This is a genomic window from Streptomyces longwoodensis (genome assembly GCF_001514125.1).
Lineage (GTDB): Bacteria > Actinomycetota > Actinomycetes > Streptomycetales > Streptomycetaceae > Streptomyces > Streptomyces longwoodensis.
Window position 1 is genome coordinate 225,513 of record NZ_KQ948555.1, and the last position, 57,671, is coordinate 283,183.

General features: G+C 73.1%; 46 protein-coding genes and 2 pseudogenes (2 of these 48 cut by a window edge). 24 read left to right on the plus strand and 24 right to left on the minus strand.

The genetic code is table 11. The features are described from left to right. The 5 genes from AQJ30_RS20885 to AQJ30_RS20905 all read right to left on the minus strand — a co-directional run. On the minus strand, nt 1–693 hold the 5' portion of the coding sequence (locus tag AQJ30_RS20885) for an ABC transporter substrate-binding protein (protein WP_067236262.1). It extends 360 nt beyond the left edge of the window; only the first 693 of its 1,053 coding nucleotides appear in the window; the start codon lies at nt 691–693; the stop codon falls past the left edge of the window. 132 nt (nt 694–825) lie between these two features. Next, entirely contained in the window at nt 826–1,986 is a 1,161-nt protein-coding gene (locus AQJ30_RS20890; RefSeq protein WP_067236265.1) for an acyl-CoA dehydrogenase family protein, read from the minus strand. 5 nt (nt 1,987–1,991) lie between these two features. Beyond that, nucleotides 1,992–2,924, minus strand: coding sequence for a hydroxymethylglutaryl-CoA lyase (locus AQJ30_RS20895; RefSeq protein WP_211279053.1), 933 nt, complete (start codon nt 2,922–2,924; stop codon nt 1,992–1,994). Nucleotides 2,925–2,941: 17 nt separating this feature from the next. After that, nucleotides 2,942–4,879 carry an acetyl/propionyl/methylcrotonyl-CoA carboxylase subunit alpha gene (locus AQJ30_RS20900; RefSeq protein WP_067236271.1) on the minus strand — a complete coding sequence of 646 codons (1,938 nt, stop codon included), beginning with the start codon at nt 4,877–4,879 and terminating at the stop codon, nt 2,942–2,944. A gap of 16 nt (nt 4,880–4,895) precedes the next feature. After that, complete coding sequence (locus tag AQJ30_RS20905) at nt 4,896–6,512, minus strand: carboxyl transferase domain-containing protein (protein WP_067236273.1); 1,617 nt, start codon at nt 6,510–6,512, stop codon at nt 4,896–4,898. 85 nt (nt 6,513–6,597) lie between these two features. Between AQJ30_RS20905 and AQJ30_RS20910 the strand changes: the two genes are divergently transcribed. From AQJ30_RS20910 to AQJ30_RS20925, 4 genes are read left to right on the plus strand one after another with little or no spacing between them, the layout of a single operon-like run. After that, entirely contained in the window at nt 6,598–7,197 is a 600-nt protein-coding gene (locus tag AQJ30_RS20910; protein ID WP_067236276.1) for an SACE_7040 family transcriptional regulator, read from the plus strand. A 29-nt stretch (nt 7,198–7,226) separates the two neighbouring features. Further along, nucleotides 7,227–7,436, plus strand: coding sequence for a hypothetical protein (locus AQJ30_RS20915; RefSeq protein WP_159052347.1), 210 nt, complete (start codon nt 7,227–7,229; stop codon nt 7,434–7,436). Between the two features lie 46 nt (nt 7,437–7,482). Then, complete coding sequence (locus AQJ30_RS20920; protein WP_067236282.1) at nt 7,483–8,640, plus strand: acyl-CoA dehydrogenase family protein; 1,158 nt, start codon at nt 7,483–7,485, stop codon at nt 8,638–8,640. Between the two features lie 36 nt (nt 8,641–8,676). After that, the gene (locus AQJ30_RS20925; protein WP_067236283.1) at nt 8,677–9,558 is read left to right on the plus strand and encodes an acyl-CoA thioesterase; all 882 of its coding nucleotides are present in this window, start codon (nt 8,677–8,679) and stop codon (nt 9,556–9,558) included. 30 nt (nt 9,559–9,588) lie between these two features. Here AQJ30_RS20925 and AQJ30_RS20930 read toward each other — a convergent pair whose 3' ends face one another. From AQJ30_RS20930 to AQJ30_RS20940, 3 genes are all read right to left on the minus strand, one after another. Then, nucleotides 9,589–9,972, minus strand: coding sequence for a nuclear transport factor 2 family protein (locus tag AQJ30_RS20930; RefSeq protein WP_067236286.1), 384 nt, complete (start codon nt 9,970–9,972; stop codon nt 9,589–9,591). Nucleotides 9,973–10,006: 34 nt separating this feature from the next. Next, nucleotides 10,007–10,810, minus strand: a complete 804-nt coding sequence (locus AQJ30_RS20935) for a phosphatase (protein ID WP_067236591.1) — start codon at nt 10,808–10,810, stop codon at nt 10,007–10,009. Between the two features lie 62 nt (nt 10,811–10,872). Beyond that, nucleotides 10,873–12,351, minus strand: a complete 1,479-nt coding sequence (locus AQJ30_RS20940) for a PucR family transcriptional regulator (protein ID WP_211279045.1) — start codon at nt 12,349–12,351, stop codon at nt 10,873–10,875. 187 nt (nt 12,352–12,538) lie between these two features. On the opposite strand from AQJ30_RS20940, the gene AQJ30_RS20945 reads away from it, so the two are divergent. From AQJ30_RS20945 to AQJ30_RS20955, 3 genes are read left to right on the plus strand one after another with little or no spacing between them, the layout of a single operon-like run. After that, nucleotides 12,539–14,002 (plus strand): sodium:solute symporter family protein, encoded by a 1,464-nt coding sequence (locus AQJ30_RS20945; RefSeq protein WP_067236291.1) that lies wholly within the window; start codon nt 12,539–12,541, stop codon nt 14,000–14,002. 55 nt (nt 14,003–14,057) lie between these two features. Next, nucleotides 14,058–15,026 carry an agmatinase gene (gene speB / locus AQJ30_RS20950; protein WP_067236294.1) on the plus strand — a complete coding sequence of 323 codons (969 nt, stop codon included), beginning with the start codon at nt 14,058–14,060 and terminating at the stop codon, nt 15,024–15,026. Then, nucleotides 15,023–16,708, plus strand: a complete 1,686-nt coding sequence (locus tag AQJ30_RS20955) for a thiamine pyrophosphate-binding protein (RefSeq protein ID WP_067236296.1) — start codon at nt 15,023–15,025, stop codon at nt 16,706–16,708. The genes speB and AQJ30_RS20955 overlap by 4 nt, the downstream gene beginning before the upstream one ends. A 22-nt stretch (nt 16,709–16,730) precedes the next feature. Here AQJ30_RS20955 and AQJ30_RS20960 read toward each other — a convergent pair whose 3' ends face one another. After that, nucleotides 16,731–17,534, minus strand: coding sequence for an endonuclease I family protein (locus AQJ30_RS20960; RefSeq protein ID WP_067236297.1), 804 nt, complete (start codon nt 17,532–17,534; stop codon nt 16,731–16,733). A 163-nt stretch (nt 17,535–17,697) separates the two neighbouring features. Here AQJ30_RS20960 and AQJ30_RS20965 point away from each other — a divergent pair, with 163 nt between their 5' ends. The 4 genes from AQJ30_RS20965 (at nt 17,698) to AQJ30_RS20980 (ending at nt 24,397) form a co-directional block, all read left to right on the plus strand. Further along, entirely contained in the window at nt 17,698–18,552 is an 855-nt protein-coding gene (locus tag AQJ30_RS20965) for a serine hydrolase (protein ID WP_067236299.1), read from the plus strand. Between the two features lie 114 nt (nt 18,553–18,666). Then, a complete protein-coding gene (locus tag AQJ30_RS20970; protein ID WP_067236300.1) occupies nt 18,667–22,377 on the plus strand; it encodes an ABC transporter ATP-binding protein in 3,711 nt (1,236 codons plus the stop codon). Between the two features lie 113 nt (nt 22,378–22,490). After that, the gene (locus AQJ30_RS20975) at nt 22,491–22,889 is read left to right on the plus strand and encodes a hypothetical protein (protein ID WP_067236301.1); all 399 of its coding nucleotides are present in this window, start codon (nt 22,491–22,493) and stop codon (nt 22,887–22,889) included. Between the two features lie 95 nt (nt 22,890–22,984). Next, nucleotides 22,985–24,397 carry a S28 family serine protease gene (locus tag AQJ30_RS20980; RefSeq protein ID WP_067236302.1) on the plus strand — a complete coding sequence of 471 codons (1,413 nt, stop codon included), beginning with the start codon at nt 22,985–22,987 and terminating at the stop codon, nt 24,395–24,397. Nucleotides 24,398–24,460: 63 nt separating this feature from the next. Here the strand turns inward: AQJ30_RS20980 and AQJ30_RS20985 are convergent, their stop codons facing one another. Then, nucleotides 24,461–26,266 carry a glycoside hydrolase family 3 protein gene (locus AQJ30_RS20985; RefSeq protein WP_067236303.1) on the minus strand — a complete coding sequence of 602 codons (1,806 nt, stop codon included), beginning with the start codon at nt 26,264–26,266 and terminating at the stop codon, nt 24,461–24,463. A 198-nt stretch (nt 26,267–26,464) separates the two neighbouring features. After that, nucleotides 26,465–27,412 (minus strand): LysR family transcriptional regulator, encoded by a 948-nt coding sequence (locus tag AQJ30_RS20990; RefSeq protein ID WP_067236304.1) that lies wholly within the window; start codon nt 27,410–27,412, stop codon nt 26,465–26,467. A gap of 120 nt (nt 27,413–27,532) precedes the next feature. On the opposite strand from AQJ30_RS20990, the gene AQJ30_RS20995 reads away from it, so the two are divergent. The 4 genes and pseudogenes from AQJ30_RS20995 (at nt 27,533) to AQJ30_RS21010 (ending at nt 30,605) form a co-directional block, all read left to right on the plus strand. Continuing rightward, nucleotides 27,533–28,447 (plus strand): EamA family transporter, encoded by a 915-nt coding sequence (locus AQJ30_RS20995; protein ID WP_067236306.1) that lies wholly within the window; start codon nt 27,533–27,535, stop codon nt 28,445–28,447. Nucleotides 28,448–28,452: 5 nt separating this feature from the next. Next, nucleotides 28,453–29,784 carry a 3-phosphoshikimate 1-carboxyvinyltransferase gene (gene aroA, locus AQJ30_RS21000; RefSeq protein ID WP_079084171.1) on the plus strand — a complete coding sequence of 444 codons (1,332 nt, stop codon included), beginning with the start codon at nt 28,453–28,455 and terminating at the stop codon, nt 29,782–29,784. Then, nucleotides 29,781–29,981, plus strand: a pseudogene (locus tag AQJ30_RS21005) (GNAT family N-acetyltransferase); the annotation flags it as partial. The gene aroA and the pseudogene AQJ30_RS21005, both read left to right, overlap by 4 nt. 111 nt (nt 29,982–30,092) lie before the next feature. Beyond that, complete coding sequence (locus AQJ30_RS21010; RefSeq protein ID WP_245726999.1) at nt 30,093–30,605, plus strand: GNAT family N-acetyltransferase; 513 nt, start codon at nt 30,093–30,095, stop codon at nt 30,603–30,605. Nucleotides 30,606–30,616: 11 nt separating this feature from the next. On the opposite strand, the gene AQJ30_RS21015 is transcribed toward AQJ30_RS21010, so the two are convergent. The 4 genes from AQJ30_RS21015 to AQJ30_RS21030 all read right to left on the minus strand — a co-directional run bounded on the left by AQJ30_RS21015 (nt 30,617) and on the right by AQJ30_RS21030 (nt 35,085). Then, nucleotides 30,617–32,002 (minus strand): MFS transporter, encoded by a 1,386-nt coding sequence (locus AQJ30_RS21015; protein WP_079084173.1) that lies wholly within the window; start codon nt 32,000–32,002, stop codon nt 30,617–30,619. A gap of 321 nt (nt 32,003–32,323) precedes the next feature. Further along, nucleotides 32,324–33,124: a sugar phosphate isomerase/epimerase family protein gene (locus AQJ30_RS21020; RefSeq protein ID WP_067236308.1), complete on the minus strand. Its 801-nt coding sequence runs from the start codon at nt 33,122–33,124 to the stop codon at nt 32,324–32,326. Nucleotides 33,125–33,211: 87 nt separating this feature from the next. Continuing rightward, on the minus strand, nt 33,212–33,814 hold the full coding sequence (locus AQJ30_RS21025) for a dihydrofolate reductase family protein (protein WP_067236310.1): 603 nt from the start codon (nt 33,812–33,814) through the stop codon (nt 33,212–33,214). 203 nt (nt 33,815–34,017) lie between these two features. After that, complete coding sequence (locus AQJ30_RS21030) at nt 34,018–35,085, minus strand: LacI family DNA-binding transcriptional regulator (RefSeq protein WP_067236312.1); 1,068 nt, start codon at nt 35,083–35,085, stop codon at nt 34,018–34,020. 349 nt (nt 35,086–35,434) lie between these two features. Here AQJ30_RS21030 and AQJ30_RS21035 point away from each other — a divergent pair, with 349 nt between their 5' ends. The 3 genes from AQJ30_RS21035 to AQJ30_RS21045 are packed head-to-tail and all read left to right on the plus strand — an operon-like array spanning nt 35,435 to nt 38,573. After that, nucleotides 35,435–36,586: a Gfo/Idh/MocA family protein gene (locus tag AQJ30_RS21035; protein ID WP_067236315.1), complete on the plus strand. Its 1,152-nt coding sequence runs from the start codon at nt 35,435–35,437 to the stop codon at nt 36,584–36,586. Beyond that, a complete protein-coding gene (locus AQJ30_RS21040; protein ID WP_067236317.1) occupies nt 36,583–37,734 on the plus strand; it encodes a dihydrodipicolinate synthase family protein in 1,152 nt (383 codons plus the stop codon). Before AQJ30_RS21035 ends, AQJ30_RS21040 begins: the two co-directional genes overlap by 4 nt. A 38-nt stretch (nt 37,735–37,772) precedes the next feature. Further along, nucleotides 37,773–38,573, plus strand: a complete 801-nt coding sequence (locus AQJ30_RS21045) for a sugar phosphate isomerase/epimerase family protein (protein ID WP_067236593.1) — start codon at nt 37,773–37,775, stop codon at nt 38,571–38,573. 270 nt (nt 38,574–38,843) lie between these two features. Here the strand turns inward: AQJ30_RS21045 and rbsD are convergent, their stop codons facing one another. The 6 genes and pseudogenes from rbsD to AQJ30_RS21075 form a co-directional block, all read right to left on the minus strand. Continuing rightward, nucleotides 38,844–39,233: a D-ribose pyranase gene (rbsD, locus tag AQJ30_RS21050; protein ID WP_067236319.1), complete on the minus strand. Its 390-nt coding sequence runs from the start codon at nt 39,231–39,233 to the stop codon at nt 38,844–38,846. Beyond that, nucleotides 39,230–40,153, minus strand: a complete 924-nt coding sequence (gene rbsK / locus AQJ30_RS21055; RefSeq protein WP_067236323.1) for a ribokinase — start codon at nt 40,151–40,153, stop codon at nt 39,230–39,232. Before rbsK ends, rbsD begins: the two co-directional genes overlap by 4 nt. 139 nt (nt 40,154–40,292) lie before the next feature. Further along, entirely contained in the window at nt 40,293–42,236 is a 1,944-nt protein-coding gene (locus AQJ30_RS21060) for an ABC transporter permease/substrate-binding protein (RefSeq protein ID WP_067236325.1), read from the minus strand. Then, the gene (locus AQJ30_RS21065) at nt 42,226–43,845 is read right to left on the minus strand and encodes a sugar ABC transporter ATP-binding protein (RefSeq protein ID WP_079084178.1); all 1,620 of its coding nucleotides are present in this window, start codon (nt 43,843–43,845) and stop codon (nt 42,226–42,228) included. Before AQJ30_RS21065 ends, AQJ30_RS21060 begins: the two co-directional genes overlap by 11 nt. After that, nucleotides 43,842–44,870 (minus strand): LacI family DNA-binding transcriptional regulator, encoded by a 1,029-nt coding sequence (locus AQJ30_RS21070; protein ID WP_067236327.1) that lies wholly within the window; start codon nt 44,868–44,870, stop codon nt 43,842–43,844. The genes AQJ30_RS21065 and AQJ30_RS21070 overlap by 4 nt, the downstream gene beginning before the upstream one ends. A 101-nt stretch (nt 44,871–44,971) precedes the next feature. Then, nucleotides 44,972–45,426: pseudogene (locus AQJ30_RS21075) on the minus strand (ATP-binding protein). Nucleotides 45,427–45,629: 203 nt separating this feature from the next. Between AQJ30_RS21075 and AQJ30_RS21080 the strand changes: the two are divergent. The 4 genes from AQJ30_RS21080 (at nt 45,630) to AQJ30_RS21095 (ending at nt 50,484) form a co-directional block, all read left to right on the plus strand. After that, the gene (locus AQJ30_RS21080; protein ID WP_067236330.1) at nt 45,630–46,466 is read left to right on the plus strand and encodes a helix-turn-helix domain-containing protein; all 837 of its coding nucleotides are present in this window, start codon (nt 45,630–45,632) and stop codon (nt 46,464–46,466) included. A gap of 8 nt (nt 46,467–46,474) precedes the next feature. Further along, the gene (locus AQJ30_RS21085) at nt 46,475–46,663 is read left to right on the plus strand and encodes a DUF397 domain-containing protein (RefSeq protein ID WP_067236333.1); all 189 of its coding nucleotides are present in this window, start codon (nt 46,475–46,477) and stop codon (nt 46,661–46,663) included. A gap of 38 nt (nt 46,664–46,701) precedes the next feature. Beyond that, nucleotides 46,702–48,951: an SF1B family DNA helicase RecD2 gene (recD2, locus tag AQJ30_RS21090; RefSeq protein WP_067236335.1), complete on the plus strand. Its 2,250-nt coding sequence runs from the start codon at nt 46,702–46,704 to the stop codon at nt 48,949–48,951. 243 nt (nt 48,952–49,194) lie between these two features. Further along, nucleotides 49,195–50,484 carry a citrate synthase gene (locus tag AQJ30_RS21095; protein ID WP_067236337.1) on the plus strand — a complete coding sequence of 430 codons (1,290 nt, stop codon included), beginning with the start codon at nt 49,195–49,197 and terminating at the stop codon, nt 50,482–50,484. Between the two features lie 543 nt (nt 50,485–51,027). On the opposite strand, the gene AQJ30_RS21100 is transcribed toward AQJ30_RS21095, so the two are convergent. The 3 genes from AQJ30_RS21100 to AQJ30_RS21110 all read right to left on the minus strand — a co-directional run bounded on the left by AQJ30_RS21100 (nt 51,028) and on the right by AQJ30_RS21110 (nt 54,573). Further along, nucleotides 51,028–53,280 carry a heavy metal translocating P-type ATPase gene (locus tag AQJ30_RS21100; protein WP_067236339.1) on the minus strand — a complete coding sequence of 751 codons (2,253 nt, stop codon included), beginning with the start codon at nt 53,278–53,280 and terminating at the stop codon, nt 51,028–51,030. 119 nt (nt 53,281–53,399) lie between these two features. Beyond that, on the minus strand, nt 53,400–53,639 hold the full coding sequence (locus AQJ30_RS21105) for a heavy-metal-associated domain-containing protein (RefSeq protein ID WP_067236342.1): 240 nt from the start codon (nt 53,637–53,639) through the stop codon (nt 53,400–53,402). Between the two features lie 229 nt (nt 53,640–53,868). Next, nucleotides 53,869–54,573 (minus strand): TetR/AcrR family transcriptional regulator, encoded by a 705-nt coding sequence (locus AQJ30_RS21110; RefSeq protein WP_067236344.1) that lies wholly within the window; start codon nt 54,571–54,573, stop codon nt 53,869–53,871. A gap of 130 nt (nt 54,574–54,703) precedes the next feature. Between AQJ30_RS21110 and AQJ30_RS21115 the strand changes: the two genes are divergently transcribed. Together AQJ30_RS21115 and AQJ30_RS21120 are read left to right on the plus strand one after the other, a co-directional pair. Further along, complete coding sequence (locus AQJ30_RS21115) at nt 54,704–56,983, plus strand: MMPL family transporter (RefSeq protein ID WP_079084174.1); 2,280 nt, start codon at nt 54,704–54,706, stop codon at nt 56,981–56,983. Nucleotides 56,984–57,084: 101 nt separating this feature from the next. Next, nucleotides 57,085–57,671, plus strand: the 5' portion of a protein-coding gene (locus AQJ30_RS21120; RefSeq protein ID WP_067236347.1) for a zinc-dependent alcohol dehydrogenase family protein. 457 nt of this gene lie beyond the right edge of the window; only the first 587 of its 1,044 coding nucleotides appear in the window; the start codon lies at nt 57,085–57,087; its stop codon lies off the right edge, out of view.

Below are 57,671 nucleotides of genomic sequence, written 5' to 3' on the forward strand. Positions count from 1 at the left end.
CGCCGAGCCGGCCATCACCTTGATGCCGGGCTTGGCCTTGGCAGCGGCACGCAGCCGGGTCGCGGCCTCCTCGAAGCGCTTCTTGGCGTCGGCGGCCTTCGCCGCGGTCAGGTCGGCGCCCAGCGACTCGGCGAGCTCCCACATGCGCTGCAGCGGCGCGGTGAGCTGACGGTCGTACACGGAGACGCCGACGCTCGGGGCGAGCTTGGCGATCTTGTCCTTGGAGGCCTCGGGGACGTACCAGAGGGTGCCGGTGGCGTCGAACATCGTGGAGATCAGCACGTCCGGCCGCAGGGCCGCGTACTTCTCGACGTTGAACTCGTCCCAGACGTTGCCGAGGATCTCGACTTTGCTGATGTCCATGTCGCCGGCCTGGACGTCGGCCTTGCCGGCGGAGGTCTTCGTCGGTCCGAAGACGCCCTTGACCTGGATGCCGTAGTCGTACAGGGCGGCGGCGACGCCGGTGAAGGCGACGATGGACGACGGGGCCTTGCCCAGCTTCACGGTGGTGCCGCGGTCGTCCTTGAACGTCCAGGGGCCGGACGTGGCCGCGCCGGTCGCCGTCGAGTCCGAGCCACCGCCGCTTTTCCCGTCGTCGTCGCCGCAGGCCGCGAGGACGGCCCCGAGGCCGAGGGCGCCGCCGGCGGCGAGGATGCCGCGGCGGGTGGGGTGGCTGGCTCTGGCGTTGGACATGGTTCGCTGCTTTCGAACAGGGCGGATCACCCGCCGGACAAGTCGAAGATAGGTTAGCCTAACCTCAGATCTTGTCCAGGGGGTGACCCACCCCCGGGGCCCTGGCCCTGGCCGTCCACGCCGGACGGGGCGTCAGCCCACCAGGCCCAACTCCCGTGCGATCAGCAGGCGCTGCACCTCGCTCGTGCCCTCCCCGATCTCCAGGATCTTGGAGTCCCGCCACATCCGGGCCACCGGGTACTCGTTCATGAAGCCGTAGCCGCCGTGGATCTGCGTGGCCTCCCGGGCGTTGTCCACCGCGACCGTCGACGAGTACAGCTTGGCCAGCGCCGCCTCCTTCTTGAACGGCGCGCCCGACACCAGCCGGGCCGCCGCGTCCCGCCAGGCGAGCCGGGCGGTGTGCGCCTTCATCTCCATGTCGGCGACCTTGAACTGGATGGCCTGGTTGGCGCCGATCGGACGGCCGAAGGCGTGCCGCTCCTTGGCGTACTTCACCGACTCGTCCACACAGCCCTGCGCCAGACCCGTGGCGAGCGCCGCGATGGCGATGCGGCCCTCGTCCAGGATGCGCAGGAACTGGGCGTAGCCGCGGCCCTCCTCGCCCAGCAGGTTCGCCGCCGGGACCCGCACGTCGTCGAAGTGCAGCTCCCGGGTGTCCGAGGCGTTCCAGCCGACCTTGGAGTAGGGCGCGGCGACCGTGAAGCCGGGCGTGCCCGAGGGGACGATGATCGCGGAGATGCGCGGTCGGCCGTCCGGCTTGCGGCCGGTGACCGCGGTGACCGTGACCAGCCCGGTGATGTCCGTCCCGGAGTTGGTGATGAAGCACTTGGTGCCGTTGATCACCCATTCGTCGGTGTCCGGGTCCAGCCGGGCCGTCGTGCGGGTGGCGCCCGCGTCCGAGCCGCCGTCCGGCTCGGTCAGGCCGAAGGCGCCGAGCACCTCGCCCGCGCACAGCCGGGGCAGCCACTCGCGCTTCTGTTCCTCGGTGCCGAACAGGTGCAGGGGCATCGCGCCCAGCGAGACGCCCGCCTCCAGGGTGATGGCCACCGAGGAGTCCACCCGGGCCAGCTCCTCCAGGGCCACGCCGAGCGCCAGGTAGTCGCCGCCCATCCCGCCGTACTCCTCGGGGAAGGGCAGCCCGAACAGGCCCATCCGGCCCATCTCCCGGACGATCTCGTACGGGAACTCGTGCCGCTCGTAGAAGTCGCCGATCTTCGGCGCGACCACGTCGTGCGCGAACGCCTCGACCGTGCGGCGAAGTTCTTCCAGTTCGGGGGAGAGCTTGAAGTCCATGGTGCTCAGTGCTCCTCGGTGTCCTCGTGGGACAGGGCTCGGACGGTGCGGGACGGGCTGGGTCGGCCCAGGTGGCCGGCCATCCACGTGCTGGTGGCGACGAGACGGCCGAGATCGACTCCGGTGTCGATGCCGAGACCCCGCAGCATCCACACGAGGTCCTCCGTGGCGAGGTTGCCGGTGGCGGACTTGGCGTACGGGCAGCCGCCGAGGCCGCCGGCGGAGGCGTCGACGGTGCTCACGCCGTGCAGCAGCGCGGCGTGGGTGTTGGCGAGGGCCTGGCCGTAGGTGTCGTGGAAGTGCACCCCGATGACGTCCGTCGGCACGCCCGCGGCGTTCAGGCCGGTCAGCAGCGCGCGGACGTGGCCGGGCGTGGCGACGCCGATGGTGTCGCCGAGGCTCAGCTCGTCGCAGCCCATGTCGCGCAGCGCGCGGCAGACCCGGACGACCTGGTCGAGCGGCACCGCGCCCTCCCAGGGGTCGCCGAAGCACATCGACACGTAGCCCCGCACGTGCGCGCCCGCGTCCCTGGCCTGCCGCACCACCGGCTCGAACACGCTCAGGGACTCGTCGAGGGTGCGGTTGAGGTTGGCCCGGGCGAAGGTCTCGGTGGCACTGGCGAAGACGGCGACCTCGCGGGCGCCGAGCGCGAGCGCCCGGTCCAGTCCGCGCAGGTTGGGCACCAGCACCGGCAGCCGCACCCCGCCGAGTCCGCTCACCATCGGGAACAGCTGCTCGGCGTCGGCGAGTTGGGGCACCCACTTGGGGTGCACGAAGCTGGTCGCCTCGATGGTGGTCAGGCCCGCGTCGGCCAGCCGGCGGATGAACTCCGCCTTGACCTCCGTCGGCACGGCCGTCTTCTCGTTCTGCAGGCCGTCGCGCGCGCCGACCTCGTGGATCCGCACCCGTGCGGGCAGGCCCTCGGCCGGCACGGTCATCGGCAGCTGGTCGTGGCTCACCCGTCCGCCTCCTCCGTCGGTGCGATCACGGCCAGCACCTGGTCCATGGCGACCGTGGCGCCGGGCGTGACGTCGAGCTCGGTGACCGTGCCGGCGTGCGGCGCGGAGACGACGTGCTCCATCTTCATCGCCTCCACCACCAGCAGGCTCTGGCCCGCGGCGACTTCGTCGCCGACCGCTACCTTCACGACCGTGACCGTCCCCGGCATGGGCGCGGTCAGCGAGTCCGCGCCCGCGTGCGCCGCCCGCCCCAGCGAGGCGGCGACCGGGTCGTGGTCGCGCACCTGCCAGGCGTCGCCGTCGCGGCCCAGCCAGTCGGCGGCGCGGTGGAAGGAGTGGCGCACCCCGTCCAGCGTCACGTCGACCCGGTCCGGTGCCACCCGGGCATCACCGGCGCACGCGTGCGTGACCGGGTCGAGGCCCGGGACCCGCAGCGGGAACGCGACCGGCTTCGGCCGCCCGCCCAGGCGCCAGCCGCTCGGCACGGAGAACGGGTCCACCCAGCCCTCGGTCCGCGGCCGCAGCGCGTCGAGCCGGACGGCCGCGGCCGCCTCGTACACCTCGTCCGGGACGTCGGTGGTCACCAGGTCGTCCACCACCCGCTCCACCAGGCCGGTGTCCAGCTCGCCCGCCACGACCGCCGGGTGGGCCAGCAGCCGGCGCAGGAACCCGGCGTTGGTCGGCACGCCCAGCGTGACCGTCTCCGCGAGGGCCGCCCGCAGCCGGCGCAGCGCGGTCTCCCGGTCCGGGCCGTAGGCGATGACCTTGGACAGCATCGGGTCGTAGAGACTGCCGACCTCGGTGCCCTCGCTGAGCCCGGAGTCGGTGCGCACGCCCTCGCCCTCCGGCTCGCGCAGCAGCAGCACGGTGCCGCCCGAGGGGAGGAAGCCGCGCGCCGGGTCCTCGGCGCAGATGCGGGCCTCCACGGCGTGCCCGGTCAGCGTCACGTCCTGCTGCCCGAAGCCCAGCCGCTCCCCGGCCGCCACCCGCAGCTGCCACTCGACCAGGTCGAGCCCGGTGACGAACTCGGTGACGGGGTGCTCCACCTGGAGGCGGGTGTTCATCTCCATGAAGTAGTACGACGACGGGTCGCCGCCCGGCACGATGAACTCCACCGTGCCCGCGCCCCGGTAGCCGCAGGAGCGCGCCGCCTGGACGGCCGCCTCGCCCATCGACGCGCGCGTGGCCTCGTCGAGGAGCACGCTCGGTGCCTCCTCGATGATCTTCTGGTGGCGCCGCTGGAGCGAGCACTCGCGCTCGCCGAGGTGGACGACGTTGCCGTGGCCGTCGGCCAGGACCTGGATCTCGATGTGCCGGGGCCGGTCCACCCACCGCTCCACCAGGAGCGTGTCGTCGCCGAAGGAGGCGCGGGCCTCGCGGCGGGCGGCGGCGATCTCGTCGGCCAGCGCGGCGGCGTCGCGCACCAGCCGCATGCCCTTGCCGCCGCCGCCCGCGGACGGCTTGAGCAGCACGGGCGTGCCGATCTCCCGGGCCGCCTCGGCGAGCTGGGCGTCCGTCAGGCCGCTGCCGCTGGAGCCCGGCACGACCGGCACGCCGGCCGCGCGCACGGTCTCCTTGGCGCGGATCTTGTCGCCCATCAGCGCGATCGCGTCCGCGGGCGGCCCGATGAAGACCAGCCCCGCCTCCTCGCAGGCGCGGGCGAAGCGGGCGTTCTCGGCGAGGAAGCCGTAGCCCGGGTGGACGGCCTGGGCGCCGGTGCGGGCGGCGGCCTCCAGCAGCCGCTCCACGGACAGGTAGCTCTCGGCGGCCGGCGGCGGGCCGATCCGGACGGCGGTGTCGGCCTCCCGGACGTGCCGCGCGTCGGCGTCCGCGTCGGAGAACACGGCGACCGAGCGCACGCCCATCGTCCGCAGCGTACGGATCACGCGCACGGCGATCTCGCCCCGGTTGGCGACGAGCACGGTGTCGAACATGGTCGGGCAGCCCCTCTTACATCCGGAAGACGCCGAACTGGGGGTCACCCAGGGGCGCGTTGGCACAGGCGGTCAGCGCGAGACCCAGCACCTGCCGGGTCTCCAGCGGGTCGATGACCCCGTCGTCCCACAGGCGGGCGGTGGCGTAGTAGGCGTTGCCCTGGCGCTCGTACTGCGCGCGCACGGGCGCCTTGAACGACTCCTCCTCCTCGGCGGACCACTCCTCGCCCCGGCCCTCCAGCTGGTCGCGCTTGACGGTGGCGAGGACGGAGGCGGCCTGCTCGCCGCCCATCACGGAGATCTTGGCGTTGGGCCACATCCACAGGAAGCGGGGCGAGTAGGCCCGGCCGCACATGGAGTAGTTGCCCGCGCCGTAGGACCCGCCGACCACGACGGTCAGCTTCGGCACGCGCGCGCAGGCGACGGCGGTGACCATCTTGGCGCCGTGCTTGGCGATGCCGCCGGCCTCGTAGTCCTTGCCGACCATGAACCCCGAGATGTTCTGGAGGAACACCAGCGGGATGCCGCGCTGGTCGCACAGCTCGATGAAGTGGGCGCCCTTCTGGGCGGACTCGGAGAAGAGGATGCCGTTGTTGGCGACGATGCCGACCGGGTGGCCGTGGACGTGGGCGAACCCGGTGACGAGGGTCTGGCCGAACTCCGACTTGAACTCCGCGAACCGGGAGCCGTCGGTGATCCGGGCGATGATCTCGCGCACGTCGTAGGGGGTGCGGGAGTCGACCGGGACGGCGCCGTACAGCCCGAGGGGGTCCACCTTCGGCTCGACGGGGGTGCGCACCTCCCAGGGCGGGGCGGGGCGGGCCGGGAGGGTCTCCACGATGGTCCGCACGATCCGCAGCGCGTGCGCGTCGTCCTCCGCGAGGTGGTCGGTGACGCCGGAGACCCGGGAGTGGACCTCGCCGCCGCCCAGCTCCTCGGCGGTGACGACCTCACCGGTGGCGGCCTTCACCAGGGGCGGTCCGCCCAGGAAGATCGTGCCCTGGCCGCGCACGATCACGGCCTCGTCGCTCATCGCCGGGACGTACGCCCCGCCGGCCGTGCAGGAGCCCAGCACGGCCGCGATCTGCGGGATGCCGGCGCCCGACATGCGTGCCTGGTTGTAGAAGATCCGCCCGAAGTGCTCGCGGTCGGGGAACACCTCGTCCTGCATCGGCAGGAAGGCGCCGCCGGAGTCCACCAGGTAGACGCAGGGCAGCCGGTTCTCCAGGGCCACCTCCTGCGCGCGCAGGTGCTTCTTCACGGTCATCGGGTAGTACGTGCCCCCCTTGACCGTGGCGTCGTTGGCCACGACCACGCACTCGCGCCCGGAGACCCGGCCGATCCCCGCGATCACCCCGGCCGCCGGGGCCTGTCCCTCGTACAGCCCGTCGGCCGCCAGCGGGGCCAGCTCCAGGAACGGCGAGCCGGGGTCGAGCAGGGTGTCCACCCGGTCCCGGGGCAGCAGCTTGCCGCGCGCGGTGTGCCGGGCGCGGGCCTTCTCCCCGCCGCCCAGCGCCGCCGCGGCCAGCTTGGCGCGCAGCTCCTCGACGAGCGCCAGGTGTGCCCGCTCGTTGGCCCGCCAGGCCTCCGACGCGGGGTCTGCCGCGCTCGTCAGCTCCGGTGCCTCGTGCATCCTGCGAACCCCTCACCTTGTTAATGAGCGTTAACGCATTTCCCTCAGGTTAACGAGCGCTAACCTCCCTGTCTAGAATCGATCCATGACCACCAGGACCGACGCCCCCACGCGGCGCGAGCAGATCCTCAAGGAGGCCGCCCGGCTCTTCGCGGAGCGCGGCTTCCACGGTGTCGGCGTCGACGAGATAGGCGCGGCCGTGGGCATCAGCGGGCCCGGTCTGTACCGCCACTTCGCGGGCAAGGACGCGATGCTCGCCGAGCTGCTGGTCGGGATCAGCGGCCAGCTGCTGACGGGGGCCAGGCGGCGCCTGGCGGAGGCCGACGGCGTGGCCGGCGCCGAGGAGGTCCTCGACTCGCTGATCGAGGGCCACATCGACTTCGCCATCGACGACCGTCCCCTGATCACCTTGCACGACCGGGAGCTGGACCGCCTCCGGGACAGCGACCGCAAGCTGGTGCGCCAGCTCCAGCGCCAGTACGTCGAGCTGTGGGTCTCCGTGGTCCGCGAGGTCTACCCGGCCCTGACCGAGCCCTCGGCCCGCTCGGCCGTGCACTCCGTCTTCGGCCTGCTCAACTCCACCCCCCACCTGAGTCGCACCGGCACCCTTCCCGGCCGCACGGCCACGGCGACCCAGCTCCACCGCATGGCCCGCGGCGCGTTCGCGGCAGCGGGCACGGAGTAGCCGCTCGCGGCCGGCCGGGGCTGGAGGTGGTGCGCAACGGCACCCTCACGCTCCGGCAGACCGGCGGCTACCTCATCGGCGTCACCCAGGACCTCGCGGCCGGACCCGTCCGGCCGTTCGTCGTCGCCCCGCACGGCCGGGCCGGCGCCTACGTCCGGGTGACCGGGCCGGAGCGTGACGAGCGTTACGGCCGGACCCCCCTGGACGGTTCGGCTACCCGTCGGTACGCTCGAATCTGAGCAAGCGCTTAGACAGGGCCGGCTGAAGGTACGTGGAGGTGGCGGCGTGCGCCGTACGGTGTTCAACGAGGATCACGAGGCGTTCCGGGAGACCCTTCGCGCCTTCATCGAGGCCGAGGTCGTACCGGTGTACGACGACTGGTTCGCCGCGGGCCAGGCGCCGCGCGACTTCTACTACAAGCTCGGCGACCTGGGCGTCTTCGGCATCAGCGTGCCCGAGGAGTTCGGCGGCGCGGGCCTGGACACCCACAAGTTCGAGGCCGTCCTGTACGAGGAGACGTCCCGCGCGGGCGTCCAGTTCGGCGGCTCCGGCGTGCACGTGCTGCTCGCCCTGCCGTACATCAAGATGCTGGCGACGGACGAGCAGAAGAAGCGGTACCTGCCGAAGTTCGTCACCGGCGAGGAGATGTGGGCCATCGCCATGACCGAGCCGGGCACCGGCTCCGACCTGGCCGGCATGAAGACCACCGCGAAGCTCTCCGAGGACGGCACGCACTACGTCCTCAACGGCTCCAAGACCTTCATCACCGGCGGTGTGCACGCCGACAAGGTCATCGTCTGCGCCCGCACCGCCGCGCCGACCGCCGAGGACCGCCGCCACGGCATCTCCCTGTTCGCCGTGGACACCAAGTCCGAGGGCTACTCCATCGGCCGCAAGCTGGACAAGCTGGGCCTGCGCACCTCCGACACCGCCGAGCTGGCGTTCGTCGACGTCAAGGTGCCCGTGGAGGACCTGCTCGGCGAGGAGAACAAGGGCTTCTACTACCTCGGCCACAACCTCGCCTCCGAGCGCTGGGGCATCGCCTTCGGCGCCTACGCGCAGGCCAAGGCCGCGGTCCGGTTCGCCAAGCAGTACGTCCAGGACCGCACCGTCTTCGGCAAGCCCGTCGCGCACTTCCAGAACACCAAGTTCGAGCTGGCCGCCTGCCAGGCCGAGGTCGACGCCGCCGAGGCCGTCGCCGACCGCGCGCTGGAGGCCCTGGACGCCGGGGAACTCACCCCCGCCGAGGCCGCCTCCGCCAAGCTGTTCTGCACCGAGGTCGCCCACCGCGTGATCGACCGCTGCCTCCAGCTGCACGGCGGCTACGGCTACATGAACGAGTACCCGATCGCCCGCCTGTACGCGGACAACCGCGTCAACCGCATCTACGGCGGCACCAGCGAGATCATGAAGACGATCATCGCCAAGGACATGGGCCTGTAGGACGCCCGTCATCACTGGCGGGTACAACTACTCCTCATGAGCCAGGCACTCCAGGACCTCCTCGATCTGCTCGACCTCGAGCAGATCGAGGAGAACATCTTCCGCGGCCAGTCCCGCTCCGCCGTCGTGCCCCGCGTCTTCGGCGGGCAGGTCGCGGCGCAGGCGCTGGTCGCCGCCGGGCGGACGGTCCCCGGGGACCGGCACGCCCACTCCCTGCACGCGTACTTCCTGCGCCTCGGGGACCCCGGCGCGCCGATCGTCTACACCGTCGAGCGCATCCGTGACGGCCGCTCCTTCACCACGCGGCGCGTGGTCGCCGTCCAGCACGGGCGGCCGATCTTCTTCCTGTCGGCGTCGTTCCAGACGTTCGAGGACGGGCTCGACCACCAGGTGCCCATGCCGCCCGCCCCCGACCCGGCCACGCTGCCCACCTCGCAGGAGCGGCTGCGCGGCTACGGCCACCTCGACCCGGACGTGGTCGAGCGGTTCCTGGAGGCGCGCGAGGCGATCGACCTGCGCTACGTCGACGAGCCGCCGTACGGACGGTTCGGCGCACCGCGCGAGCCGCACTCGCAGGTCTGGTTCCGCACCAACGGCAAGCTCGACGGCGCCGTGGACGTGCCGCTGCTGCACGTGGTGCTCGCCACCTACGTCTCCGACATGACGCTGCTCGACTCGGTGCTGCTCGCCCACGGGCGCGGCGGCTGGGCGGTCGGTGACGTCGTGGGGGCCTCGCTGGACCACGCCATGTGGTTCCACCGCCCGTTCCGCGCCGACGAATGGCTGCTGTACGACCAGGAGTCCCCGTCGGCCCACGGCGGCCGCGGCCTCGGCCAGGCCCGCATCTACACCCAGGACGGCCGCCTGGCCCTCTCGGTCATCCAGGAGGGCGTGGTCCGCGTCCCCCGGACCGACTGAGACGGGCGGGGGCCGGGCGGGGGCGGGCGGTCAGGCGTCCGCCGCGGCCGGTTCGAGGTCGCCCGCGAAGACGATCATCTGGTCGATCAGGCCCCGCCGCAGGTGGACGACGTCCGTGCCGGCCAGGCGCGGCCCGTCCCCGGGCGTGGTGAAGGCCCACCGGTAGCGCGCCCACTCGCCGGGCATGTCGACGCCCGAGCAGCGGACCATGGTGCCGGGCCCGGCCGGGTGGCGGCGCAGCTCGCGCACGAACCGCTCGACCGCCGCCACGCCCTCGCTGCGCCCCAGGGGCCCGAAGAACACCACGTCGGAGGTGAGGGCCTGGGACAGCAGCTCGGTCACGTGCCGGTCGTCCGGGACGTTGAACGCGGACAGGAACATGTCGATGGCCGACTCGGCGGCTGCTTCCTCCATGCCCCCAGTCATACCAGCCGCCGCCGCCCCGCCCTCAGCCCTCGCCGCCCCCGCCCAGTCCGGCCCGGTCCAGCAGGTACGCCGTCATGGGGTCGTAGTAGCGGGGGCTGACCACGTGGTCGTCCAGGGGGACCGCCACCTGGAGGGTGCCCTCGGACTCGGCGAGGAACAGGGCCGGGTCGTTGCAGTCGGCGTAGCCGGCGGCGTCCACGCCGTGCTGGGCCGCGTAGCCCGCCCAGCCGTGGTCGGCGACCACCAGGTCGGGCAGCGGGCGGCCCTCCAGCTCCAGCGCGGTGAGGATCGCCTTCATCGGCTCGCCCGAGTGGGTGTGCCACAGGGTGGCCCCGTGCTCCAGGACCGCCACGTCCGCGAACTGCATGACGTAGCCCTCGTCGGTCTGCAGCCGGTCCGGGATCACTACGATCTCGCAGCCCGCGGCGCGCAGTGCGGCGGCCGTGCGGTGGTGCACCTCGAGCAGCCCGCCCGGGTGGCCGGTGGCGAGCAGCACCCGCTGCCGGTCCTCGGCCGCCTTGCGCAGCCGCCCCGCCAGCCGCTCCAGGCCGTCCACGGTCAGCTCGGCGTCGATGGTGTCCTGGCCGTACCGGTACTCGGGGTCGTCGTTGACGCCGACGCGCTCGGCCATCACCGCGAGCACGTCCTGCTCGTCGGTCCAGCGGTCGCCGAACTCCAGCCCGAACCAGAAGTGCCGGTTGCCGTTCGCCAGCTGCCGGTAGTGGGAGAGGTTGTTCTCGCGGGGCGTGGCGACCTCGCCCGCGATGCGGGTGCGCACGAGGTGGTCGACGAGCTCGGCACGGCTGGGTGTCCCGGATATCGGCATGGGGTCCATTGTGGGGCAGCGGGCCGGACAGGTCAGCGCGGTTCCGGGCGCTGGGACGCGGCTCACGCGCCGTCCGGGGCGCGGTCCCGCAGCGCGAACCACAGGTCCATCCGCACGTCCGGGTCGTCCAGGTCCGCCCCGAGCAGGGCCGCGCACCGCGCGATCCGCTGCCGCACGGTGTTGCGGTGCACCGACAGCGCCACCGCCGTGCGGTCCCAGCTGCCGTGCAGCGACAGCCAGGTGCGCAGCGTCTCCGGCAGCGCGGGCGTGGCCGCGATCGGCGCGAGCAGGGCCCGCGCGTGGGCGGCCGCCTCGTCCGGCGGGACCAGGTCGGCGAGGGCCGCCCGGGCGCCGTGCCGCAGCAGCGGGACCCGCGTCGCCCGCGCCCGGGCCAGCGCCCGGGCGGCCTCGGCGTCCGCGGCCGGCCACTGCGCCGGCTCCGCGGCCGCGCTGACGCCCAGCGTCCAGCCCGGGTACGGCGCCGGCTCCCGCCCCTCCGGCACCAGGACCCGTACGACACCCTCGGCGAGGTCGACCAGCGGCGAGCCCAGCGCGGCGCCCAGCGCGGAGGCGGCCACCGGGTCGGGGGCGTGGGCGTCGGGGCGGGCGTGCACCACGGCCCGGCGCCCGGCGCCGAGCAGCGGCGCCACCTCCTCGGGCGCGGCCCCGAGCAGCAGCCGGACCAGCGCGGAGGAGCGGGCCGCGCCCGTGCCGCTCTGGTGCTCGCCGGTGAGCAGGGAGAGCAGCACGGCGGCGACGGAGGCGATGGTGTGGTCGCCGGGGTCGCGGCGCGGGGCGGCGATCCCGAGGACGAAGTCGTGCCCGGCGCCCAGGGCGTAGGCCGCGAGGTGGGTGCCGGCGGCGGTGTCGGTGGCCGAGGTGGGCGTGCCCGGGCCGCTGGGGCGGACCACCTCCGCGAGCGCGGCCAGCGCCCGGTGGGCCGCGGTCCCCGCCGGGCGCCCGGCCGCCGCGACCTCCGTCGCCTCGGGCCCGTACAGCACCGCCCGGCCCGCCACCCGCTGGGCGAGCTGCCGCAGCACCGAGGGCACCGGGTCGGGCCGGGAGGCGGCGGCCGCGAGGCTCTGCTGGGCCTCCGTGACCCGGCGCAGCTCGGCCAGCCGGGCCTGGGCCATCAGCTGCCAGACCGCGCGGGCCACGCCGGAGAACGTGGTCTGCGGCGGGACCTCGACCAGCGGCAGGGCGTGCGCCGCGCAGGCCGCGACCAGCGCCGGCGGCACGGTGTCGTGCACCGGCGCCACGCCGAAGCCGAGGGCGGTCCCGCCCGCCGCGACGATCCGTCCCACGTAGGCGTCGAAGTACGCCCCCGGGTCGGCCGCCTCCGGGACGTGCACCCCGGCCGTCAGCAGCAGCTCGCCGCCCAGCAGGTACGGGTAGGGGTCGCTCATCTCCGAGGTGTGCGCCCAGTGGACGACGACGTCCGGGCCGGAGGGCCCCGCGAGCTGCCGCAGGGCGAGGTCCTCCCGGGCCAGGAGCGCGGCGAGCGGCACCGGCGGGGTGGGCGGGACGGCGGGGTCCGGCATGGTGTGCGTTTCCTCCATCCCGTACGGCGTGAATGGAGGGAACGTACACTTCGCAGTCGCTTTTCGGCCACCTAGGGTCGAGGGGACCGGCGGCCAGCGGGTACGGGCGGATGTCCCCGCGCCGAGTCGCCGCACACCCCCCGTTCCCTGCACGACACGCCACCGAGAAGTGTGTGAAGGAGGCCCCATGGCCGTCGACTACGTGGTGATCGCCGTCTATCTGGCCGGCATGCTGGCCATGGGCTGGTGGGGCATGCGCCGCGCCCGGTCCAAGAGCGAGTTCCTGGTGGCCGGCCGGCGCCTGGGACCCGCCCTGTACTCCGGCACCATGGCCGCGATCGTGCTGGGCGGCGCCTCCACCATCGGCGGCGTCGGCCTCGGCTACCGGTACGGCCTGTCCGGCGCCTGGATGGTCTTCACGATCGGTCTCGGCCTGCTGGCGCTGAGCGTCTTCTTCTCGGCCCGCATCGCCCGCCTGAAGGTCTACACGGTCTCCGAGATGCTCGACCTGCGCTACGGCGGCCGCGCGGGCCTGATCTCCGGCGTCGTGATGTGGGCGTACACGCTGATGCTCGCCGTCACCTCGACCATCGCGTACGCCACGATCTTCGACGTGCTGTTCGACATCGACCGCACCCTGGCGATCGTGCTGGGCGGCTCCATCGTGGTCGCCTACTCCACGCTCGGCGGCATGTGGTCGATCACGCTGACCGACATGGTGCAGTTCGTGGTCAAGACGATCGGCGTGCTGCTGCTCCTGCTGCCCATCGCGGTGGTGAAGGCGGGCGGCTTCTCCGAGATGAAGGCCGAGCTGCCCACCTCGTACTTCGACCCGCTGGGCATCGGCGGCGAGACGATCTTCACCTACGTGCTGATCTACACCTTCGGCATGCTCATCGGACAGGACATCTGGCAGCGCGTGTTCACCGCGCGCAGCGACCGCACCGCCCGCTGGGGCGGCACCGTGGCGGGCACCTACTGCCTCGTCTACGCCCTCGCCGGCGCCGTCATCGGCACCGCCGCCAAGGTGCTCTACCCGAAGCTCGGCAGCCCGGACGACGCCTTCGCGACCATCGTGAAGGACGAACTGCCCGTCGGCGTGCGGGGCCTGGTGCTGGCCGCCGCGCTCGCCGCCGTGATGTCGACCTCCTCCGGCGCGCTGATCGCCTGTGCGACCGTCGCCAACAACGACATCTGGTCACGTCTGCGCGGCATCGTGCGGCCGTCCGCCGAGGAGCACGACGAGGTCCGCGGCAACCGGGCGTTCATCCTGCTCATGGGCGTCGCGGTGATCGGTACGGCGATCGCGCTGAACAACGTCGTCGAGGCGCTGACGGTGGCGTACAACCTGCTCGTCGGCGGTCTCCTCGTGCCCATCCTCGGCGGGCTGCTGTGGCGGCGCGGCACCGTCCAGGGCGCGCTCGCCGCGGTCGTCGTCGGCGGTGTCGCGGTGGTCGGCCTGATGGCGGCCCACGGCATCCTCGCCAACGAGCCGGTCTACTACGGCCTGCTGGCCTCCCTGGCGGCCTACGTGGCCGTGTCCCTCGCCACCCGGCCGACCGACGAGGCGGTCCTGGCCGCCTGGCGTGAACGGCTCGCCGGCCGGGCCAATCCCGAACTCGTGTCCGAACCGGTCCCCGCTCCCCGGTAAAGTCGCCCCGGCAGCAGTACATACGCGACGAAGCGTAGGAAAGAAGGCATTGACCATGAGCAGCAACGAGACGCCCCGCGGCCCCGTCGACTCCTCCCGCATCCCGCGGTACGCCGGCCCCGCGACCTTCGCCCGGCTGCCCCGCCTGGACGAGGTCGGCACCGCCGACGTCGCCGTGGTGGGCGTGCCGTTCGACTCGGGCGTCTCGTACCGGCCGGGCGCCCGCTTCGGCGGCAACGCCATCCGCGAGGCGTCCCGGCTGCTGCGCCCCTACAACCCCGCCCAGGACGCCTCCCCGTTCGCCCTCGCGCAGGTCGCGGACGGCGGCGACATCGCGGTGAACCCGTTCAACATCAACGAGGCCGTCGAGACCATCGAGGCCGCCGCGGACGACCTGCTCGGCACCGGCGCCCGCCTGATGACGCTGGGCGGCGACCACACCATCGCGCTGCCGCTGCTGCGCTCGGTCGCCAGGAAGCACGGCCCGGTCGCGCTGCTGCACTTCGACGCCCACCTGGACACCTGGGACACCTACTTCGGCGCCGAGTACACCCACGGCACCCCGTTCCGCCGCGCGGTGGAGGAGGGCATCCTCGACACCTCCGCGCTGTCCCACGTCGGCACCCGCGGTCCGCTGTACGGCAAGCAGGACCTCACCGACGACGAGAAGATGGGCTTCGGCATCGTCACCTCGTCCGACGTCTACCGCCGGGGCGCCGACGAGGTGGCCGACCAGCTCCGCCAGCGCATCGGCGACCGCCCGCTGTACATCTCCATCGACATCGACTGCCTGGACCCCGCCCACGCCCCCGGCACGGGCACGCCCGAGGCCGGCGGCATGACCTCCCGCGAGCTGCTGGAGATCCTGCGCGGGCTGGCCTCCTGCAACCTGGTGTCCGCGGACGTCGTCGAGGTGGCCCCCGCCTACGACCACGCCGAGATCACCTCGGTGGCCGCGTCCCACACGGCGTACGAACTGACCACGATCATGTCCCGCCAGATTGCGGAGGCACGCGCGAAGTGACCCACGACCACGACCTGGTGCTCCGCCCGACGGACGCCCAGACGACGGCCGCCCTGAACCCGCCCGCCGGCCGCAACGGCGGGGACCTGGTCGTGGAGACGCTGGCCGGGCTCGGCGCGACGACGGTGTTCGGGCTGCCCGGCCAGCACGCGCTCGGCATGTTCGACGCGCTGCGCCGCTCGGACCTGCGCTACGTGGGCCTGCGCGTGGAGAACAACGCCGGCTTCGCGGCCGACGCGTACGGCCGGATCACCGGCGAGGCGGCCCCGCTGCTGCTGTCGACCGGCCCCGGGGCCCTCACCTCCCTGGCCGCGCTCCAGGAGGCGGCGGCCGCCTCGGCGCCCGTCCTCGCCGTCAGCAGCCAGGTCCCGACCGCGGGCCTGGGCGGCGGCCGCCACGGCTACCTGCACGAACTGCCCGACCAGGCGGCCTCGTTCCGGGGCGTGGTCAAGTCGGTGCACACCGTGCGCACGCAGTCCCAGATCCCGTCCGCGATCGCGGCGGCCTGGAAGTCGGCGCTCACCGCCCCGCACGGCCCCGTCTGGGTGGAGATCCCGCAGGACGTGCTGCTGGCGCCGACCGCGCTCCCGGGGGTGACGGCCCTCGACGCCACCCCGGAGGAGCTCGTCCCGCGCCCCGAACTCACCGCCCTCGCCGCCCACTTGCTGTCCCGCGCCGAACGCCCGGCGGTCATCGCGGGCGGCGGGGTGGTCCGCGCGGACGCGGCGGGCAAGCTCCGGGCGCTGGCCGAGAGGCTGGACGCGCCCGTGGTGACCACCTTCGGCGGCAAGGGCGCCTTCCCCTGGACGCACCCGCTGTCGCTGCAGTCCTGGCTGGAGGACCGCCACACCACCGACTTCCTGGAGGACGCCGACGTCCTGCTGGTGGTGGGCTCAGGACTGGGTGAACTCTCCTCCAACTACCACACGTTCGCGCCGCGCGGCCGCGTCGTGCAGATCGAGGCGGACCTCGGCAAGCTGGAGTCCAACCACCCGGCGCTGGGCATCCACGCCGACGCCCGCCTCGCCCTCCAGGCCCTGCTGGAGACCGTCGAGGAGCGCACCGACCCCACCGCCCCCGAGCGGGTCCGGGACGTCCTCGGAAGGGTCGCCGCCCGCATCGGCGCCCAGGAACTCACCCTGGAGCAGGAGGTGCTGGCCTCGGTGCGCCGCGCGCTGCCGGCCGGCGCCCCGTCCTTCTGGGACATGACGATCCTGGCCTACTGGGCCTGGTCCGCCTTCGACGCCCACGCCCCGAACCTGATGCACTCGGCGCAGGGCGCGGGCGGCCTCGGCTACGGCTTCCCGGCGGCGCTCGGCGCGGCGGCCGCCGACCCGACCCGCCCGGTGCTGGCCGTCTCCGGCGACGGGGGCGCGCTGTACTCCGTGGCGGAGCTGGCCACGGCCCGCCAGTACGGCCTGGACGTCACCTGGCTGATCGTCGACGACGGCGGCTACGGCATCCTGCGCGAGTACATGACCGACGCCTTCGGCCAGGCCACGGCCACCGAGCTGACCCGCCCGGACTACGTGGCCCTCGCGGAGTCCTTCGGGGTGCCCGGCGTCCGCACGACACCGGACACCCTGGAGGAGGACCTCGCCGCGGCGCTGGCCACGCCCGGGCCCTCGGTGGTCGTGCTCCCGGCGGTGCTGCGGATGTTCGCCCCGACGCACCTGGGCTGAACCGGGCCCCGCCGCGGGAGACCTACCAGATCGCCTCGACCCACTCCGGGTGGTCGATGAACGGGTTGCGGTTGTGCTGGTAGGTGTCGTAGATGACCTGGTTGCGGCGCTCCTCGAAGGCGCTGGGCGGGTCCGCCTCGTTCCACGCCTTGAGGACGGACAGCTTGCCGATGTACGGGTTGGAGCCGTTGGCCACCTTCTCGTTGGGCTCCAGGTCGGCGAAGCCGTCGCCGCCGTCGTAGCGCACGGCCATGTAGAGGATCATGCGGGCGACGTCGCCCCGGTCCGCGGGGCGCGGCGCGAAGGAGTCGGAGTCGACGGTGCTGCCGCCGCCGTTGGCCACGGCGCTGCCGCCGTTGTCGAAGTCCAGGTTGCCCCGGATGCTGTTGACCTGGACGTCGCAGGCGCGCAGGTGGTGCAGGTCGGTGCCGGGACCGGTCACCTCGCCGAAGTCGCCGTGGGACTTGGCCCAGGTGTGCTCGCGGTTCCAGTCGCCGAGGTCGCCGCCGTTGAGGGACTTGCTGCGGGAGGCGCCGCTGTAGAGCAGCAGGACGTTGCTGCTGTTGTTGGGGTCCTGGTCGGTGACCTTCAGTGCCTCCCAGACCGCGGAGTACGAGATCTTCGACTGGCTGCTGATGATGGTGTGCAGCGAACTCTTCAGGCTCGCGCCGGTCTTGCCGACCGCGTTCTTGTAGTACGTCGCGTCGTACGCCGTCGTCGTGGCCGCGGCCGGGGTCGCCGTCAGGGCGGGGGCCGCGAGGCCCACCAGAACGGCGGCGGTGGTCAGCGCCACCGGCTTCCAGCGGCGTGTGCGTGTCGCCAGCATAAAGGTCGTCCCATCTACGCGGGTTGAGTGGAGGCGGCACTCGGGAGCGTGACATGGACATGCGACCGCGTAAAGGGACGGCGGGTGTCCATTGGGTGACGCGGACCGGCAAAAGCCTTCTTCTCGTACAACCTTTCGGTCGAACTCGTGAGTCAACCCGGTCATGACTCAAGGGACTTCCGCCCGCCGTGCCGCCCCGGCCGTCGTCGCGCTCACCACCGGCCTGCTGATATCCGCCGCGGCCGTCGCCACCCCGGCCGCCGCGACCGCCCCGGCCGTCAGCTGCACCTCGGCGAAGCCGACCCTCGCGGCCAAGCTGAAGAAGGACATCACCGCCGCCCTGGCCACCCGCAAGGGCACCATCGCCGTCGGCGTGTACGACCGGACCACCGCGACGACCTGCACCCTGCGCGCCTCGACCGCCTACGACTCGGCCAGCGTCGTCAAGGTGACCGTCCTGGCCGCCCTGCTGTACGACGCGCAGGCGGCGCACCGCGCGCTCACCACCCGCGAGAAGACCCTCGCCACCAGCATGATCACCAAGTCGGACAACGCCTCCACCTCGACCCTGTGGAAGCAGCTCGGCCCGACGAAGGTCAAGAAGTTCCTCACCGCCGCGGCCATGACGCAGACCAGGCCCGGCGCCGGCACCTACTGGGGGCTGACCCAGATCACGGTCACCGACGAGCAGAAGCTGCTCCGGCTCGTCACCGCCCGCAACGCCGTCCTCACCGACGCCTCCCGCTCGTACATCAGCACCCTGATGGGCAAGGTCGTCGCCGACCAGCGGTGGGGCACGCCGTACGGCCGGCCGGCGAACGTGTCCTGGCACGTCAAGAACGGCTGGCTGCAGCGCGCCACGCAGGGCTGGCGCGTGCACAGCGTCGGCACCTTCACCGGCGGCGGCCACGACTACACGATCACCGTGCTCACCCACGGCAACAGCACCATGAGCTACGGCATCACGACCATCCAGGGCATCGCCAAGGTGGTCCACCGCGACCTTGCCGCGAGCTGACCCCCGCGGCCGAAAACCTCCGCCCGGGGCCCCCCGATTGTTGCAGCGGGATGAAATCGCACCTCACCGGCGTTGATGCCTTCCGGCAGACCAGGTTCGCAGGAAGGCACCGGCGTGAGCGCACAACGGGGATGGGCACGACGACTCGCGGGCTACGCGTGGCGCTACCCCAAGGACGTGGTCCTCGCCCTCGGCGCCTCGCTCGCCGGCATGGCCGTCATGGCGCTCGTCCCCCTGATCACCAAGGTGATCATCGACGACGTGATCGGCGCCCGCACCCGGGACATGGCCCCCTGGGCGGGCGCCCTGATCGGCGCCGCCGTGCTCGTCTACGCCACCGCCTACGTCCGCCGCTACTACGGCGGCCGGCTCGCCCTGGACGTGCAGCACGACCTGCGCACGGAGATGTTCCGCACGATCACCCGGCTCGACGGCCGCCGCCAGGACGAGCTGTCCACCGGCCAGGTCGTCGGCCGCGCCACCAGCGACCTCCAGCTGATCCAGGGCCTGCTGTTCATGCTGCCCATGACGATCGGCAACTTCGCGCTGTTCCTGGTCTCGCTCGTCGTCATGGCCTGGCTGTCCGTCCCGCTCACCCTGGTCGCCCTCGCCGTGGCGCCCGCGCTGTGGTGGATCGCCAAGCGCAGCCGCACCCGGCTCCACCCGGCCACCTGGTGGGCGCAGGCCCAGGCCGCCGCCGTGGCGGGCGTGGTCGACGGCGCGGTCAGCGGCGTGCGCGTGGTGAAGGGCTTCGGGCAGGAGGACCAGGAGACCGGGAAGCTGCGCCAGGTGGGCCGGCGGCTGTTCGCCGGGCGGCTGCGCACCATCCGGCTGAACGCCCGCTACACCCCCGCGCTGCAGGCCGTCCCCGCGCTCGGCCAGGTCGCCATGCTGGCGCTCGGCGGCTGGCTCGCCGTGCACGGCCACATCACCCTCGGCACGTTCGTGGCGTTCTCCACCTACCTGGCCCAGCTGGTCGGCCCGGTCCGCATGCTCGCCGTGGTCCTCACCGTCGGCCAGCAGGCCCGCGCGGGCACCGAGCGCGTCCTGGAACTGATCGACACCGAGCCGACCCTGCGGGACGGCACCCGGGAGCTGCCCGCCGACGCCCCGGCGACCGTCGAGTTCGACGACGTGTCCTTCGGCTACGACCCCGCCCACCCGGTCCTGGACGGCCTCAGCTTCGAGATCCGCCCGGGCGAGACCCTCGCGGTCGTCGGCTCCTCCGGCTCCGGCAAGTCCACCGTCTCCCTGCTGCTGCCGCGCTTCTACGACGTGACGCGCGGCGCGGTCCTGGTCGGCGGCCGGGACGTGCGCGAGCTGACCCTGGACTCGCTGCGCGCCGCGATCGGCCTGGTCCCGGAGGACTCGTTCCTGTTCTCCGACACCGTCCGCAACAACATCGCCTACGGCCGCCCCGACGCCACCGACGAGCAGATCGAGCAGGCCGCGCGCACCGCCCAGGCGGACCGCTTCATCGCGGAGCTGCCCGACGGCTACGACACCACGGTCGGCGAACACGGACTGACCCTGTCCGGCGGCCAGCGCCAGCGCATCGCGCTCGCCCGGGCGATCCTCGCCGACCCCCGGCTGCTGGTCCTCGACGACGCCACCTCGGCGGTCGACGCGCGCGTGGAGCACGAGATCCACGAGGCGCTCGGTCAGGTCATGGAGGGCCGCACCACCCTGCTCATCGCGCACCGCCGCTCCACCCTCAACCTCGCCGACCGCATCGCCGTCCTCGACCAGGGCCGCCTCGCCGACATCGGCACCCACGACGAACTCCAGCAGCGCTCGGCGCTGTACCGCAGGCTGCTCACCGACCCCGACGAGCTCGGCGGCGTCTCCCCGGGCCACGCCCGGCCCGAGGCACCGGCCGAGGACACGTCCGTGCGCGACGAACTGGACGCCGAGTTCGACGCCGAACGCGGGGTGACGCCCCGGCTGTGGACCGGCGACCGCGCCCCCAAGGACACCGCGATGGCCGGCACCCCCGCCACTCCGGAGCTGCTCGCCCAGGTCGAGGCGCTGCCCCCGGCCACCGACATCCCGGACGTCGACGAGGCCCGCGCGGTCCGCGCGGAGGAGTCGTACGGCCTGCGCCGGCTGCTGCGCGGCTTCCGCGCCCCCCTGCTGGTCAGCCTCGGGCTGGTCGCCGTGGACGCGGGCATGGGGCTGCTGCTGCCGATCCTGATCCGGCACGGCATCGACCAGGGCGTGAGCCGCATGGCGGTCGGCGCGGTGTGGGCGGCCTCGCTGCTGGGGCTGCTGACCGTGCTCGTGCAGTGGGCGGCGCAGACCGGTGAGATCCGGTTGACGGGCCGTACCGGCGAGCGGGTGCTGTACTCCCTGCGCCTGAAGATCTTCGCGCAGCTCCAGCGGCTCGGTCTCGACTTCTACGAGCGCGAGCTGACCGGCCGGATCATGACCCGGATGACGACGGACGTCGACGCGCTGTCCACGTTCCTGCAGACCGGCCTGGTCACGGCGTTCGTCGCGGTGGTCACCTTCTTCGGCATCATGGTCGCGCTGCTGGTGCTCGACGTGCAGCTCGCGTTGGTCGTGTTCACCACCCTGCCGCCGCTGGTCGTCGCCACCTTCTTCTTCCGCCGGGCCAGCGTGAAGGCCTACGAGCTGGCCCGCGAGCGGGTCTCCGCGGTCAACGCCGACCTCCAGGAGTCGGTGTCGGGGCTGAGGATCGTGCAGGCCTTCCGCCGCGAGCGCGACGGCCGGGCCCGGTTCGCCGAGCGCAGCGACAGCTACCGCCGGGCGCGGATCCGCGGCCAGCGGCTGATCTCGGTGTACTTCCCGTTCGTGCAGCTGCTGTCGTCGGTCGCGGCGGCCGCGGTGCTGGTGGTGGGCGCCGGCCGGGTGGACGCCGCCACGCTGACCACGGGCGCGCTGGTGGCGTACCTGCTGTACATCGACCTGTTCTTCGCGCCCGTGCAGCAGCTCTCCCAGGTGTTCGACGGCTACCAGCAGGCCACCGTCTCGCTCGGCCGCATCCAGGAGCTGCTGCGCGAGCCGACGTCCACCTCGGCGGCGCGCGCGCCGCGGACGGTGACCTCCCTGCGTGGTGAGATCGCCTTCGAGGACGTCCACTTCGCCTACGGTGCCGGCGACGAGGCGGCCCTGCGCGGCATCGGCCTGCGCATCCCCGCCGGGCAGACCGTGGCGTTCGTCGGCGAGACGGGCGCCGGCAAGTCGACCCTGGTCAAGCTGGTGGCGCGGTTCTACGACCCGACGTCCGGCCGGGTCACGGTCGACGGGACGGACCTGCGCGAGCTGGACCTCACGTCGTACCGCCACCGCTTGGGCGTCGTGCCGCAGGAGGCCTACCTCTTCCCCGGCACCGTCCGCGACGCCATCGCCTACGGCCGCCCGGGGGCGAGCGACGCCGAGGTGGAGGCGGCGGCCCGCGCGGTCGGCGCCCACGAGATGATCGCCACGCTGGAGGGCGGCTACCTCCACGAGGTCGCCGAGCGCGGGCGCAACCTCTCCGCGGGCCAGCGCCAGCTGATCGCGCTCGCCCGCGCCGAACTGGTCGACCCCGACGTCCTGCTGCTCGACGAGGCGACGGCGGCCCTGGACCTGGCCACCGAGGCGCAGGTCAACCAGGCCACCGACCGCCTCGCGGGCCGGCGCACCACGCTGGTCGTCGCCCACCGCCTCACCACGGCGGCGCGGGCCGACCGGGTGGTGGTCATGGACCACGGCCGGGTGGTCGAGGACGGCACCCACGAGGAACTCCTCGCCCGCGACGGCCGCTACGCCCGCCTGTGGCGGACGTTCGTCGGCGAACCGGTGGGCGTGGAGTCGGCCTGACGGCGGACGGGCACCGGGCCGGCGCGGGCCCGCGCGCAACCGCGCGGCCCGCGTCCGGCGTCCGTACACCAGTACGGCGAGCGACACGGCGGGCGACTCGGGGAGACACGGACGTGGGCAGCGGAACGAGGGGTGTCATACGGCGGCTGGCGGCGGGCGTGGCGGTGCTGACCGCCTCCGGGGTCCTCGCGCTGGCCGCGCCCGGCAGCGCGCAGGCGGCGGCCGTCCACGCGTGCGCGGGCCGCAAGGTGCGCACGCTGTCCTTCACCACCGGCTCGGTGCAGGTGTTCAAGCAGGGCCGCTACGTCTGCGCCGTCACCTACGCCAAGAACCCGCGCGGCACGAAGCCGATGTCGGTCAGCGTGCAGGCCCGCGGCGGGCGTCCCTGGCGGATCCAGAAGCGCGCCACGCGCCAGGTCGGACCCGTCACCGTGTACGCCGGTCACCGCTGCGTGTGGGTGAAGGGATCGGTGGGCCGTACGGCGGTCAGTTCCGGCTGGATTCTGTGCTGACGTCCTGAAACCTCCGCAACAACCTCCCCTGGTGCGAAGCCGGTTGCTCCGATAGCTTCCGGCGCACATCTGTCTCACAGGGAGGGTGCACGCGCATGCGCAAGGCGCTCAGATGGCTGCTGGCGCTCACCGTGCTCATAGGCACGCTGACCACGGCGGGAGCAGCGACCGCTGCCGAGCCTGGGGCCACGGACATCAAGGACCGGCTGCTCTCGATCCCGGGCATGAGCCTGATCGAGGAGAAGCCGTACCCCGGCTACCGCTACTTCGTCCTGAACTACACCCAGCCGGTCGACCACCGGAACCCCTCGGCGGGCACCTTCCAGCAGCGGATCACCGTGCTGCACAAGGACGTCAGCCGCCCGACGGTGTTCTACACCGGCGGCTACAACGTCTCCACCAACCCCAGCCGCCGCGAGCCGACCCAGATCGTCGACGGCAACCAGGTCTCCATGGAGTACCGCTACTTCACCCCCTCCCGCCCCAGCCCCGCCGACTGGTCCAAGCTGGACATCTGGCAGGCGGCGAGCGACCAGCACCGCATCTTCACCGCGCTGAAGCCGGTCTACACGAAGAACTGGATCGCCACCGGCGGCTCCAAGGGCGGCATGACGGCGACGTACTTCGAGCGCTTCTACCCGCGGGACATGGACGGCGTGGTCGCGTACGTGGCCCCCAACGACGTGGTCAACGACCAGGACGCCGCCTACGACCGCTTCTTCGCGTCCGTCGGCACCAAGGAGTGCCGCGACCGGCTGAACGCGGTGCAGCGCGAGGCGCTGGTGCGCCGCACCGCGCTGGAGCAGAAGTACGCGGCGTACGCCGCCGAGAACGGCTACACCTTCACCACGATCGGCAGCCTGGACCGCGCCTACGAGGCGGTCGTCCTGGACTACGTGTGGGGCTTCTGGCAGTACAGCCTGCTCTCCGACTGCGACAGCATCCCGGCGAACGCGGCCACCGCCACGGACGACGAGATCTGGACCTCGGTCGACACCATCTCCGGCTTCTCGGCGTACACCGACCAGGGCCTGGAGCAGTACACCCCGTACTACTACCAGGCGGGCACCCAGCTGGGCGCGCCCACCATCCACTTCCCGCACATCGAGAAGCAGTACATCCGCTACGGCTACCAGCCGCCCCGGAACTTCGTGCCCCGCTCGATCCCGATGAAGTTCCAGCCGTGGGTCATGCGGGACGTCGACAGCTGGGTCCGGCACAACGCCCGGCACATGCTCTTCGTGTACGGCCAGAACGACCCGTGGGGCGCGGAGCGCTTCCGCGTCGACAAGGGCGCCCGGGACTCCTACGTCTTCACGGCCCCCGGCCTCAACCACGGCGCGAACGTGGCCGGTCTGGTCGCCGACCAGAAGGCCCTCGCCACCGCCCGCATCCTCGACTGGGCGGGCCTGCCCGCCGCGACGGCGTCGGCGGCCAAGCCGCTGGCGAAGTTCGACAGCAAGCTCGACGTGAGGGACGTGGAGCGGGAGCCGGCCCTGCGCCCGTGACCCCTCCGGAGAACTGACGGCGGCGGGCCCGGGAGATCTCCCGGGCCCGCCGTGCTGTGCGCGCTAGTACGGCAGCCCGTGCCCGATCGGGAACAGCACCCGCGCCGGGTCGTCGGCCCGCTGGACCGGCACCGGCAGCTTCCCGCGGGGGGCGGTGCGGCCCGCGATCACCCGGGCCGCGGCGCGCAGTTCGACGTCGGTCCAGGAGTAGGTCGCCAGGTACGCGGCGACCCCGGGCAACTGGGCCACGTCGTACGGGTTGCGGACGGCGACCGCGACCACCGGGCGCCCGGTGGCGAGGAGTTGCTCGACGAGGGTCTTCTGCGGGCTGGTCGCGGTGACGTTGTACGTCGCCACCACGACCGCGTCCGCCTCGCCGGCCGCGGCCACCGCGCGGGCGATCGTCGCCGCCGAGGGGGCCGTGCCGGTGGACAGGGCCGTGGCCGTGAAGCCGAGGCCGGTCAGGGCGGCGGCGAGGACACCGGTGGGCGGGCCGGTCGTACCGGACGGGGAGGCCGGGTCGGCGCCGACGACCAGCAGCCTGCGCCGGGTGTCCGGCGCCAGCGGCAGCAGCCCGCCCTCGTTGACCAGCAGGGTCGTGGTCCGCCCGGCGATGCGGTCGGCGGCGGCCAGGTGGGCCGGGGTGCCCACGGTCCGGTCCACGCCCGCCTGCCCGGCGTACGGGTCGTCGAGCAGCCCGAGCTTCGCCTTCAGCCGCAGGATGCGCAGCACCGACTGCTCCAGCCGCTCCTCGGTCAGCTCCCCCTCGCGCACGGCCCGCAGCACCGCGTTCCACGCGACGTCCAGCTTCGGCGGGTTGAGCAACTGGTCGACGCCAGCCTTCAGGGCGAGCACCGGGACCCGGTCGTCGCCGTACTTGGTGCGCACGCCCGCCATGTCGAGCGCGTCGGTCACCACCACCCCGTCGTAGCCGAGGCGTTCGCGCAGCAGGCCGGTGACGATCGGCCGGGACAGGGTGGCCGGGTCGCCCGAGTCGTCGAGGGCCGGGACCAGGATGTGCGCGGTCATGATCGAGTCGATGCCGGCCGCGATCGCCGCGCGGAACGGCACCGCGTCCAGCTCCTCCCACACCTCGCGGCTGTGGGTGATGACCGGGAAGCCGTAGTGGCTGTCGACCGCGGTGTCGCCGTGCCCGGGGAAGTGCTTGGCGGTCGCCGCCACCCCCGCGGACCGGTAGCCCTGCACCTCGGCGGCGACCAGGGCGGCCACCGCGTCCGGGTCGGAGCCGAAGGACCGCACGCCGATGACCGGGTTGGCCGGGTTGACGTTGACGTCCGCCACGGGGGAGTAGTCCTGGCGCACCCCCATCGCGCGCAGCTCGGCGCCCGAGATCCGGCCGAGGGTGCGGGCGTCGGTGCGCGAGCCGCCGGCGCCGATCGCCATGGCGCCCGGGAAGAGGGTCGCCGGGGCGCCGATCCGGCAGACGATGCCGTGCTCCTGGTCGGTGGAGATGAGCACCGGCAGCCCGCGCGGCAGGTCCAGCGAGGCGCGCTGGAGGCCGTCGGACAGGGCGGCGATCTGGTGCGGCTCATGGGTGTTGTGCGCCCAGGCGAAGTAGATGATCCCGCCGAGCCGGTAGCGCTCGAGCAGTTCGGCCGCCGTGCGGACGCCCAGCTCCGCGAGGTTGGCGTCCACGTCGGCCTGGTCCGGGTCGGTCGCCGAGTGGCCGTACACGCGGGAGACGAAGACCTGGCCGACCTTCTCCTCGAGCGTCATCCGGGAGACCAGCCGGCGCAGCCGCCGGTCGTCCGGTGCGCGGCCGGCGCCCGCGTGGGCGGTTCCCGCGCCGACGGCGAGGGACGCGGTGAGGCCCGCGGTGGCGGCGAGGACGGTGCGTCTGGAGGGCACGTGCGCTCCTTCCGGAGGTGATCCACTGAAGGAAACTTCCGTCGGGTCAGCAGTATCCGGAAAGTTATTGCCGGTCAAGGGAGCGCGCAGGCACGGCGCGCGAGTGGTGGACCGGGGGCGCCCGTCACGGGCTCACGCCGGGCCGGGACCCCGGCGCGCTCGGGCTCATGCCGGGCGGGGGTCCCGACGCGCTCGGGCTCACGCCTGGCCGGTGCTGACGCGCTCGGGCTCACGCGGGCCGGTGTCGGCGCGCTCGCCCCAGTGCGCCTGGAGCGCGCGCACCGTCTCGGCGATCGCCGGGCGCCGGGCCGCCCCCTCACGCCACAGCGCGTACAGCCGCCGTACGGGCAGCGGGTCCAGCCGCACCTCCACCACCCCCTCGGGCAGCGGGCCGCGTCCCAGGCGGGGGATCAGGGCGATGCCCAGGCCCGCCGCGACCAGCGCGACCAGCGTCGGGTTCTCCTCGGCGGTGTGGACCAGGTCCGGCTCGTGCCCGGCCGCGCGCAGCGTGCGCACCAGCCAGTCGTGGCACACCCGCCCCGGCGGCTGGCACACCCACCGCTCACCGCCCAGCTCCTCGCGCCGTACCGCCGCACGCCCCGCGAAGGGGTGGCCCGCGGGGACGAGCAGGTCGCACAGGTCGTCCCCGATGACCGCCTGCTCCACGCCCGCCGGCGCGGGCAGCGGCGCGATGTCCCAGTCGTGGGCCACCGCCAGGTCGACCGCGCCCTTGGCGACCAGGTCGACCGACAGGTGCGGGTCGACCTCGGTCAGCCGCGCGTCCAGGGCGGGGTGCCGCCGCGCCAGCTCGGCCAGCACCCCGGGCAGCAGCCCGCGCGCCGCCGACGGGAACGCGGCCAGGGTCAGCCGGCCGGACGGCAGCCCGCGCCGCCGCTCCAGATCGGTCTCGGCGCGCTCCACGATCGCCATCAACTGCTGTGCCGTAACGACCAGTTGCCGGGCCTCGGCGGTGAGCCGCACGCCCCGGCCCTCCCGTTCGAGCAGCACCGTGCGGGTCTCCCGCTCCAGCTTGGCGATCTGTTGGGACACCGCCGAGGGCGTGTACCCGAGCGCGGCGGCGGCCCGGCCGACCGTGCCGTGGACGGAGACGGCGTGCAGGGCGCGCAGGCGCTGGAGGTCGAGCATCGGGGTCCCCCTCGGACGGCGGCGGGCTGCCGCGAGCCATCGACTCATCACTTCTGCTTCATCCCACCATGCACGAATCATCGCTGGTGCTACACGGTCCGGGCCGGTGATCCTCGACGCATGCGACCCGCACACCTCCTGCTCGCCGTCCTCGTCGCCGCCGTCTGGGGCGTCAACTTCACCGTCATCGAGATCGGCCTCGGCCACTTCCCGCCCCTGCTGTTCTCCGCGCTGCGCTTCCTCGTGGCGGCGCTCCCCGCGGTGTTCTTCGTCGGCCGCCCCAAGGTCGCCTGGCGGTGGATCGTGGCCGTCGGACTGGTGCTGGGCGTCGCGAAGTTCGGGCTGCTGTTCGTCGGGATGGACGCCGGGATGCCGGCCGGCCTGTCGTCCCTTGTGCTGCAGGTCCAGGCGGTGTTCACCGCGGTCGTCGCCGCCGTCGTCCTCGGCGAGCGCCCCTCCCGCACCCGGGTCCTCGGCATGGCGGTCGCCCTCGCCGGGATCGTCGTCGCCGCCGTCGACGAGGGCACCGCCGGCCCGCTCGGCGCGTTCGCCCTGGTCGTCGCCGCGGCCGCCTGCTGGGGCGTGTCCAACGTGCTGACCCGCAGGGCGGCCCCGCCCGACGCGCTGAACTTCATGGTCTGGGTGAGCACCGTCCCCGTGCTGCCGCTGCTCGGCCTGTCGCTGCTCCTGGAAGGGCCCGGCCGCGACTACGACGCGCTGCGCGCCCTCGACTGGCAGGGCGCCGGCACCGTCGTCTACGTCGCCTGGGTCACCACGGTCTTCGGCTTCGGGGCGTGGGGCCTGCTGCTGCGCCGCCACCCGGCCTCCACGGTCGCGCCCTTCTCCCTGCTGGTGCCCGTCTTCGGCATGACGTCGGCCGCGCTGTTCCTCGGCGAACCGGTGAGCGGGCTGCGCTGGTGCGCCGCGGCCCTCCTGGTCGGCGGCGTGGCGCTCACCTCGCTCGCCCCCGGGCGCGCGGCCCGGGTCCACCCCGTGGACGTGGCCCCGGCGGAGGCGGTCGGCACGCGATCATGACGGGCATGGCCCTCGTCGACATCCCCGGTTCCAAGTCCCTCACCGCCCGCGCCCTCTTCCTCGCGGCGGCGGCCGACGGCGTCACCACCCTCGTACGGCCCCTGCGCTCGGACGACACCGAGGGCTTCGCCGAGGGACTGGCCCGCCTCGGCTACCGCGTCGGCCGCACCCCGGACACCTGGCAGGTCGACGGCCGGCCGGACGGACCCCCGGCCGGCGCGGCGGACGTGTACTGCCGGGACGGCGCGACCACCGCGCGCTTCCTGCCGGCCCTCGCCGCCACCGGCCACGGCACCTACCGCTTCGACGCCTCCGCGCAGATGCGCCGCCGCCCGCTGCTGCCGCTCACCCGCGCCCTGCGCGACCTGGGCGTGGACCTGCGCCACGAGGACCGGGAGGGCCACCACCCACTGACCGTCCGGGCGAACGGCGTGGAGGGCGGCAAGGTCACCCTCGACGCCGGCCAGTCCTCGCAGTACCTCACCGCGCTGCTGCTGCTCGGCCCGCTCACCCGCACCGGCCTGCACATCGAGGTCACCGACCTGGTCTCGGCACCCTACGTCGGCATCACGCTGGCGATGATGCGGGCGTTCGGCGTGGAGGTGGAGCGCGAGGGCGACGTGTTCCGCGTGCCGCCCGGCGGCTACCGGGCGACGACGTACCCGATCGAACCGGACGCCTCCACGGCGAGCTACTTCTTCGCGGCCGCCGCCGTCACCCCGGGCGCCGAGGTCACCGTGCCGGGCCTCGGCGAGGGCGCCCTCCAGGGCGACCTGGGCTTCGTGGAGGTGCTGCGCCGGATGGGCGCCGAGGTGACGGTGGCCGCCGACCGCACCACGGTCCGCGGCACCGGCACCCTGCGCGGGCTCACCGTGGCCATGCGCGACATCTCCGACACCATGCCGACCCTCGCGGCCGTCGCGCCCTTCGCCGACGGCCCGGTCCGCATCGAGGACGTGGCCAACACGCGCGTGAAGGAGTGCGACCGGCTGGAGGCGTGCGCGGAGAACCTGCGGCGCCTCGGGACCGACGTCGCCACCGGCCCCGACTGGATCGAGATCCGCCCCGGCCGGCCGTCCGGCGCCGGGATCCGCTCCCACGGCGACCACCGCATCGTCATGTCGTTCGCGGTGACCGGGCTGCGCACCCCGGGCATCTCCTTCGACGACCCGGGGTGCGTGCGCAAGACGTTCCCCGGCTTCCACGAGGCGTTCGCGGCGCTGCGGGCGTCGTTCGCGGCACCGGCGGCGGACGCACCGGGCGGGGCGTCCGGCGGGGCGGGCGGGGCGGGCGCGGCGGGCGCGGTGGGTGCGGCGGGCGAGGAGCCGGGCCGATGAGCTTCGTCCTGCGCGGACCGGTCCTGGAGGGCGAGTTCGTCCGCCTGGAGCCGCTCGGCCACCAGCACGCCGCCGACCTGGCCCGGGCCGCCGAGGAGGACCGGGACACGTACGCCTTCACCTGGGTCCCCCGGGCCGAGGAGGTGAGTTCCTACATCGACGCCCAGCTCGCCCGCGCGGCCACCGGACGGCTCGCCTCCTAGGTCGTGTCCGCAAAGTCCCGTCGTCCGCCCGGAGGGCGGGCCCTGCGGCGTCCGGTGCGTGCTCTCGGCGTGCCGGGCGGACACCCGCGTACTGGCCGTACTCGGGTGTCCGCCCGGTGCGGCGAGAGTGCGTGCCGGGCGTCGGGGGGCAGGCGGGACTTTGCGGACACGGCCTACGCCCAGGTCTCCCGGGCGACCGGGCGGGCGGTCGGCGCCACGGCGTACTGGGAGCCGCGCTGCTGGCGGGACGACGGCCGGCTCGACGCCGTCGAGGTCGGTTTCACCTGGCTCGCCGCAACCGCCCAGGGCACCGGCATCAACGCAGAGGCCAAACTCCTGCTCTTCCGGCACGCCTTCGAGGAGTGGGACGTCGCCCGCGTCGACCTGAAGACCGACGCCCGCAACGCCCGCTCCCGCGCCGCCATCGAGAGCGTCGGCGCCTGCTTCGAGGGCGTCCTGCGCAACTGGTCCCGCTCCTGGGCACCGGGCGAGGAGGGCCGCCTGCGCGACTCGGCGATCTTCTCGGTGACGGCCGCGGAGTGGCCGGCGTGCCGGGCACGGCTGGGGGAGCGGGTGGCGCGGTACCGGCTGCGGAACGGCGGGGCCGCCGAGGGGTGACGGAGCCGGGTTCAGCGCTCGGGGAGTGGCTCCTGGGCGGTGTCGGAGGTGTCGGAGGCGGGGCCGGGGATCGCGGCCGTGTCCTCGGCGGGTCCGTCCCCTCCGACGCTTCCGTCAAGGCCCGGGAGGGCCGGCGTGGTGTCCGCCGGGTCCCTGGCCTCCGGGCCGGGACCGGTCGGCTTCGCCCCCCTGAGCTCCGGTGTGGACGCGCCCACCGCCGTCACCGCCGCCAGGCACAGCAGTCCGCCGCTGACCAGGGCCGTGGCGCCCGAGGACCAGCCGGCGACCATGCCGCCGCGCAGGTTGCCCAGGTGCGGGCCCGCCTGGCCGACGACCAGCTCGGCGGCGGTGACCCGGCCCAGCAGGGCGTCCGGTGTCAGGGTCTGCACGATCGTGCTGCGGGACAGCACGGCCACCGCGTCGGCGGCCCCGGCCAGCACCAGCATCGCCAGCCCCGCCCACGCGCTGGTGGTCAGCCCGAACCCGGCCAGCGCCAGGCCCCAGGTGCCGGACGCGCACAGCATGACCGGGCCCGGCCGGCCCCGGCGGGTGACGGCGCCGGACAGGGCGGTCGCCGTGACCCCGCCCACGGCGAGCGCGGACAGGAACAGCCCGAGGAAGCGCGGGTCGCCCCCGAACCGCTCGGTGTTGACCAGCGGGAAGAGGCTGACCGGCATCGCCAGCACGGTCGCCGCGAGGTCGGTGACGAGCGCACCGCGCACCACCCGGTGCCCGGTGAGGAACCGCAGCCCGTCCAGCACCCCGTGCAGTCCGGGCCGGGCCCCCTCGCCCTGCGGCGGCAGCGCGGGCAGCCCGAACGCGCCGTAGAAGGACAGGCCGAAGCTGAGCGCGTCGAACAGGTAGCAGACGCCGATGCCCCACCAGCCGAGGACCAGCCCGGCGACGGCCGGGCCGAGCAGCATCATGGCCTGCCCGGTGATCTGGTGGAGGGCTAGCCCGGCGGCCACCTGGTCCTTGGGCAGCAGCCGGGGCACGAACACCCCGGCCGCCGGCGCCGAGACGGCCGCGAACGACGCCTGCACGGCGACGAGCGCCAGCACGACCACCACGGGCACGTGCCCGGTGAAGCCCTGCACGGCCAGCAGCGCGGAGCACACCGCCTGGCCGACGTTGGTCCCCAGGTAGACCCGCCGCCGGTCGGCCCGGTCCACCCAGGCCCCGGCGAACAGCCCGACGCCGACCATCGGCAGCGCCTGCGCCAGACCGACCGCGCCGCTCCAGACGGCGCTGTGGGTGGTGTCCCACACCTGGTAGAGCACGGTGACCATGGTCATGAAGCCACCGAGCGTGGACACCGTGCGCCCGAACAGCAGCCGCCGGAAGACGGGGGAGGTCCGCAGCGGACGGAGGTCGACGAGCGTCCCGGCGAGCCTCATGAGGCCGGGACGGCGGCGGACGCGGGGGTCGCGCGGCGGGGGACCGCGGAGAGCGGCGACACGGCGAGCGAGGACAGGGAGAACGGAGACACGAGCGGTGGCGACACGGCCGACGGGGGCACGGAGGGCGGAGGCACGGGGGGCGGAGGCACGGCGCGGAGGCTAGCCCGCGCCGTCAGGGCCCCGCCAGCGAATTAGCGGCCGACGGGCCGACCACGCACACGGGCCGACCCGGCCCCGGTCCGACTCCTGCCCGCCCCGATCCTCGCCCCGCTCCCCGTCCCGGTCCCCGCCCCGACCCCCGCCGGGATCCCGGCGGCCTCAGGCCGAGTCGTTGAGCAGCCGGCCGAGGTGCGCGCGTCCCGCCGTGAGCAGGCCGGGCAGCGGCTCGGCGGCCTCGTACCAGCGCTTCTCGTACTCCCAGCACAGCCAGCCGTCCCAGCCGTGGCGGGAGAGCACCTCCACGCACTCGCCGAGCGGAATGATGCCCGCGCCGAGCGCCAGCGGGGTGGTGTCGTCGGCCGAGACGATGTCCTTGACCTGGACGTAGCCGAGGTACGGGGAGAGCGCCGCGTAGCTGTCGAGGGGCTGCTCGCCGCCGAGCCAGGTGTGCATCACGTCCCAGAGGGCGCCGACCTGACGGTGGCCGACCTGGCCGATGATCCGGGTGACGTCGGCGCCGGTGGGGTGCGAGTCGTGGGTCTCCACCAGGACGCGCACACCGAGGTCGGCGGCGTCCCGGGCGACGGTGCCGAGCCGCCGGGCGGCGATCGCGTCGGCCTCGTCGGCGGAGGCGGCGTCCGAACCGCCGGGGAGGACCCGTACGAAGGGGGCGCCCAGGTCATGGGCGAGCCCGAGCAGCGTACGGATCTCCTCCAGCACCGCTTCGTCGTCGCCGGGCGCGGCCACGCGTGCGTAGCCGGCGAGACCGAGCAGTTCGACGCCGGCGTCCTTGAACCGGGCGGCGACGTCCTCCCGTTCACCGGTGCCGAGTCCTGGATGGACCGGCTCCTCGGGGTGGGCGCGCAGTTCGACACCGTGGTATCCGTGCGCGGTCGCGAGCCGCAGCACGTCGGGCAGGGGAAGACCGGGAACACCGAGCGTGGAGAAGGCGAACTTCATGCCCCGGACCCTACTCGCGCGGACCGGACGGCGCCGCTCCACACCCACCCCGTGCCCCGTGATCGCGCCACCACACCCGTGCCGGACCTACTGGCCCGCCACACCGGCGGCGCGATACACGCACACCTCGGCGCCCGTCCCGGCCGTCGTGCAGGACACCAGCTCGAAGCCGTGCCGGCCGCCGTCCTCGGGGAAGATCGACTTGCCGCCGCCGAGCACCACGGGCATCCGCATCAGGACGAGTTCGTCCACGAGCCCCTCACCGATCAGCGTGCGGGCGAGGGTGGGGCTGCCCATGACGAGCAGGTCACCGCTCGCCCGGCCGCGCAGCTCCCGCAGGCGCGCCACGGCGTCGGCGCCGGGCACCAGCACCGAGTTGTCCCACGCCGACAGGTCCTCGCCGAGGGTCGTCGACACGACGTACTTGCGGACCGAGTTCATCCGGTCCGCGAACGGGTCCCCCGCCCGCCCGGGCCAGGCCGCGGCCATCGCCGTCCAGGTCCGCCGCCCGAACAGCAGGGCGTCCGCCTTCTGCAACGCGGCGTCGAAGGCACCGCCGACGACCTCCGGGTCGAAGTACGCGTGCGTCCACCCACCGTGCGCGAACCCCCCGTCGGTGTCCTCCTCCGGCCCGCCGGGCGCCTGGACGACTCCGTCGAGACTGATGAACGAACTGATGACGATCCGCATGGGTCTCACTCCTGGGATGGTGTGCCGCGCTGTACGGCAGTGGAGACGCTGCCGCGGACGAAAACTCATCGGTGGGGCCGTGTATCAGCCCGTCCGGCGTTTGAGGACGAGGCCCGTCCAGGGCCGAAGCGGGGGCCTGGGGGCGGCAGCCCCCAGCACGCAGGCACCAGCCCACGGCCACCCCACGGAAACGAACGCCCGCACTAACCCCGCGGCACCCCGGAGGACTCTCGCGGCACCCCGGAGGATCCCCGCACCATCAGCTCCCCCCGGACCATCGCGATCCCCCCGGGCGGCGGCTCCTCCCGCCCCATGGCGATCCGCCCCGCCCGCGCCCCCGCCTCCGCCAGCGGCAACCGCACCGTCGTCAGCGACGGCACCGCGTCGACGCTGAACGGCAGGTCGTCGAACCCGGCGACCGACACGTCCTCCGGGATCCGCCGCCCCGACTCCCGCAGCGCCGCGCACGCCCCGAGCGCGACGGAGTCGTTCGCGGCGACCACGGCCGTGAGCGTCGGGTCGCGCCGCAGCAGCTCCAGCGTGGCCTCGTAGCCCGCGCGCCGGTCGTAGGGGCCGTGCACGGTCCAGCGCGGGTCCTCCTCGATGCCGGCCGCGGCGAGGGCGGCCCGGTGGCCCTCGAGCCGGTGCCGGGTGGTGGTGCGTTCCTCGGGGCCGGCGATGTAGCCGAGCCGGCGGTGGCCGAGCCGGATGAGGTGCTCGGTGAGTTCGCGGCCGCCGCCGCGGTTGTCGAAGGTCAGCGCGACCGCGTCGGTGTCCGGCGCGGGCGGCCGCCCGCACAGCACGATCCTCGTCCCGGCGTCGGCGAGCTTGCGCAGCTTGGCCGCGACGGCCGCGGCGTGGGGCTGGTCCTCCACGGCGCCGCCGGTGAGCACCACGGCGGCCGCCCGCTGGCGCTGGAGCAGGGTCAGGTAGGTGAGTTCGCGTTCCGGTGACCCGCCGGTGTTGCAGACCACCGCGAGCCGTTCGCCGCCGGCCCGGCCGCCGGGCCCGCCGATCTCGGACTGGATCGCGCCGGCCATGATCCCGAAGAACGGGTCGGCGATGTCGTTGACCAGGATGCCCACCAGGTCGGAGGTGGCCGCGGCGAGGGCGCTGGCGGGGCCGTTGAGGACGTAGTCGAGCTCGTCGACGGCGCGCAGCACCCGTTCGCGGGTGGAGGCGGCCACGGGGTAGTTCCCGTTCAGCACGCGCGACACCGTCGCGGGGGAGACCTGGGCGCGGGCCGCCACGTCCGCCAGGGTCACCGTCATCTCGTCGTCCTCCGGTCGCGCATCTGGTCGTACGGGGTCCTACGGATCCCTGAGGGGTGTCCCGTGGGTACGGACACGCCCTCGTAGACAGGCCGCGCGGCGATCGGGTTCCGCGCGTGTGGAACCAGACCCTACGACCGTCGGCCCCCGTTGTTCGCCCCCTCGAACAACTCGGCTCGGACACGGTCTTGTCCGGAGCGCCGTGCGGGGGCTAGCTTCTCCTCGAATAGAAAGCGCTTGCTGCAGTGCTGATCAGGACGGGGCGTACGCGGCGCGCACGCCTGCGGACGACTCCCGAGACCGCGTACGACGGCGGACGACCGCGTACGACTCCGACGAAGGGACCGACGTGACACGCAAGACGGTGCGGATCGCCATGAACGGCGTGACCGGGCGCATGGGCTACCGCCAGCACCTGGTCCGCTCCTTGCTGGCCCTGCGCGACCAGGGCGGGCTCGCCCTCGGCGACGGCACCGTGCTGTGGCCGGAGCCGGTCCTGGTCGGCCGTCGCGCACCCGCGCTGAAGGCGCTCGCCGAACAGCACGGCCTGGAGCACTGGACCACCGACCTGGACGCGGTCCTCGCCGACCCGGCCGTCGACATCTACTTCGACGCCCAGGTGACCTCGGCCCGCGAGGAGGCCCTCCGGAAGGCGATCGCGGCGGGCAAGCACGTCTACACCGAGAAGCCGACCGCCACCGGTCTGGACGGCGCCCTGGAGCTGGCCCGGCTCGCCGCGGCGGCCGGCGTCAAGCACGGCGTGGTGCAGGACAAGATCTTCCTGCCCGGGTTGCTGAAGCTGAAGCGGCTGATCGACGGCGGCTTCTTCGGCCGGATCCTGTCCGTGCGGGGCGAGTTCGGCTACTGGGTCTTCGAGGGCGACTGGCAGGAGGCCCAGCGCCCGTCGTGGAACTACCGCGCCGAGGACGGCGGCGGCATCGTCGTCGACATGTTCCCCCACTGGGAGTACGTGCTGCACGAGCTGTTCGGCCGGGTGCGGTCCGTGCAGGCGCTCGCCACCACCCACGTCCCGCAGCGCTGGGACGAGAACGGCAAGCCCTACGACGCCACCGCCGACGACGCCGCCTACGGCATCTTCGAGCTGGAGGGCGGCGTGGTCGCCCAGATCAACTCCTCCTGGGCGGTGCGCGTGAACCGCGACGAACTGGTCGAGTTCCAGGTCGACGGCACCGAGGGCTCCGCGGTGGCCGGCCTGCGCACCTGCCGGGTCCAGCACCGCTCGGCCACGCCGAAGCCGGTGTGGAACCCCGACGTCCCCGCCACCGAGGTGTTCCGCGACCAGTGGCAGGAGGTCCCGGACAACGGGGAGTTCGACAACGGCTTCAAGGCCCAGTGGGAGCTGTTCCTCAAGCACGTCCACGCCGACGCCCCCTACCACTGGGACCTGCTCGCCGGCGCCCGCGGCGTCCAGCTCGCCGAGCTGGGCCTGCGGTCCTCGGCGGAGGGCCGCCGCCTCGACGTACCGGAGATCCAGCTGTGACGATCCGACTTCCCGGCGCGCAGGGCGCGTTGCGCGTGTACGAACCCCGCGCCGAGCCCCTCGCGGTGACGGCCGGCACCCCCTTCACCTCCCGTACGGTCTTCTCGGCGGCGCACGTCGTGGCGGACCCGTTCGCCGACACGACGCCGGACGGGCCCGCGGCCGTGGACTGGGAGGCGACGCTCGCCTTCCGCCGCCACCTGTGGTCCCACGGGCTGGGCGTCGCCGAGGCGATGGACACCGCGCAGCGCGGCATGGGCCTGGACTGGGCGGGCGCGGCGGAGCTGATCCGCCGTTCGGCGGCCGAGGCGCGGGCGGTGGGCGGCCGCATCGCCTGCGGGGCCGGCACCGACCAGCTCGCGGCCGGCACCCCGGCCGAGGTGCGGGCGGCGTACGAGGAACAGCTCGCGGTCGTGGAGGAGTCGGGCGCGCAGGCGATCCTGATGGCCTCGCGCGCCCTGTGCGCGGCCGCGTCCGGCCCCGACGACTACCTGGAGGTCTACGGCCACCTCCTGCGCCAGGCCGCCGAGCCGGTGGTCCTGCACTGGCTGGGCCCGATGTTCGACCCGGCACTGGAGGGCTACTGGGGCACGTCCGACCTGGACGCGGCGACGGAGGTGTTCCTGGAGGTGATCGCCGCGCACCCGGACAAGGTGGACGGCGTCAAGGTGTCGCTGCTGGACGCCGGTCGCGAGGTGGCCCTGCGCCGCAGGCTCCCCGACGGCGTGCGCTGCTACACCGGCGACGACTTCCACTACCCCGAGCTGATCGCGGGCGACGAACGGGGCTTCAGCCACGCCCTGCTCGGCGTCTTCGACCCGCTGGGTCCGCTGGCGGCGCAGGCGGTACGGGTGCTGGACACGGGTGACGTGACGGGCTTCCGCGCCCTCCTCGACCCCACGGTCGCGCTCTCCCGCCACCTGTTCCGGGCCCCCACCCGCTTCTACAAGACGGGCGTGGTCCTCCTCGCCTGGCTCGCGGGCCACCAGGCGCACTTCACCATGGTGGGCGGCCTGCAGTCGGCCCGCTCCCTGCCGCACCTGGCCCGCGCTTACGAACTCGCCGACGGCCTGGGCCTGTTCCCCGACCCGAAGCTCGCGGAGGACCGCATGAAGACCCTCCTCTCCCTCCACGGGGTGGACCAGTGAACGCCGCCGGGGACCTGTCCCGCTTCTCCGTCAACCAGATGACGGTCCGACAACTGTCCCTGCCCGCCCTGGTGGACGCCTGCCTCGACCTGGGCGTCCCCGGGGTCGGCCTGTGGCGCGAGCCCGTGCGGTCCCACGGCGTGGAGGCGACGGCCAAGCTGGTGCGCGAGGCCGGCCTGACCGTGACCACCCTCTGCCGGGGCGGCTTCCTCACGGCGACCGACCCGCGGGAGCGGGCGGAGGCCATCACCGACAACCGCCGGGCCGTGGAGGAGGCGGCGGCCCTCGGCACCCGGGTGCTGGTCCTGGTCTCGGGCGGTCTCCCGGCCGGCTCCAAGGACCTGCACGGCGCCCGCGAACGCGTCGCGGACGCCTTGGCCGTCCTCGGTCCCTACGCCGAACAGCACGGTGTGCGCCTGGCGATCGAGCCCCTGCACCCCATGTTCGCCGCGGACCGCTGCGTGGTCTCGACCCTCACCCAGGCCCTCGACCTCGCGGAACGCTTCCCCGCCCACCAGGTGGGCGTCACCGTCGACACCTACCACCTCTGGTGGGACGACACGGCCCCCGCCCAGATCGCCCGCGCGGGCGCCCAGCACCGCATCCACACGTTCCAGGTCGCCGACTGGACCACCCCCCTCCCCGAGGGCGTCCTCAACGGCCGCGGCCAACTCGGCGACGGCACGATCGACTTCCCCACCTGGCGACACCACGTCGACTCCGCCGGCTACACGGGCCCGATCGAGGCCGAACTCTTCAACGAGAACCTGTGGTCGAGGGACGGCCACGAGGTCCTGAGGGAAACGGCGGAGCGCTTCGTGACCCACGTACTCGGGTGACGGCCGTCCCGGTGGACGTGGCTCCGAGGAGTCCGGCGCTCATTCCCAGAAGCCCCACTCCCACCCCCAACTGATCACTTCCGAACACCCCCGAAAATCTTCGAACCCCGTGCAACCCACCCCCCACCCCCACGTGTCGTACAGGGCATCAGGACTTCTGGAGGGGGATCCGGGGGGATCGCAGGGGGTTCTGATCGATGGGGGGAACAGGAGGGGCCCGGTCGACGGACCGGGCCCCTCCCACGTGTGCGCCGGGGGTCAGAAGTAGATTCAGAAGAAGACCCCGCAGCGGAGCAGGACGTTGGCGTACGGACGGGCCTCGCCCGTGCGGACCACCAGGCGGGAGCGGTGGGAGAGGTGTTTCAGGTCGTCGTGGGGGACGTAGGCCAGGTCCGGGAAGTGGCGGGAGAGCAGGGCCGCCGCGGCCGGGTTCGCGTCGCGGACCTCCGTCGCCGCCGTCGCGCCCTCCACCACCAGCTCCGCCAGCAGCCCCTCCACGACCTCCGCGAACGACGGCACCCCGGCCCGGAAGGCGAGGTCCACCACGCGCGGCCCGTCCGGCACCGGCATGCCCGCGTCGCAGACCAGCACCCCGTCGCCGTGGCCCAGTTCGGCCAGCGCGCCCGCGAGGTGGCGGTTCAGGATGCCCGCCTTCTTCACGCGGCACCGCCTCCCCGCAACGCCTCGACCTCGTCCGCCGTCGGGAACGACTCCTGCGCGCCCCGCCGGGTCACCGCCACCGCCCCGACCCGCGCCGCACAGGCCGCCGCCTCCGCCAACGACGCCCCCGCCCCCAGCCGCCACGCCAGCGCCGCCGTGAAGGAGTCACCCGCGCCGGTCGTGTCCACCGCGTCCACCGCCACCGCCTCGACCCGGACCACGCCCTCGGACGACGCCACCAGCGCCCCGCCCGCGCCCAGCGTCACCACCACCGACCGCGGCCCCTTCGCCAGCAGCAGCCGCGCCCAGTCCTCGGGTCCGGACGCCACCTCGTAGGCCTCGCCCAGCAGCACCTTCGCCTCGTGCTCGTTGACGATCAGCGGGTCGCAGGCCGCCAGCACCTCGGTGTCCAGCGGCCGCGGCGGCGACGGGTTCAGCACGAACCGCGTGTCCGGCGGCAGGATCCGTACGACCTCCTCCACCGTCTCCACGGGGATCTCCAACTGCGCCGACACCACCCGGGAGGCGTGGAAGAGGCTCGTCGCCGCCCGCACGTCCCGGGGAGTGAGCCGGGCGTTGGCGCCGGGGGAGACCACGATGCTGTTGTCGCCCGACGGGTCGACCGTGATCAGCGCGACGCCCGTCGGCGCCCCGCCCACCAGCACACCCACCGTGTCGACCCCGGCCGCCCGCTGCGACTCCAGCAGCAGCCGGCCGTACGCGTCGTCGCCGACCCGCGCCAGCAGCGCCGTACGGGCACCGAGCCGCGCCGCCGCCACCGCCTGGTTGGCGCCCTTGCCGCCCGGGTGGACGGCCAGGTCGGAGCCGAGCACCGTCTCCCCGGCCCCCGGCCGGCGCTCGACGCCGATCACCAGGTCGGCGTTGGCCGACCCCACGACCAGCAGGTCGTAGTCGTACATGAGAGAACTCCCCTGGAACCTCGGAACCCTGGAACCCTGAAGAAGCGGACCGGGCGGACGGCCCCCGCGAGGGTGACCGCCCGCCCACTCAGCCGTGTCGGCTCACCTGTGTCGGCTCACCTGTGTCGGCTCACCCGTGTCAGCCGTGGAAGCCGGCCACGTTCTCCTTCGTGACCACCTTCACCGGCACCTTCACCGTCGCGGGCACCTCCTTGCCGTCCAGCGCCCGCAGCGCGTTGTCCACGGCGATCCGGCCCAGCTGGGACGGCTGCTGCGCCACCGACGCGTACAGCGTGCCCTGTTCAACGGCCTTGAGGCCGTCCGGGGTTCCGTCGAAGCCGACGACCTGCACCGACTTCCCGGCCTTCGCCCCGAGCGCCTTGACCGCGCCGAGCGCCATCTCGTCGTTGGCGGCGATCACGCCCTGCACGTCCGGGTGGGCCTGGAGCAGGTTCGACATCACGTCGAGGCCCTTGGTGCGGTCGAAGTCGGCCGGCTGCTGGGCCACCACCTGGATGCCCGGGTAGGCCTTCAGACCCTTGGCGAAGCCCTCGGCGCGCTCGCGGGCGGCGGAGGTGCCGGCCTGGCCCTGGAGGATCACGATCCTGCCGTGCCCGCCCAGCTTCTCCGCGACGGTCTTGGCGGCCAGTTCGCCGCCGGCCACGTTGTCCGACGCCACCAGCGCGTCCACGTCCGCCTTGTTGACGCCGCGGTCCACCGCGACGACGGGGATCCCCGCCTTGTCCGCCGCCCGTACGGACGGACCCGCCGCGTCGGAGTCCACCGGGTTGACGATGATCGCGCCCAGGCCGGAACTGGTGAAGTTCTGGAGTTGGTTGGCCTGCTGCGAGGCGTCGTTCTGGGCGTCGGTGACCGTCAGGTCCACGCCCCGCTCCTTCGCCTCGGCCTGCGCGCCGGAGCGGATCTGCACGAAGAACGGGTTGTTCAGCGTCGACAGCGACAGGCCGACCTTCGGGTTCGCCGACGACGAGGAGCCGTCGTGCAGGAAGGACGTCGCCCCGACGACCGCCACCGTGACGACCGCGGCCAGCGCGTACGTCGCCGTCTGCCGGCCCTTGCCGCCGGGGCTGTGGGTGGGCGTGGCGCCCGCCTTGCGGCGCACCGTGTCCAGCAGCACCGCCAGCGCGATGACCACGCCGATCACGACCTGCTGCCAGAAGGCGGACACCGACAGCAGGTTGAGGCCGTTGCGCAGCACCGCGAGGATCAGCGCGCCGATCAGCGTGCCGGACGCCTTGCCGGTGCCGCCCGCCAGGGAGGCGCCGCCGATGACGACGGCGGCGATGGCGTCGAGCTCGTAGCCGTCGGCGGCCTGCGGCTGCGCGGACGACAGCCGCGCGGCGAGCACGACGCCCGCGGCGGCCGCGAACACGCCGGACAGGGCGTAGATGGCGAGCTTCTGCTTCTTCACCCGCAGCCCGGACAGCCGCGCGGCCTCCTCGTTGCCGCCGATGGCGTACATCGAGCGGCCGATGTAGGTGCGGCCGAGCACGAAGGCCGCGATCAGACCCATGACCACCATGACCAGCACCGGTACCGGCAGCCAGCCGCCGAGCGTGTCACCGAGGTGCGAGACCGAGTCGGGGAAGGCGATCGGGGAGCCCTCGGAGATCACCAGCGACAGACCGCGGCCCACCGACAGCAGGGCGAGCGTGGCGATGAACGGCGGCAGCTTGCCGTACGCGATGAGGAAGCCGTTCACCAGCCCGCACACGATGCCCGTGGCCAGCGCCAGTACGACGGCGAGGGCGACGGGCACGCCGTGCGAGGTGGCGCTCCAGGCGAGGACGGTGGCCGATAGGGCCGCCACCGAGCCGACCGACAGGTCGATCCCCGCGGAGACGATCACGAAGGTCACGCCGAAGGCGAGGATGGCGGTCACGGCCGCCTGGACACCGACGTTGAGCAGGTTGTCGGTGGTGAGGAAGTCGCCCGACAGCGCCGACATGGCGATGACGAGGACGATCAGCGCGGTGAGGGCGCCGTTGTCGAGCAGCAGGCGGCGCACGGCCGCGGCGCCGCCGGCGCCCGCGGTGCCGCCCTTGAGCGTGTCAGTGGCCACGAGCGGCCTCCTTGTCGGTCGGGTCGGTCGGGTCGGTGGACCTGGTGGGGTCGGTCGGGTTGGTGGACCCGGCGGGATCGGCGGGGTCGGTCGAGGTGCCGGTGGAGCTGCCGGTGGCGCCGGCGGAGCCGACGGCGAGGGCCATCACGGAGTCCTGGGTGGCCTCGTCGGCGGACAGCTCGCCCGCGATGCGGCCCTGCGCCATCACCAGCACCCGGTCGCTCATGCCGAGCACCTCCGGCAGGTCGCTGGAGATCATCAGCACCGCGGCGCCGGCGGCCGTCAGCCGGTTGACCAGCTGGTAGATCTCGACCTTGGCGCCGACGTCGATGCCGCGCGTCGGCTCGTCGAGGATCAGCACGCGCGTGTCGGCCAGCAGCCACTTGCCGATGACGACCTTCTGCTGGTTGCCGCCGGACAGGGTGCGCACCTGCTGGCCGAGGCCCGCCATGCGCACGCCGAGCTGGTGCGCGATGCGCTCCGCGGCCTCGTGCTGCCCCTTGCGGTCGACGAGCCCCGCGCGCGTGGCGGCCCGCAGGGTGACCAGGCCGAGGTTCTCCTCGACGGTCTGGTCCAGCACGAGGCCCTGGCCCTTGCGGTCCTCGGGCACCAGCCCGACCCCGGCCGCCAGGGCCGCGTTCACGTCGTGCCGGCGCAGCGCCCGGCCTCCGACGCGCACGGTGCCCCGGTCGTACGGGTCGGCGCCGAAGACCGCGCGGACCACCTCGGTGCGTCCCGCGCCGACCAGTCCGGCGATGCCGACGACCTCACCGGCGTGCACCTCGAAGCTGACGTCGTGGAAGACGCCGTCCCGGGTGAGGCCCTCGACGCTGAGCAGCGCGGGGCCCCGGTCGGGCCGTTCGCGCGGGTACTGCTGCTCGATCGAGCGGCCCACCATGAGCCGGACCAGCTCGTCCTCGGGCGTGGAGGCGGGCACCTGACCGACGCTGCGGCCGTCGCGGATGACGGTGACGCGGTCGCCGAGGGCGGCGATCTCCTCCAGGTGGTGGGTGATGAAGACGATGCCGACGCCGTCCGCGCGCAGACTGCGCACGATCGCGAAGAGCTTGTCGACCTCCTCGGAGGTCAGCACGGCGGTCGGCTCGTCCATGATGAGCACGCGCGCGTTGAGGCTCAGCGCTTTGGCGATCTCCACCATCTGGAGCCGGGCGATGCCGAGTTCGCGCACGCGTGCGCGGGGCGACACGGTCAGGCCGACCCGCCGCAGCAGCACCTCGGCGTCGGCCTCCATGCGCCTGCGGTCGATCATGCCGAAGCGGCGCGGCTGGCGGCCCAGGAAGATGTTCTCGGCGACCGTCAGGTCGGGCACCAGGTTGAACTCCTGGTAGATGGTGGCGATGCCGAGGCGCTCGGCGTCCTGCGCGCCGTGGATGCGCACCTCCCGGCCGTCGGCCAGGATGCGGCCGGCGTCGGGGCGGTGGGCGCCGGAGAGCATCTTGATCAGGGTGCTCTTGCCGGCGCCGTTCTCACCGAGCAGCACGTGCACCTCGCCGCGGCGCAGGTCGAAGTCGACGCCGTCGAGCGCGACCACGCCGGGGAAGGTCTTCCGCAGGCCCTCGATGCGCAGCAACGCGTCCGGGTTGCTCACGACTGGCTCCTGTTCGTTGCGGTCGGAGTGGCCGGCGGCGCGCCGCACGAGCGCCGTACGACGAGCCGGGCGGGCAGGGTGACGGACTCGCCGGGCCGGCCCTCGATGCGGTCCACGAGCGCCCGTACGGCGGCCCGGCCCAGCTCGTCGGTCGGCTGGGCGATGGCGGTGACCGGCGGGTCGGTGTGCACGAACCACCGGATGTCGTCGAACGCGGCCAGCGCCAGGTCGTCCGGCACGCGCAGCCCACGCGCGCGTACGGCGTCCAGGGCGCCCAGCGCCATCAGGTTGTCGGCCGCGAAGACGACCTCGGGCGGCTCGGGCAGGTCGAGGAAGCCCTCGGTGACCCGCCGGCCGCTCTCGGCCTGGAAGTCGCCCTGGCCGATGTAGGCGTCGGGCAGGGGGAGCCCGTGCGCGGCGAGCGCCGCGCGGAACGCCTCCACGCGCTCGCTGCCGGTGGTGGTGGCCGCCGGGCCCGCGATGATGGCGAGCCTGCGGTGGCCGAGGCCGTACAGGTGGGCGACGAGGTCGCGCACGGCCGCGCGGCCGTCGGCGCGCACGACGGGCACGTCCACGCCGGGGATCCAGCGGTCGACGAACACCATCGGTGTGCCCGCGCGCGCGGCGTCCAGCATCAGTGGGGAGCCGCCGTCGGTGGGGGAGACCAGCAGCCCGTCGATGCGCCGGTCCAGCAGGGTCCGTACGTGGTGGTCCTGGAGGTCGGGCCGCTCGTCGGCGTTGCCGATGATCACGCTGTAGCCGAGGGCGCGGGCCTCTTCCTCGACCGCGCGGGCCAGCTCGGTGAAGTAAGGGTTCAGCACGTCGCTGATGACCAGGCCGAGGGTGCGGGTCTGGTCGGTGCGCAGCGACCGGGCGACCGCGTTGGGCCGGTAGCCCAGCGCCCGGACGGCGGCCAGCACGCGCGTGCGGGCGTCCTCGCTGACCGACGGATGGTCGTTCAGGACCCGCGACACCGTGGCGACGGACACCCCCGCCTCGGCGGCGACGTCCTTGATGCTCGCCATCGCCCCACCACCTCCTCGTGGCTCGAACGGCACGCCGTGGAATCGATTACATCGACGTGTACGGAGGATTGGAATCGATTACACGCCGGTTAATCAAGCCCTCAACCAGATGTCGAGACCGGATCGTGATCCGTCAGGCCGGGGTCGAGCTGACACCAGACGTACTTGCCGCGGGCCCCGAACCGGGCTGACGGCTGCCAGCCCCAGAGGTCCGCGCAGGCCGTGACGAGTCCCAGTCCCCGGCCGTCCTCCTGGAGCAGGTTCCGGTCCTGCCCTTGGTCAGCGGTCGCGATGGGCCGGGGGGTGCCGGGTCGGTGTCCCAGGCCGCGATCCACACCGCGCCGTCCCGGGTGCGCCGCACCCTGAGGGCGGCCGGCCCGGTGGTGTGGCGTACGGCGTTGGACACCAACTCCGCGGCCAGGAGTTCGGCCGTGTCCGCGAGGCCGATCAGGCCGTGCAGGGTGAGGATCAGGCGCAGGGTGCGACGGCACACGGTCACGGCTCTCACGTCGTTGGGGATGGAGAGGGCGTAGTCCCAGGTCTCGTTCTCGGGCATGCGGGATCAACTCCGTGGGATGGGTGGGGGGGGTGCGGGCACGGTGGCGTCGCCGCGGGCGTCGTGGCAGGACGGCGCGGTGCACTTCCTGTGCGTGTGCGCTTCGTGACCGACGGTAGGGCTAATGATTTATACAGTGCAAGCCGATCGCGTAATCTGACACCCGGACGAATCGCGCCCACGGGCGCGTTGGGAGGTGAGAGGTGCCGCTGAGGAACGAGCCGACGGCGCGTCAGCTGCGACTGGCCGTCGAGTTGCGCAGGCTCCGCGATGCGGCCGGTCTCACGTCGCGCGAAGCGGCTGACCTGCTCGGGGTGACTCCTCCGGTCATCAGCCAGATCGAGTCCGGTATCGCGGGTGTGAGTGAGAAGAGATTGCGCCGCCTGGCAACTCACTACGCCTGTGCGGACGAGGAGTTCATCGGTGCCTTGGTGGCCATGGCGACCGACCGGACGCGCGGCTGGTGGGAGGAGTACCGGCGCCGCCTGCCCACGTCGTTCCTGGATCTCGCGGAACTGGAGCACCACGCCCGGTTCCTGCGGGAAGTGGCGATCCTCTACGTGCCGGGCCTGTTGCAGACGGAGGACTACGCGCGGGCGGTCTTCTCCTCAAGGGTGCCGGAACTGACCGGGGAGGAGCTGGAACTCCGCGTACGCCACCGGCTGCACCGGCAGCGGCTCACCGTTCCGTACGACGTGGTGATCCACGAAGCGGCCCTGCGCATCCGGGTGAGCGACCGCGCGGCTGCCAGGGCGCAACTCGTCAGGATCCTGGAGGCTTCGGAGACGGACCACGTCAGCGTCCGCGTCGTCCCGTTCGACCTGGACGGTTTCGCCGGTGCCGCGAGCGCCATGACGTACGCGGGCGGCGTCGTGCCGAAGCTGGACACCGTCGTACGCGACGGTCCACATGGTGCTGCGTTCATCGACTCCACAGCCCAACTCGGTGCTTGTCGAACGCTCTTCCATAAGGTTGAGGCCGCGTCGCTCGACCCCGAGCGCTCGCGCGACTTCATCAACCGGCTGGCGAAGGAGCTGTGAGGCGATCCATGGACACGAATTGGCGGAAGTCGTCCTACTCCGGACCTGGCGACGGCGACGCCTGCGTGGAGATAGCCACCACCCCCACCCACACCGCCGTCCGTGACTCCAAGGACCCCACCCGCGCCGTCCTCTCCTTCCCCACCGCCTCCTTCGCCGCCTTCCTGCGCGCCCTCCCCCCGCTCGCCCCCCGGTAGGCCTCCGCCCTGTCACACCCCCCGAGTACCGTCGGACCATGGCTCAGGAGGGGACCCCCGGCGGGGAGCGGCGGCTCGCCACGCTCGAAGGCGTGCTCGAGCGCATCACCTACGCCAACGAGGAGAACGGCTACACCGTCGCCCGCGTCGACACCGGCCGCGGCGCCGGTGACCTGCTCACCGTCGTCGGCGCGCTGCTCGGCGCCCAGGTCGGTGAGTCGCTGCGGATGGAGGGCCGCTGGGGCTCCCACCCGCAGTACGGCAAGCAGTTCCTGGTGGAGAACTACACGACGCTGCTGCCGGCCACCGTCCAGGGCATCCGCCGCTACCTGGGGTCGGGCCTGGTCAAGGGCATCGGGCCGGTCTTCGCCGACCGCATCACCCAGCACTTCGGGCTGGACACGCTGAAGATCATCGAGGAGGAGCCCAAGCGGCTGATCGAAGTCCCCGGGCTCGGCCCCAAGCGGACCAGGAAGATCGCCGACGCCTGGGAGGAACAGAAGGCGATCAAGGAGGTCATGCTCTTCCTGCAGACCGTCGAGGTCTCCACCTCCATCGCCGTGCGCATCTACAAGAAGTACGGCGACGCCTCCATCTCGGTGGTGAAGAACCAGCCGTACCGGCTCGCCTCCGACGTCTGGGGCATCGGCTTCCTGACCGCCGACAAGATCGCCCAGTCGGTCGGCATCCCGCACGACAGCCCGGAGCGCGTCAAGGCGGGCCTGCAGTACGCCCTGTCCCAGTCGGCCGACCAGGGCCACTGCTACCTGCCCGAGGAGCGGCTGATCGCCGACGCGGTGAAGCTGCTCGGCGTGGACACCGGGCTGGTCATCGAGTGCCTGGCGGAGCTGGCCGGGCCGGCCGAGGACGGCGAGGACCCGGGCGTGGTCCGCGAGAAGGTGCCGGACCCGGCCGGCGGCGATCCGGTCACCGCCGTGTACCTGGTCCCCTTCCACCGCGCCGAACTCTCCCTGTCCGCCCAGCTGCTGCGCCTGCTGCGCACCGGCGAGGACCGGATGCCGGGCTTCCGGGACGTCGCCTGGGACCGGGCGCTGACCTGGCTGAAGGGGCGCACGGGCGCGGAGCTCGCCCCGGAGCAGGAGGCCGCCGTGAAGCTGGCGCTCAGCGAGAAGGTGGCGGTGCTGACCGGCGGCCCGGGCTGCGGCAAGTCCTTCACCGTGCGCTCGATCGTGGAGCTGGCCCGCGCCAAGAAGGCGAAGGTGCTGCTGGCCGCGCCCACGGGCCGCGCCGCCAAGCGGCTGGCCGAGCTGACGGGCGCGGAGGCGTCCACCGTGCACCGCCTGCTGGAGCTCAAGCCCGGCGGCGACGCGGCGTACGACCGGGACCGGCCGCTGGACGCCGACCTGGTGGTGGTCGACGAGGCGTCCATGCTGGACCTGCTGCTCGCCAACAAGCTGGTCAAGGCCGTCCCGCCGGGCGCCCACCTGCTGTTCGTGGGGGACGTGGACCAGCTGCCCAGCGTGGGCGCGGGGGAGGTGCTGCGGGACCTGCTGGCCGAGGGGAGTCCCGTGCCCGCGGTGCGCCTCACGCGCGTGTTCCGCCAGGCCCAGCAGTCCGGCGTGGTCACCAACGCCCACCGGATCAACGCCGGGCAGCACCCGGTCACCGACGGCATGAAGGACTTCTTCCTCTTCGTCGAGGACGACACGGAGGCGGCCGGCCGGCTCACCGTGGACGTCGCCGCCCGGCGCCTGCCGGCCCGGTTCGGACTGGACCCGCGCCGGGACGTGCAGGTGCTCGCGCCGATGCACCGCGGCCCCGCGGGCGCGGGCACGCTCAACGGGCTGCTCCAGCAGGCCATCACCCCGGGCCGCCCGGAGCTGCCCGAGAAGCGGTTCGGCGGGCGGGTCTTCCGCGTCGGCGACAAGGTCACCCAGATCCGCAACAACTACGACAAGGGCGAGAACGGCGTCTTCAACGGCACCGTCGGCGTGGTCACCTCGCTCGACCCGGTCGACCAGCGCCTGACGGTGCTGACCGACGAGGACGAGGAGGTGCCGTACGACTTCGACGAGCTCGACGAGCTGGCCCACGCCTACGCGGTGACCATCCACCGCTCGCAGGGCAGTGAATATCCCGCGGTGGTGATCCCGGTCACCACGGGCGCGTGGATGATGCTCCAGCGCAACCTGCTCTACACGGCGGTGACGCGCGCCAAGAAGCTGGTGGTGCTGGTCGGTTCGCGCAAGGCGATCGGTCAGGCGGTGCGCACGGTGTCGGCCGGCCGGCGCTGCACGGCCCTCGATTTCCGCCTGTCGGGCGCCTGACCGGCGGATCTTCTGTGCCGTCCCGGAGACGGCGCAAAAAAATGATCGATCAAACGAGTCGCAAAGGTCACAGAGCACTTCCCCCAGCGGGACCGAGGCGGCAGGATGAGCAAGTTGGCGGCACTGAGTGCCGTCGATAAGCCCAATGGTCGACCCCGAGTGCACTCTCCTGCGCCAAATGGGGGATGGTAGAGACAGTCAGGGCAACCTCGAAGATGAGGCACAACGTCGGTGAGGGAAGACGTGAGCGACAACTCTGTAGTACTGCGGTACGGCGACGACGAGTACACCTACCCGGTGATCGACAGCACCGTCGGTGACAAGGGCTTCGACATCGGGAAGCTGCGCGCCCAGACCGGTCTGGTGACCCTGGACAGCGGGTACGGCAACACCGCCGCCTACAAATCCGCCATCACCTACCTGGACGGCGAGCAGGGCATCCTCCGCTACCGCGGCTACCCGATCGAGCAGCTGGCCGAGCGCTCCACCTTCCTGGAGGTCGCCTACCTGCTGATCAACGGCGAGCTCCCGACGGTCGACGAGCTCTCCTCGTTCAAGAACGAGATCACGCAGCACACCCTGCTGCACGAGGACGTCAAGAACTTCTACAAGGGCTTCCCGCGCGACGCCCACCCGATGGCCATGCTGTCGTCGGTCGTCTCGGCGCTCTCGACGTTCTACCAGGACAGCCACAACCCGTTCGACGAGAAGCAGCGCAACCTCTCGACGATCCGCCTGCTCGCCAAGCTCCCGACGATCGCGGCCTACGCGTACAAGAAGTCGATCGGTCACCCGTTCGTCTACCCGCGCAACGACCTGGGCTACGTCGAGAACTTCCTGCGCATGACCTTCTCGGTCCCGGCGCAGGAGTACGACCTCGACCCGGTCGTCGTCTCCGCCCTCGACAAGCTGCTCATCCTGCACGCCGACCACGAGCAGAACTGTTCGACCTCGACGGTCCGCCTGGTGGGCTCGTCGCAGGCCAACATGTTCGCCTCGATCTCGGCCGGCATCAACGCGCTCTGGGGACCGCTGCACGGCGGTGCCAACCAGTCCGTGCTGGAGATGCTCGAGGGCATCCGCGACGCGGGCGGCGACGTCGACTCCTTCATCCGCAAGGTGAAGAACAAGGAGGACGGCGTCCGTCTGATGGGCTTCGGCCACCGGGTCTACAAGAACTTCGACCCGCGCGCCAAGATCATCAAGGCGGCGGCGCACGACGTCCTCTCCGCGCTCGGCAAGTCCGACGAGCTGCTGGACATCGCGCTGAAGCTGGAGGAGCACGCGCTCTCCGACGACTACTTCGTCTCGCGCAGCCTCTACCCGAACGTCGACTTCTACACCGGCCTGATCTACCGGGCCATGGGCTTCCCGACCGAGATGTTCACGGTCCTGTTCGCCCTCGGCCGGCTGCCGGGCTGGATCGCCCAGTGGCACGAGATGATCAAGGAGCCGGGTTCCCGCATCGGCCGCCCGCGCCAGATCTACACGGGCGTGGTGGAGCGCGACTTCGTTCCGGTCGAGGAGCGCTGAGCCGCACCGCGGTCCGACCCGGACAGCAGAAGGCGCCCTGTGCCGCCGGTCCCCCCACGGGCCGACGACCAGGGCGCCTTCCCATGTCCCGGTGCGGATTCCCCCCACGGGATCCGGCCGGGCGTTCGTGGAGACACAGCGCCTGAATCGCTGGTTGAACTGGTTGAGCTGGTTGAGCAAAACGAGCAGAACTCGCCGTACTGCGGGTATGCGGTTGTGGTCGATCGGTGATGCGGTGTGCGGTCTGCCGGGACAGCGCACGCTGGGAGGGCCGCTCAAAGCTTCCCGGTGTACGTGCCCCGGCAACGCACCTCTGGAGAAGTCCCCCAAGACATCCCCAGATGCCAGTCCGCGCCCCCCAAGACGCTTTCTGACATCGCCAACTTAGACCTTCGAACCCCTTCGATGGTTACGTTCGCATCACTGTGATCTGTGTCTCTTGCATATGTCCGTTACCTGCGCAAGGGCCCGATACAGCGATCGGCACCCCCGGCGTAAGGATGATGCGCGAGCCTTGTGAAGAGCTTATGTGAGTCCCGCGCCTCAACGGAAGGCCCGTAGACGGAGGCTGTTGCTCACCACGAAGACCGACGAGAAGGCCATCGCGGCCCCCGCGATCATCGGATTGAGCAGTCCGAGCGCGGCCAGCGGCAGCGCTGCCACGTTGTATCCGAACGCCCACACGAGATTGCCCTTGATCGTGGCCAGCGTCCGCCGCGAGAGCCGGATCGCGTCGGCGGCGACGCGCAGGTCGCCGCGGACCAGGGTGAGGTCGCCGGCCTCGATCGCCGCGTCGGTGCCGGTGCCGAGGGCGAGTCCGAGGTCGGCCCGGGCGAGTGCGGCCGCGTCGTTGACGCCGTCGCCGACCATGGCGACGGTGCGTCCCTCGTCCTGCAGCTTCCGTACGACGGCGACCTTGTCCTCGGGGAGGACCTCGGCGATCACCTCGTCGATGCCGACCTCGGCGGCCACGGCCTCGGCGACGGCGCGGTGGTCGCCGGTGAGCAGCACGGGCGTGAGGCCGAGCGCGCGCAGCCGCCGTACCGCCTCCACGCTGGTGTCCTTCACCGCGTCCGCGACCGCGAGCACCCCGCGCGCGTGCCCGTCCCAGCCGACCACCACGGCCGTACGGCCGTCCCGCTGGGCCTGGTCGCGGACGCGGGCCAGGTCGTCCGGCAGGGTGGCGAAGAGCCGCCCGACGGCGACCTCGCGGCCCTCCACGCGCCCGCGCACGCCGCGTCCGGGCACGTTCTCGAACTGCTCCACCGGGGGCAGCTCACCGGCCCGTTCGAGGGCGCGGGCGGCGACCGCGCGGGCGACCGGGTGCTCGGAGGCGTGCTCCAGGGCGCCCGCGAGCCGCAGCAGCTCCTTCTCGTCGGTGCCCTCGGCGGCGTACACCTCCTGGAGCGTCATCCGGCCGGTGGTGACGGTGCCCGTCTTGTCGAGGACGACCGTGTCCACGCGCCGGGTCGACTCCAGCACCTCGGGGCCCTTGATGAGGATGCCGAGCTGTGCGCCGCGCCCGGTGCCGACCATGAGCGCGGTCGGCGTGGCGAGGCCCAGGGCGCACGGGCAGGCGATGATCAGCACCGCGACGGCCGCGGTGAACGCGGCGACGGTGTCGCCGGTGACGCCCAGCCAGCCGCCGAAGGTGGCGGCCGCGATCAGCAGCACCACGGGGACGAACACCCCGGCGACCCGGTCGGCCAGCCGCTGCACCTCGGCCTTGCCGTTCTGCGCCTCCTCGACGAGTACGGCCATCCGGGCCAGCCGCGTGTCGGCGCCGATCCGGGTGGCCTCGACGACCAGCCGGCCGCCGGTGTTCACGGTGGCCCCGGTGACGGCGTCGCCCGGCCCCACGTCCACGGGCACCGACTCGCCGGTCAGCATCGACGCGTCGACGGCGCCCGCGCCCTCCACGACCGTCCCGTCGGTCGCGATCTTCTCCCCGGGCCGGACGACGAACCGGTCCCCGACCGCCAGCCGGTCCACCGGGACGCGCGTCTCCCGTCCGTCCCGCAGGACGGCCACGTCCTTGGCGCCCAGCTCCATCAGCGCCCGCAGGGCCGCGCCCGCCCGCCGCTTGGAACGGGCCTCCAGGTACCGGCCGAGCAGGATGAACGCGGTGACGCCGGCGGCGACCTCCAGGTACAGCGTGGAGGCGCCGTCCGCGCGCGAGACGGTCAGCCGGAACGGGTGCCGCATCCCCGGCATGCCCGCGTCCCCCAGGAACAGCGCCCACAGCGACCAGCCGAACGCGGCGAGCGTGCCGACCGAGACCAGCGTGTCCATGGTGGAGGCGCCGTGCCGCAGGTTCGTCCAGGCGGCCCGGTGGAACGGCAGGCCGCCCCAGACGACCACGGGGGCGGCGAGGGTCAGCGAGAGCCACTGCCAGTTGTCGAACTGCAGGGCGGGCACCATCGCGAACAGCACCACGGGCGCGGCGAGCAGCGCGCTGACGACCAGGCGCCCGCGCAGCGCGGTCAGCTCCGGGTCGGCGTCCGGCGCGTCCGCGCTCCCGTCGGCCCGCGGTTCCTGGCGCACCGGCTCCTCGGCGGTGTAGCCGGTCTTCACCACGGTCGCTATCAGGTCGGCGACCTCGACGCCCTCCGGGTACGACACCCGCGCCTTCTCCGTCGCGTAGTTGACGGTGGCGGTGACGCCCTCCATGCGGTTGAGCTTCTTCTCGACGCGGGCCGCGCAGGAGGCGCAGGTCATCCCGCCGATGAGCAGCTCGACCTCCGCCGTGCGCGCGGTGGGGGGCGTCGCGGCGGTGGGCGTCGTGGTGCTGGACATGTCCGTACTCCGAGACTCCGGGACTCCGGGGATGCGCCGGGTGGTCGAACGCCCGACGGGCCGTACGCAACCAGTGTGGTCCGGTCGGTACGGCCCGTGCGGCGGGGGTCGGCGCCGGGTCAGGCGCGGCCGGCGAGCTCGAAGCCGGCCTCGTCGACGGCGGCGCGCACGGCCTCCTCGTCGAGCGGGGCGGCGGACACGACGGTGACCTCACCGGTCGAGGCGACGGCCTTGACCGAGCTGACGCCGGGGAGCTGGGAGATCTCGCCGGAGACGGCACCCTCGCAGTGGCCGCAGCTCATGCCGTTCACCTGGTAGACGGTGGTGACGGTACCGGGGGTGTCGGTGTGGGCGGTCATGTCGTTACTCCTCGTCGAGGCGCGGGTGGTGCGGGGGACCCGTGGGGGCTCCTCCTACTTCCCGAGGTTATACCCCCTGGGGGTATTTCTCCAAGATGGTTCGGCCGGGTGGGCGGGTCGCCGTTCGGTGTGCCGTGGTGCGGGTGCCCGGGCCGGGTGCCCGGGAAAGCTGCCCCTTGTCAGGTGCCCGGGAAAGCTGCCCCTTGTCAGGTGCCGGTCGGGTGCCGGGTCAGGCGCCGGCGCGGGCGGGTGTGCCGAGCCGGGCGCCGGCGAGGGGTTCGAGGTAGCGGACCAGGGCGTTCTTCAGCTCCCGTACGTACGCCTCGCGCTCGGCGCCCTCGTGTCCCAGGACCAGCTCCAGGCCTGCCTTGTACATGCCGAGGCACATCCGGGCGGTGCGGGTCAGGTCGGCGGGGTCGGCGGTCGCGGGCAGCAGGGAGGACAGCAGGTCCGTGATGCGGGCGAGCAGCGTGGCGTGCAGGGCGTCGTGCTCCTCGCTGATCCGGCCCGGGATGTCGGGGCCGTGCATCAGCGCGAAGAACACCGGGTGGTCGCAGTTGAAGGCGATGAACCGGTCGACCGCCGCACCGACCGCCTCCTCCACCGGGGTCGCCGGGTCCACCGGTGCGAGCGCCTCGCCGTACGTCTCGCGCATCTCGTGCATCAGCCGGTCGCCCAGCTCGATCGCGATCGCTTCCTTGTTCGGGAAGAACTGGTAGAGCGTGCCCGGCGAGACGCCCGCCTCACGGGCGATGGCGTTGGTGCTGGCGGCCGTGTAGCCGGTGGTGCAGAAGACGTGCGCGGCGGCTTCGAGCAACTGGGCGATGCGGCGCTCGCCGCGGGCCTGGCGGCGGCGCGGCTGCTCCTTCTCCTGGGCCTGTTCCTGGCGGTCGGACCCGGGTGCGTCGGGTGCGAGCTCCTGGTTGTCGGGCACGAGTGATCCCCAGCTCTCCGAATGTCATTGACAAACGCGAGTGGTCGCTCGCATTCTGGTTCCGGATGAAACGCGAGCGATCTCTCGTGTTTGCTGCTTCATGGTGCCATGGTGAAGGGGACACCGCCTGATGACCGAAGTCAAGAAGCCCCCGCGGGCCCGGGGCTGGACGCGTCTCGTGACCGCCCGTCCACGGCTGTCGCTGCTGGCCGCGCTGGTGCTGACGGTGCTCGCCGTCCTGGCGGGCAGCGGCGTCGCCGACCGCCTCGGCAGCGGCGGCTGGGAGGACCCGGACGCCCAGTCCACCTACGCCACCAAGGCCCTGGAGCGCGCGTTCCCGGCCTCCCAGCCGAACCTGCTGCTCCTCGTCGACGCCGGCAGCGCCTCCGTGGACGACCCGCGGGTCGCCGTCGAGGCCGACCGGCTCACCGCCCGGCTGGCCGCCGAGCCGGGTGTCGTGGGCGTCGGCTCGTACTGGCGCGCCGACTCCGCGGCCGCCGCCGGCCTGCGCGCCGAGGACGGCCACGAGGCGCTGATCGCCGCCCGCATCACCGGCGACGAGAAGACCATGGGGGAGACCCTCGACCGCATCGCCCCCGCCTACCGCGGCGACCACGGCCCGGTGACGGTGAAGGTCGGCGGCATGGTCGCCGTGCGGCACGAGATGCAGACGATCATCCGGGAGGACCTCACCCGCGCCGAGATGATCGCCCTGCCGATCACCCTGGTCCTGCTGGTCATGGTGTTCGGCAGCGCGATCGCCGCCCTGCTGCCGCTCGGCATCGGCATCGTCGCCATCCTCGGCACCAACGCCGTCCTCAGCGGTCTCGCGGAGTTCACCGACGTCTCGATCTTCGCGATGAACCTCACCACGGCCCTGGGCCTGGGCCTCGCCATCGACTACGCCCTGTTCATCGTCCGCCGCTTCCGCGAGGAACTGGCCGGACACGGCGATCCGCTGCGGGCCGTCGCCACCACCCTGCGCACCGCCGGGCGCACGGTGCTCTTCTCCGCCCTCACCGTCGCCGTCTCCCTGGCCGCGATGCTGGTCTTCCCGCAGTACTTCCTGCGCTCCTTCGCCTACGCCGGCATCGCCGTGGTCTCGCTGGCCGCCGCGGCCGCCCTGGTGCTGCTCCCGGCGGCGCTGGTCCTGCTCGGCCACCGGGTGAACTCCCTGGACCTGCGCCGGGTGCTGCGCCGCGGCCGTCCCGCGAAGGCGCCCGGCGAGGAGGGCACGGCCTGGGCGCAGGCCGCCACCCTGGTCATGCGCCGCGCCCCGCTCTTCGCCGTCGCCACCACCACCGTGCTCATCGTCCTCGGACTGCCCTTCCTGGGCGTGAAGTTCGGCACCGCCGACGACCGCCAGCTGCCCGGCTCCGCCGAGTCGCACGTCGTGCAGCAGCACATCCGGGACGACTTCCCGGGCAGCCCTGGCGGCGGCCTCGAGGTCCTCGCCGAGGGGAAGGCGACGTCCGCGCAGTACGCGGCCTACAAACAGCGCGTGGAGCGCCTGCCCGAGGTGACCCGGGTCGAGGGCCCCCTGGTCGACGGCGACACCGCCTACTTCACGGTCCAGCCCCGGGGTGAGGCGGTCGACGACGCCGCCCAACGGCTGGTCGGCGACCTGCGCGCCACCGATGCGCCCTTCTCCACCAAGGTGACCGGCACCGCGGCCGTCCTGGTCGACTCCAAGCACGCGATAGCCGAGCGCCTGCCCTGGGCGGCCGCCTTCATCACGACCGTCACCCTGCTGCTGGTCTTCCTGCTCACCGGGAGCGTGCTGATACCCCTGCAGGCGGTGCTGCTCAACGCGCTCAGTCTCACGGCGATGTTCGGCGCGGTGGTCTGGGTCTTCCAGGACGGCCACCTGTCCGGCGCCCTGGGCTTCACCAGCCCCGGCTCCATCGAGACCACCCTGCCGGTGCTGATGTTCTGCGTGGCCTTCGGCCTCTCCATGGACTACGGCGTGTTCCTGCTCTCCCGCATCAAGGAGGAGTACGACCGCACCGGGGACCACACGGGGTCGGTGCGCCTGGGCCTCCAGCGCACGGGCGGCCTGATCACCGCAGCGGCGGTGATCCTGGCGGTGGTGATGGTCGCCATCGGCACCTCCCGGGTCACCAACACCAAGATGCTCGGCCTGGGCATCGCCCTCGCGGTCCTCATGGACGCGATGGTGGTCCGCAGCCTCCTGGTCCCGGCGATCATGCGCCTCACCGGACGGGCCACGTGGTGGGCCCCGGCCCCCCTGCGCCGCTTCCACACCCGCTTCGGCCTCAGCGAGGCGGAACCGGGGGAGACCCGGACGGGCGGCTCCGCCGGGCCGGCCGGGCCGACGGCCGGGAGCGCGGGGACCGACGGCACGGCCGGGACCGCCGAGGAACGGGACCCGGTGAGCACCGGCGGCTGACCGCCCGGGCCCCTGGCCCCGGCGGGTCCCTGCCTCCGCCGTCGCGCCCCCGTCGGCGATGATCTGCGGACACGGGACGGCGTGGCCGAGAGGAGCCGGGGATGCGCGCGGTGGTGTTCGAGCGGTACGGGGAGCCGGCCGAGGTGCGGGAGGTGCCCGACCCCCGGCCCGCCGACCACGGTGTGGTGGTGCGGGTGGAGGCGACCGGGCTGTGCCGCAGCGACTGGCACGGCTGGAAGGGCCACGACCCGGACATCACCCTCCCGCACGTCCCGGGACACGAACTCGCCGGGGTGGTCGAGGAGGTGGGTGCCCGGGTCACCGGCTGGCGGCCCGGGGACCGGGTGACGGTGCCGTTCGTATGCGGCTGCGGGAGCTGCCCGTCCTGCGCGGCCGGCGACCACCAGGTGTGCGAGCGCCAGACCCAGCCCGGCTTCACCCACTGGGGGTCCTTCGCGCAGTACGTGGCGCTGGACCACGCCGACGTGAACCTGGTCGCCGTGCCGGACGACCTGTCGTACGCGACGGCGGCCTCGCTGGGCTGCCGGTTCGCCACCGCGTTCCGGGCCGTGGTGCAGCAGGGCCGGGTCGCGGCGGGGGAGTGGGTCGCGGTGCACGGCTGCGGCGGGGTGGGACTGAGCGCGGTGATGATCGCGGCGGCCTCCGGGGCGCGGGTGGTCGCCGTGGA

Excerpts from the sequence above, each read along its gene's own strand:
- AQJ30_RS21030 (WP_067236312.1), bottom strand. The coding sequence starts at position 35,085 with ATGACGGTGACCCTGGCGGACGTGGCGGCCCGCGCCCAGGTCTCCCCC.
- AQJ30_RS21025 (WP_067236310.1), bottom strand. The coding sequence starts at position 33,814 with ATGCGGATCGTCATCAGTTCGTTCATCAGTCTCGACGGAGTCGTCCAG.
- AQJ30_RS20935 (WP_067236591.1), bottom strand. The coding sequence starts at position 10,810 with ATGCCGATATCCGGGACACCCAGCCGTGCCGAGCTCGTCGACCACCTC.
- AQJ30_RS21045 (WP_067236593.1), top strand. The coding sequence starts at position 37,773 with ATGACGGTCCGACAACTGTCCCTGCCCGCCCTGGTGGACGCCTGCCTC.
- AQJ30_RS20910 (WP_067236276.1), top strand. The coding sequence starts at position 6,598 with ATGACCACCAGGACCGACGCCCCCACGCGGCGCGAGCAGATCCTCAAG.
- AQJ30_RS20930 (WP_067236286.1), bottom strand. The coding sequence starts at position 9,972 with ATGGAGGAAGCAGCCGCCGAGTCGGCCATCGACATGTTCCTGTCCGCG.
- speB (WP_067236294.1), top strand. The coding sequence starts at position 14,058 with ATGAGCAGCAACGAGACGCCCCGCGGCCCCGTCGACTCCTCCCGCATC.
- AQJ30_RS20890 (WP_067236265.1), bottom strand. The coding sequence starts at position 1,986 with ATGGACTTCAAGCTCTCCCCCGAACTGGAAGAACTTCGCCGCACGGTC.
- AQJ30_RS21115 (WP_079084174.1), top strand. The coding sequence starts at position 54,704 with ATGACCGAAGTCAAGAAGCCCCCGCGGGCCCGGGGCTGGACGCGTCTC.
- AQJ30_RS20900 (WP_067236271.1), bottom strand. The coding sequence starts at position 4,879 with ATGTTCGACACCGTGCTCGTCGCCAACCGGGGCGAGATCGCCGTGCGC.
- AQJ30_RS21085 (WP_067236333.1), top strand. The coding sequence starts at position 46,475 with ATGGACACGAATTGGCGGAAGTCGTCCTACTCCGGACCTGGCGACGGC.
- rbsK (WP_067236323.1), bottom strand. The coding sequence starts at position 40,153 with ATGTACGACTACGACCTGCTGGTCGTGGGGTCGGCCAACGCCGACCTG.
- AQJ30_RS21020 (WP_067236308.1), bottom strand. The coding sequence starts at position 33,124 with ATGAAGTTCGCCTTCTCCACGCTCGGTGTTCCCGGTCTTCCCCTGCCC.
- recD2 (WP_067236335.1), top strand. The coding sequence starts at position 46,702 with ATGGCTCAGGAGGGGACCCCCGGCGGGGAGCGGCGGCTCGCCACGCTC.
- AQJ30_RS20940 (WP_211279045.1), bottom strand. The coding sequence starts at position 12,351 with ATGCCGGACCCCGCCGTCCCGCCCACCCCGCCGGTGCCGCTCGCCGCG.
- AQJ30_RS21105 (WP_067236342.1), bottom strand. The coding sequence starts at position 53,639 with ATGACCGCCCACACCGACACCCCCGGTACCGTCACCACCGTCTACCAG.
- AQJ30_RS21015 (WP_079084173.1), bottom strand. The coding sequence starts at position 32,002 with ATGAGGCTCGCCGGGACGCTCGTCGACCTCCGTCCGCTGCGGACCTCC.
- AQJ30_RS20980 (WP_067236302.1), top strand. The coding sequence starts at position 22,985 with ATGCGCAAGGCGCTCAGATGGCTGCTGGCGCTCACCGTGCTCATAGGC.
- AQJ30_RS20925 (WP_067236283.1), top strand. The coding sequence starts at position 8,677 with ATGAGCCAGGCACTCCAGGACCTCCTCGATCTGCTCGACCTCGAGCAG.
- AQJ30_RS20905 (WP_067236273.1), bottom strand. The coding sequence starts at position 6,512 with ATGCACGAGGCACCGGAGCTGACGAGCGCGGCAGACCCCGCGTCGGAG.
- AQJ30_RS21070 (WP_067236327.1), bottom strand. The coding sequence starts at position 44,870 with ATGGCGAGCATCAAGGACGTCGCCGCCGAGGCGGGGGTGTCCGTCGCC.
- AQJ30_RS20960 (WP_067236297.1), bottom strand. The coding sequence starts at position 17,534 with ATGCTGGCGACACGCACACGCCGCTGGAAGCCGGTGGCGCTGACCACC.
- aroA (WP_079084171.1), top strand. The coding sequence starts at position 28,453 with ATGGCCCTCGTCGACATCCCCGGTTCCAAGTCCCTCACCGCCCGCGCC.
- AQJ30_RS20965 (WP_067236299.1), top strand. The coding sequence starts at position 17,698 with ATGACTCAAGGGACTTCCGCCCGCCGTGCCGCCCCGGCCGTCGTCGCG.
- AQJ30_RS20995 (WP_067236306.1), top strand. The coding sequence starts at position 27,533 with ATGCGACCCGCACACCTCCTGCTCGCCGTCCTCGTCGCCGCCGTCTGG.
- AQJ30_RS21100 (WP_067236339.1), bottom strand. The coding sequence starts at position 53,280 with ATGTCCAGCACCACGACGCCCACCGCCGCGACGCCCCCCACCGCGCGC.
- AQJ30_RS20945 (WP_067236291.1), top strand. The coding sequence starts at position 12,539 with ATGGCCGTCGACTACGTGGTGATCGCCGTCTATCTGGCCGGCATGCTG.
- AQJ30_RS20895 (WP_211279053.1), bottom strand. The coding sequence starts at position 2,924 with ATGACCGTGCCGGCCGAGGGCCTGCCCGCACGGGTGCGGATCCACGAG.
- AQJ30_RS20990 (WP_067236304.1), bottom strand. The coding sequence starts at position 27,412 with ATGCTCGACCTCCAGCGCCTGCGCGCCCTGCACGCCGTCTCCGTCCAC.